Here is a 56,256-nt window from a genome sequence, read left to right on the forward strand (position 1 = left end):
CTTAACTGAACGGCATTACCCGTGCAGGGGCGTTTTGCGTGGAGCGGGGGCGCGGGAATCAGATCGCTTCCGCCTCGATCCTGCGCGCCAGTTCCGGCTTGTCCGGACGCAGGGCATCGGTCAGTTCCGACAGCGTGGTGCCGCAGCCGAAGACCAGCACGTCGCCCGGCTGGCACAGCGACAAGCCATGGCGGATCGCCTGGTGCGAGGGCAGCACCACGCTGAGCGAATCGTCGGCCAGCTTGCCCAATTTCGCGCCGCGCACCAGCAGGGCGGCGGTTTCGCCATCGGCGCGGCCGCGGTTCTCGGTCTCGTACACCACCAGATCGTCGAAGCCGGCCGCACAGGTGCGTCCGATGTCGACCAGGTCGGCATCGCGGCGGTCGCCCGGCGCGGCCACCACCCCGACAAGGCGGCCGGCGCTCAGGGCGCGCGCGCTTTCGGCCAGCGCGGCGTAGGCGGCGCAGTTGTGGGCGTAGTCGACAATCACGGTCACGCCATCGACGTCGAACACGTTCGAGCGCATGGGATTGTGCTTGGCGTCCGAGACGAAGCTGCGCAGGCCCTCGGCGATCTCGAGGTTGCCGAATCCGTGGGCGGTGAGGGCCGCCGCCGCCGCGAGGGCATTCGCGATGTTGTAGCGCGCCGCCCCGCCCAGCGAGACCGGCATCTGGCGCGCATCGACCAGCGCCTCGTGGCGCGCGCCGTTGGCCAGCACCAGGGTCTGGTCCTGCAGGTAGACCGCACGCCCGCCGTTTTCCAGGTGGCGCAGCAGGACTGGGTTGTCGGCGTCGAGCGAGAAGTAGATCACTTCGACGCCGTCGCGCAGCTCGCCCGCCATCGCCACGCAGTAGTCGTCCTCGGCATTGAGCACCACCGCGCGCGAGGCGCGCTGGGCCACTACCGCCTTGACCTTGGCCAGGTCGTCGAGGGTCTCGACGCCGTCCAGGCCCAGGTGGTCGCTGGAGACGTTCAGCACTACCGAGACGTCGACGCGGTCGTAAGCCAGGCCGCGCTTGAGGATGCCGCCGCGCGCCGTCTCCAGCACTGCGAAGTCGACTTCCGGGCTGGACAGGACGCTGCGCGCCGAGCGGTAGCCGGTGCAGTCGCCTTTGGTGGTGAGCACGCCGTCGACATACACGCCCTCGGTAGTGGTCACGCCGGTGCGCAGGCCGGTCTGGCGCACCGCATGGGCGATCAGGAGCGAGGTGGTGGTCTTGCCGTTGGTGCCGGTGATGGCCACGGTCGGGATGCGGCCGTCGCACTCGCCGAACAGGGCGTCGACGATGGCCGCGCCGGCATCAACCGGGGTGCCGCGGCTCGGGTACTGGTGCATGCGGATGCCGGGCGCCGCGTTGACCTCGATGATGCCGCCTTTCTGCTCGCGCAGGGGACGGGCGATATCCTGGCACACGATGTCGATGCCGGCGATGTCCAGGCCGATGGTGCGCGCGGCGCGGATGCAGATGTCGCGCGTCTCTTCCGGCAGCAAGTCGGTCACGTCCTCGGCGGTGCCGCCGGTGGACAGGTTGGCGTTGCCGCGCAGGTCGGCGGTCACGCCGCTGGCCAGCACGGTGTCGAAGGCATAGCCCTGCTTGGCCAGGGTTTCCTCGGCCAGCGCATCCATCGGAATCTTGGTCAGGATGTTGGTGTGGCCTTCGCCGCGCGCCGGGTTGCGGTTCTCGATCTCGACCAGTTCGCGGATCGTCGAGTGACCGTCGCCCACCACGCAGGGCGGACGGCGCCAGGAGGCGGCAGCCACCTTGCGGCCGGTGACCAGGATACGGTAGTCGCGTCCCACCAGGTGCTCTTCGACGATGATCTTGCGGCCGTACTTGCGCGCGTGGGCAAAGGCGCGCGCGACTTCCTCCGGCGTGGCGCAGTTGGTGGTCACGCCCTTGCCCTGGTTGCCGTCGAGCGGCTTGACCGTCGCCGGCCCGGACAGGCGGCGCGCGGCGCGCAGCGCTTCCTCCTCGGTCGAGACGGTGCTGCCCGCCGGGACCGGGACGCCGGCCACGTCCAGCAGGGCCTTGGTCAGCTGCTTGTCGCTGGCGATGCCGACCGCGATCGAATTGGTGGCGCCGGTGATGGTGGCCTGCAGGCGCTTCTGGCGGCTGCCCCAGCCGAGCTGGAACAGGTTGGCTTCATCGGTCAGGCGCAGGGCCGGAATGCCGCGCCGCAGCGCCGCCTGCACCACCGCATTGGTGCTGGTGCCGATCGCATAGTCTTGCGCAATCTCGCGCAGCGCGTCCAGCGCCTTGGGCAGGTCATAGTAGCGGTCTTCGGCGGCCGCATGGACCAGGTCCAGCGCCACGCGCAGGGCTGCCTCGGCCACCTGTTCGGTTTGGTAGCCGCAGACGACGCGGCGGGTGCGCGGGGCGCCGGCCACCGCCAGGGTTGCGCCGAAGGTGCCGGGAGCACCGGCCAGGCGCTGCAGTTCATTGAGCACCGGCTCGATCGCCTCGACCAGCAGGGCGTCGTCGGCCAGGCGCACGGCGGCGTCCGGCGGCAGGGCCGGCAGCAGCTCGAACAGGCGCGCCGCGAAGCCCGGGGCCTTGGTGAAACCGTCGTCGATGACTGCCATCAGGCAGGGGCTGGCGGCATACAGGTTGGGGCCGCGCAGCATTCGTTTTTCTCTGATTTTCATGAAAGCGGGTTCCGTTTCGTTACATTTTCCAAAAAATCGAGCAGCGGGGGCGGCAGGCCTCGGCCGGCCTCGCTGTCCGCGGCAGGCAGGCGGTAGCTGCTGCCCGCCGGCAGCAGGTGCAGGCGCACGTCGATCAGCTCCGGGGTGTCGCGGTCCTTGATATCGGCCACGTTGGTGATCATGGTGCGGCCGTCGACGATGGTGACGGCGCCCTGGCCCAGCACCTCGATGCCGACGCCGATGTCGACCACCAGCGCGGTGTCCTCGTCGATGCCGATGCCCTGCAGGTAAGGATTCTGGGCCACCACGCTGAGCAGGCGCGAGAGCCGCTGGCGCTCCGAGAAGTGCTGGTCGATCACCACCCGGTGCAGGAAGCCGAGTCCGGCGCCGAGGCTGACCGATCCCTTTTCGGGATGGAGTTCGACGCGGCCGGTGGCCAGCATGTGGCCGGACATGGCCGAGGCGCCGGCGCTGGTGCCGCCGATGGTCACGCCGCGCACCTTGAGCGCGACGTGCATCGCCGCGTCCAGGGCGCTGCCGCCGAGCAGGGCCAGCAGGCGCTTCTGGTCGCCGCCGGTCATGAAGATGCCGGTGGCTTCATCCACCTGGCGCACGAAGTCTTCGCTGTTGGCGTCCTGGCGGCTGGTCACCTCGAGGTGGCGGCGATTCTCCACGCCGAGCGTGCCGAAGGCTTCGTCGTAGATGCTCCACATCTCGTCGGCGATGGTGCTGGCCGCGGTGATCACGACGATGTTGGCGTCCTCGCCTCCGGACAGGTCGACGAAGCGCTTGAGGATTTCCATCTCGCGCTTGCGGTCCTCGTGGCCGCCGATGATCACGAGGTGGCCGTTCTTGTGTTGTTGTTCGCTCATCGCTGGGTCATCTTCGAATAGGGCATGCCCTGGTTGCAGTAAGCGCCGGCCTCGGTACGGGTGACACCGATCAGGCCGACATCCACGTCCTTGTCGAACAGCTCGACACCGCGCTTGAGCGCCTCCTCGAGCGACATGCCGTGCTCGATCCAGCCGTAGACCGTGCGCGCCAGCAGGTGGCGCACGATGTGCTCGCCGATCCCGCTGGCGGCGATGGCGCCGAGCGGGCCGACATAGAAGCCGCTGCCGATGATCGGGCTGTCGCCCACCCGGCCCAGCAGGGAGGGCGCCGAGCCGCCGGTGGAGCAGGCCACGGCAAAGTGGCCGTCGGGCCCGCGCACCACGGCGCCGACGGTGTCGCAGGCCGAGGACTTCGGCAGCTGCAGCGGGGTCTTGTAGTTCCAGAAGCGATCGAACAGTCGGTTGTCGATGCCGGGCATGAGCGGCACCGAGCCGGCCAGTTCCTGCATCAGCTTGCGGTGCTCAAGGCGCTGGCGCTCCGAGATGCGCGCGCCGCCGGGCAGGCCGATGGTGCGCGCGAAGCGCTGCGCGCCTTCGCCGGCCAGCATCACGTGCGGGGTGTCGGCGATGGCGCGCGCCAGCTTGACCGGGTTCGCCACGTCGCGCACGCAGGCCACCGTGCCGAGGCGGCCGCGGGTATCCATGATCGCCGCGTCCATCTCGATGGTTTCGCCGTCCAGCCCCAGGGTGGCGCCGCTGCCGGCGTTGAAGCGGCCGTCGTCCTCGAGGGTGGTGACGGCGATGATGGCGGCGTCCAGCGCGTCGCCGTTGACTTCCAGCTGCGCCAGCGCGCGGCGCGCGGCCAGGACGCAGCCGTCTTCGTTTTCCGTCGGAGCGCCCGCGCCGCCGTGAACCACGACGGCGCCAGCCTGTTGGAGATTGCTCATGTATTCAGTACGCCTTGTTGTTGTGCGTTGCAAAATGCGTTTTGTTGTCACGCAGTTAAGACCAGCATTATGGGCACCGGCGGGCGTGCACCAAATCGGTACAGTTGCCGTGCTTGTGTAAGAAGTTGCTTACAGGGAGCGGCCGGGCGCGCTATACAGAAGCGAAACGCCGCGCAGGGCGCTGCGCAGGGCGCGGACCAGCTCGAGGCGTGCCGAGGGCGTCAGATAACGCCCAATCTCCACGTGCACACCGCGCGCCTCGATCAGCACCAGGGTGCGCATGCCGCTATCGGGCAGGCTGACGCGGGCGTGGCTGGGGTCGAGCTGCACCGTCGACAGCCTGGCGCCGTCGGCACGCTCGACCAGCAGGCAGCCGTGCTCCAGGCGGATGCGCTCGTGGTCGAGGGCGTGGCGGCAGTAGTGCAGGAGGGCGGCGCCCAGCGCCCCGGTCTCGAGCAGGGCGAAAGCCAGCACCATCCAGGCGCCGCGCCAGGTGAAGACCAGGGCGATGCCGAGCGTGGCCGTGCACAGCAGCGCATAGACCAGCAGCGCCTGGCGCGGCGTCATCGAGCAGTTGCGCTTCATCAGCCATTCGGCCGGGGCAGGGTCCATGGTCGCTGCTGTCATCCTGTACATACGGGGTGTGTACGAGTTTGCCACAGACCGGAAAAAGGCATCGCCCGGACGGCGAAAACCGCCGCAGATCTGTTACCATACCGCCCCCTCCATTGATAAGCTTCCTATGGCGCTCGCATGCGGCCTTGATTTCGGCACCTCCAATTCCACCGTCGGCTGGCTCCCCGGCAGCAGCTACCAGGCCGGCGCCAGCGCCTTGCTGGCCCTGGAAGACGGCAAGGCGACCCTGCCTTCGGTCGTGTTCTTCAACGCGGACGACGAGCAGGTGAGTTACGGCCGGGCCGCCCTGCTTGACTACCTCGAGGGCTACGAGGGGCGCCTGATGCGCTCCCTGAAAAGCCTGCTCGGCACCAGCCTGATCGACGGCCAGACCGAAGTGGGCGGGCGCGCGCTGCCCTTCAAGGCCCTGCTCGGCCAGTTCATCGGCGAAGTCAAGCGCCGCGCCGAACGCCAGGCCGGCCGCGAATTCGGCAGCGCCGTGTTCGGGCGTCCGGTCTTCTTCATCGACGACGACCCGGAGGCCGACCGCCGCGCCCAGGACACGCTGGAGGAGGTGGCCAGGTCAAGCGGCTTCCGCGACATCTCGTTCCAGTACGAGCCGATCGCCGCCGCCTTCGACTACGAATCCCAGATCGACCGCGAAGAACTGGTCCTGATCGCCGACATCGGCGGCGGCACCTCGGACTTCTCGCTGGTGCGCCTCGGCCCGGAGCGCGCCGGTCGCACCGAGCGGCGCGACGACATCCTCGCCAACGGCGGCGTGCACATCGGCGGCACCGACTTCGACAAGTACCTGAGCCTGGCGAGCGTGATGCCGCTGCTCGGTTACGGCAGCAGCGTGCTGTCCGGCGCCGCGATCCCGTCGAGCTACTACTTCAACCTGGCGACCTGGCACACCATCAACCAGGCCTATACGCGCAAGAGCGTCGCCCAACTGGCCGACCTGGTGCGCGACGCGGCCGAGCCGGCCAAGCTGGTGCGCCTGCAGAAGCTGATCGACGAGCGCGCCGGCCACTGGCTGGCGATCCAGGTCGAAGCGGCCAAGATCGGCCTGTCCGGCAGCCCCTCGCTCACATTGGCCCTCGACCGCCTGGCGCCGCCGGAAACCCTGACCGTTACGCGCGAAGGCTTCGAGGCCGCCATCGGCCAGCTGGTCGACAGCGTCGGCGCCACCGTGCTGCGTCTGTTCCTTGATGCCGGCGTGGAACCGGATGCGGTGGACACGGTCTTCTTTACCGGCGGTTCGAGCGGCGTGTCGCTGCTGCGCGAACGGATCGCGGTGCTGGTGCCGCGCGCACGCAAGGTCGAGGGCGACCTGTTCGGCAGCATCGGCGCCGGCCTGGCGCTCGACGCGCTGCGCAAGTATGGTTAACAGCGATAACAGGAGGACGGAATATGAGTGTGTTTGAACGCCCGATCGTGATGCTCGACTTCGAGACCACCGGTCTGTCGCCGGAAATGGGCGACCGCATCACCGAAGTGGCCGCGCTGCGCATCGTCGGCGGCGAGATCCGCGAGCGCTACGTCTCGCTGGTGAACTGCGGCGTGCGCATCCCGTCCTTCATCACCCAGCTCACCGGGATCACCCAGGACATGGTCGACACCGCGCCGCCCAGCCAGAAGGTGGTGGCCGAGCTGCTCGACTTCATCGGCGGCGACACCCTGTCGGCCCACAACGCCAGCTTCGACGAGAAGTTCCTGAAGGCCGAGGGCTGGCGCATCGGCCGCCCGACCGGCCACTGCGGCCTGGTGTGCTCGCTGAAGCTGTCGCGCCGCCTGTTCCCGGGCCTGCCCAGCTACAAGCTCGGCAACCTTTCGAGCCGCCTCGGCATCCAGTTCAAAGGGGCGGCCCACCGGGCCGAGGCCGACGCGGAGGTGGCGGCCCACGTGCTGCTGCACGCCGCGCGCCACCTCGGCAGCACGCATGGCCTGCAGCGGGTGGCGCCGGACCTGCTGGTCTCGGTGAACAAGCTGGCCGCCGCCAAGGTCCCCGTCTTCCTGGACAAATACGCCAGCCTCGAGCGCGAGCGCGGCGCCGCCTGAGGCCAGTACCGATCGCTTACTACCACGTCCGCGCATGCATGTGGCATTCCCACGATTGTGCGGACGCAAATCACGCGAGGGTCGCTATCCTTAAAATTTTAACAACGGCGGGTGATTCTCCAAACCCGCTTTGTTGAACGGCCCGGAAGGCCGAAGGGGGTAGGGATGAATCGCCAGAACGACGCCCGCGAGGGACACGAAGTCTTCCAGTGGTTCCTGCCCGCCGCCGAGCGCGGCGATCCTTACGCACAGTTCAACCTCGGCCTGCTCTACAAGCACGGCGATGCCGTCGAGCGCGACGACGTGCGCGCGCTCGAATGGATGCAGCGCGCGGCCCGCCAGGGCCTGGCCACCGCGCAGAACCACCTCGGCGCCATGTACTGCAACGGCCGCGGCGGACCGCGCAGCGACGAGCTCGCCGCGCTGTGGTTCGGACGCGCCGCCGCCCAGGGCGATCCCGCCGCCCAGCAGAACCTGGGCCAGCTCTTCCGCAAGGGACGCGGCGTCCCGCAGTCGCACGAGCTCGCCTTCGGCTGGTTCTACCGGGCTGCGGAGCAGGGCCTGGCCAGCTCCCAGAACCTGCTGGGCGAATGCTACCTCCAGGGGCTGGGTGCGCCGGTCAGCCATCCGCTGGCGATGGCCTGGTTCCGCAAGGCCGCGCGCCAGGGGCACGGCCAGGCCCAGCTCAGTCTCGCGCTGATGTACCGCCGCGGCGACGGTGTCGAGGCCGACGATGCGCAGGCCGTGTGCTGGTTCCGCGAAGCGGCGGCAGGAGGCATCACGGTGGCGCAGCGCTTCCTCGGCCTGGCCTATGCCAACGGCCAGGGCGTGCCGAAAGACCCGGCGCGCGCCATCGCCTGGCTCGAGCGGGCAGCCGGGCAGGACGACGCCGAGGCGCACTACGGGCTCGGCACGCTGCTGGCGGCCGGCCACGGCAGCGGCGGCGACGAGCGGGCGCTGGAATGCTTCCTGCGCGCGGCCGCGCGCGGACACGTGCAGGCCCAGTACTGTGCCGGCGTCATGTATGCCACGGGGCGCGGCACCCGGCCCGATCCGTCCCGCGCGCTCGACTATTACCTGCAGGCCGCCGAGCAGGGCGCGGCCAATGCCCAGTTCAGCCTCGGGGTCATGTACGCCAAGGGCGAGGGGGTGCCGCGCGACGAGGCGCGCGCCGCCGAGTGGTACCGGCGTGCGGCCCAGCAGGGCGACGCCAGCGCCCAGAACAACCTCGGGGTCCTGTATGCCAACGGCCAGGGCGTGCCGCACGACGACACCCTGGCCAGCTACTGGTACCGGCAGGCGGCCGAGCAGGGCCATGCGCTGGCCCAGTACAACCTGGGCGGCATGGTCAACAGCGGCCGCGGCGTCGAGCGCGACCCGCTGCGCGCCTACATGTGGATGGTCTTGGCCGCCAGTGGCGGCCAAGACGGCCGCCCTGGCAGCGAAGAAGAGCGCCGCGCGCGCAGTAGCGTCGCCAGGCGCCTGGGGGCGAACGGCGGACCCTGGGCGCGCGCCCTGGCCACCCGCGTGCGCGCGGCGCGGCGCGTTTCGCCGCCCCGTCAGGCCTCGTAAGGACGGCGATCCCTCGGTATTGTCAGGCTGGCGCCGCATATGCGAGCCCGGCAATTCGCGTTATGATGGCCGTCGGCGCAAGCCGACCCCATGAATAACTCGAACATGAGAACGACATGACCCTGAGACACGCAACGCTCGTCGCCCTGCTGGCCGCGGCCTTCGGCGCCAATACGGCGCTGGCACAAAGCTGCCCCGCAAACGGCCCCTCCCTGACCTACCCGGTCTCGAAGAAGGTCGATCACACCGACAACTACCACGGCACCACGGTGGCCGATCCCTACCGCTGGCTCGAGGATGCGAACAGCGCCGAGACCAAAGAGTGGGTAACGGCGCAGAACAAGGTGACCCAGGCTTACCTGGCGCAGATCCCGCAGCGTGCGGCGATCCGCGAGCGCCTGACCAAGCTGTGGAACTACGAGCGCTACAGCGTGCCGGGCAAGGAAGGCGGCCGCTACTTCTATTCGCGCAACGACGGCCTGCAGAACCAGTCGGTCCTGTACACCCAGAAGAGCCTGACCGACACCCCGCGCGTGCTGCTCGACCCGAATACCATGTCGAGCGACGGCACCGTCGCCCTGGCCGGCGCCGCCGTCAGCCCGGACGGCAAGCTGCTGGCCTACAGCACCGCCGCATCGGGCTCCGACTGGAACGAGATCCGCGTGCGCGACGTCGAGACCGGCAAGGACCTGGAAGACCACATCAAGTGGGTCAAGTTCTCCAGCACCGCCTGGACCAAGGACGGCAAGGGCTTCTTCTACAGCCGCTACGACGAGCCGAAGGAAGCGACCAAGCTGGCCGACGTGAACTACTTCCAGAAGCTGTACTACCACCGCCTCGGCACCCTGCAGAGCGCCGACACGCTGGTGTACGACCGTCCCGACCAGAAGGAATGGGGCTTCGGCGGCCACACCACCGACGACGGCCGCTACCTGATCATCACGACCACCAAGGGCACGGCGCCCAAGTACCGCATCTCGTACAAGGACCTGTCCAAGCCGGATTCCAAGGTGGTCGACCTGGTCGACAACTTCGACGCCGGCTACGACTTCATCGACAACATCGGCAGCGTGTTCTACTTCAGCACCGACCGCAACGCGCCGAAGAAGCGCATCGTGGCGATCGACGTGACCAAGCCGGCGGAAAACAACTGGAAAGAGATCGTCGCCGAAAGCGCCGACACCCTGGCCGGCGCCGACATCATCAACAACCAGCTGGTGCTCGAGTACCTGAAGGACGCGCGCAGCGTCGTGCGCGTGCACGACCTGAAGGGCAAGCTGGTGCGCGAAGTCAAGCTGCCGGGCATCGGTACCGTCGGCGGCCTGTCGGGCAAGCGCAATGAGACCGAGACCTTCTACTCGTTCGCCGGCTTCACCACGCCGACCACGATCTACCGCCTGAACTTGAAAACCGGCCAGAGCACCGTGTTCCGCCAGCCGAAGGTCGACTTCAACCCGCTTGATTACGAGACCCGCCAGCAGTTCTTCACCAGCAAGGATGGCACCAAGGTCCCGATGTTCATCGTCTCGAAGAAGGGCATCAAGCTCGACGGCCAGAACCCGACCTACCTGTACGGCTACGGCGGCTTCAATATCTCGATGACGCCGGGCTTCTCGCCGGCCAACCTGGCCTGGATGGAGATGGGCGGCGTCTACGTGGTGGCCAACCTGCGCGGCGGCGGCGAATACGGCGAAGCCTGGCACCAGGCCGGCACCAAGCTGCAGAAGCAGAACGTGTTCGACGACTTCATCGGCGCGGCCGAATGGCTGGTTGCCAACAAGGTGACCTCACCAAGCAAGCTGGCGATCGGCGGCGGCTCCAACGGCGGCCTGCTGGTGGGCGCGGCAATGACCCAGCGTCCGGAGCTGTTCGGCGCGGCGATCCCGGCCGTGGGCGTGATGGACATGCTGCGCTTCCACAAGTTCACCATCGGCTGGGCCTGGACCTCGGACTACGGCTCGTCGGAGAACCCGGAGGAGTTCAAGGCCCTGGTCAAGTACTCGCCGCTGCACAACCTGAAACCCGGCACCTGCTACCCGGCGACCATGGTGACCACCGCCGACCACGATGACCGCGTGGTGCCGGCGCACAGCTTCAAGTACGCCGCGGCGGCCCAGGCTGCCCAGGCGGGCGCGGCGCCGATCCTGATCCGCATCGAGACCAAGGCGGGGCACGGCGCGGGCAAGCCGACCACCAAGCAGATCGAGGAAGTGGCCGATCGCTGGGGCTTCCTGGCGCGTGAACTGAAGATGGGCGAGGCTGCGCCGACGGCGGTTGGCGGCAGCAAGTAAGCTGCGCTTGACCTGTAAAAACAACGGCCGCTCGGAGTGATCCGGCGGCCGTTGTTGTTTTGATACGCCGGTCTAGCGCTGCACCACGACCAGCAAGGCTTTCGCCTCGGTCTTCCCCGCATTCCTGATCACATGGTCATGGTCGGCCGGATAGCGCGCCGTCCCCCCATGCTTGATCTTCTTCTTCTCCGTCCCCACCTCCAGTTCGACCGCCCCGGTAATGACGGTCAGGTGCTCGCTGGTCCCCGGATCGTGGGCCTGCGACTTCAGTTCGCCGCCGGGCGCCAGGGTCAGCTCGTACCATTCGTACTTGCCCGCAAGGTCCATTGGTCCCAGGATGCGCAGCGAATAGCCGGCGTGGGCGCCGGGCAGGGTGGGGGTCTCGTGGGCGTCGACCACGCGGATCAGGTCCACCGAGCGCACTTCGGAAGAGAGCAGCTCGCCGATCTCCACGCCCAGGGCATTGGCCAGCCGCCAGGTGATGGCGATGGTGGGATTGGCCTTCTCGCGCTCGATCTGGGACAGCATCGACTTCGACACCCCCGCGATGCGCGACAGGTCTTCCAGGGTCAGGCCGCGGGCCAGGCGCAGGCGCTGTAGCGTGGCGCCAACTTCGGGCGGAGCGTTATTTGTTAGAGTTTTGCTCATTGACTTATTACTGCCTGAATATGCTTATGCTTGGCTTGCCAAGTTCATTAGCTGGGGGTAAGATTCAATATATTGAATTTTCGTTCGACATACAGAACTCGGTTCCATGAACCGAACGGGTCCAACGATACGACATTCGCCAACCACCGGTCAAGCCGGATCAAACCAGGGAGTAGGGACACCATGAGCGATCAAGCATTCTATAGCGGCCTGCAATCGAAACTCGAGACGCTGCGCAGCGACGGCCTGTTCAAGCCGGAACGCGTGATCGCCTCGCGCCAGGGTTCGGAAGTCGTGTCCCAGGACGGCCGCACGCTCATCAATATGTGCGCCAACAACTACCTCGGCCTGTCCGGCGACGAGCAGACCTCCCAGGCCGCTGCGGCCGCGCTGGAAAAGTACGGCTACGGCCTGTCCTCGGTGCGCTTCATCTGCGGCACCCAGACCGTGCACAAGGAACTTGAAGCCAAGCTGTCCGAGTTCCTCGGCACGGAAGACACCATCCTGTACGCGGCCGCTTTCGACGCCAACGGCGGCGTGTTCGAACCGCTGTTCGACGAGAACGACGCGATCATCTCGGATGCCCTGAACCACGCCTCGATCATCGACGGCGTGCGCCTGTGCAAGGCCGCGCGCTACCGCTACGCCAACAACGACATGGCTGACCTGGAAAAGCAGCTGGTCGCCGCGACCGAGGCAGGCAAGCGCCACAAGATCATCGTCACCGACGGCGTGTTCTCGATGGACGGCACCATCGCCCAGCTGGACAAGATCGTCGAGCTGGCCGAGAAGTACGGCGCCCTGACCATGATCGACGAAGCGCACGCCTCGGGCTTCATGGGCAAGACCGGCCGCGGCACCCACGAGCACTGCGGCGTGATGGGTAGAATCGACATCATCACCGGCACCCTGGGCAAGGCCCTGGGCGGCGCGATGGGCGGCTTCACCTCGGGCCGCAAGGAAGTGATCGAGACCCTGCGCCAGAAGTCGCGTCCCTACCTGTTCTCGAACACCCTGGCGCCGATGATCGCCGGCGCTAGTCTGGCGGTGCTGGACCGCATCTCGAAGTCGACCGAGCTGCGCGACCGCCTGCATGAGAACACTGCCTACTTCCGCAAGGAGATCGAGCGCATCGGTTTCACCATCAAGCCGGGCACCCACCCGGTGGTGCCGGTCATGCTGTTCGAAGCGCCGGTCGCCCAGAAATTCGCGGCCCGCATGTTCGAACTGGGCGTGCTGCTGTCGGGCTTCTTCTACCCGGTGGTGCCGATGGGCCAGGCGCGCGTGCGCGTCCAGCTGTCGGCCGCCCACACCCGCGAGCAGCTCGACACCGTGCTGAAGGCTTTCGAGCAGGCCGGCAAAGAGCTGGGCATCCTCAAGAATAACTAAGATCTAGATCGGAACAACATGGAACGCATCCTCATCATCGGCGCCAACGGCCAGATCGGCAGCGAGCTGGTCACCGCCCTGGCCGAACAGCACGGCCCGGACAAGGTGATCGCCTCGGACATCGGCAGCACCAACATCTACGGCGCCGCGCGCTACACCCAGCTCGACGTGCTGGACCGCGAGCGCCTGGCCGGGCTGATCGAGCAGGAAGGCATCACCCAGGTCTACCAGCTGGCGGCGCTGCTGTCCGCCACCGGCGAAAAGGCGCCGCTCAAGGCCTGGACGCTGAACATGGACGGCCTGCTGAACATCCTGGAAGTGGCGCGCGAGCGCGGTGAAGCGGGCAAGCCGCTGAAGGTGTTCTGGCCGTCCTCGATCGCCGCCTTCGGTCCGAACACCCCGGCCGAGAACACGGCGCAGTACACGGTCATGGACCCGACCACGATCTACGGCATCAGCAAGCTGGCCGGCGAGCGCCTGTGCGAGTACTACCACAGCAAGTACGGCGTGGACGTGCGCTCGATCCGCTATCCCGGAATCATCAGCTTCAAGTCGCCCCCGGGCGGCGGCACCACCGACTACGCGATCGCCATCTTCCATTCGGCGCTCAAGGGCGAGACCTACGAATGCTTCCTGGGGCCGGAAACCACGCTGCCGATGATCTACATGCCGGACGCGATTCGTGCGACCATCGAGCTGATGGACGCACCGAGCGAGAAAGTCGCGATCCGTTCCTCGTACAATGTGGCGGGCGTGTCCTTCAACCCGCGCGAACTGGCCGCCGCCATCCAGAAAGCGGTCCCGGGCTTCGAGATCGCCTACAAGCCGGACAGCCGCCAGCAGATCGCCGATACCTGGCCGAAGAGCCTGGACGACAGCCGCGCGACCCTCGATTGGGGCTGGAAGGCGCGCATTGGCGTGGATGAGATGGTCGAGAGCATGCTGAAGAACATCGACGTGGGCATCACGGCCTGAGTCGCTTCACCCATAACACAATAATAAAAAACTGAAGAGTCGAGACAACGATGGACATGAGTGTTTTTGATCTGTTCAAGATCGGTATCGGGCCGTCGAGCTCCCACACGGTGGGGCCGATGGTGGCAGCACGCCGCTTCTTGCTGGAATGCGGTTCGCTCGAGCAGGCAGTGGGCGTCGAAGCGCACCTGTACGGTTCGCTGGCCTTGACCGGCGTCGGCCACGCCACCGACAAGGCCGTGATCCTGGGCCTGATGGGCGAGACCCCGCAAGGCATCGATCCGGATACCGTCGAGGACAAGCTGGCCGAAGCCGAGATGGACGGCGTCTTGACACTGCTGGGCGAGAAGGAAGTGCCGTTCCAGTACGCCACCGGCCTGGTGTGGCACAAGCAGTCGACCTTGCCGGAACACCCGAACGGCATGAAGTTCGTGCTCAAGCTGCTTGACGGCAGCATCATCGAGCGCATTTATTACTCGGTGGGCGGCGGCTTCATCACCGCGGCGGGCGAAAGCCAGAACCGCGGGGAAGAGCCCGCGTCAAGGCAGGTGCCTTTCCCCTTCAGCACCATGAGCGAGCTGCTGGCGCAGGGCAGGGAACACGGCCTGTCGATTCCGCACATGCTGCGCGCGAACGAACTGGTGCGCATGAGCGAGAGCGATCTGGACGCGGGCCTGGACCGCATCTGGGAAACCATGCGCGACTGTATCGCCCACGGCCTGGTCACCGAAGGCCAGCTGCCGGGCGGCCTGAACGTCAAGCGCCGCGCGGCCAAGCTGTGGAAGCAGGCGCATTGCACGGAAGGTAAACGCGTCAACGAGCTGCCGCATGATGCGACGCACCACGTGACCCTGTACGCGATGGCGGTCAACGAAGAAAACGCGGCCGGCGGCCGTGTCGTGACCGCCCCGACCAACGGCGCGGCCGGCATCATCCCGGCGGTGCTGCGCTACTACGCCGAAGACTGCCGCCCGAGCGACCCGGTCAAGGGCATCCGCGATTTCCTGCTCACGTCCGCCGCGATCGGCATGCTGTGCAAGAAGAACGCCTCGATCTCGGGCGCCGAGATCGGCTGCCAGGGCGAGGTCGGCGTGGCCTGCGCGATGGCGGCGGCCGGCCTGGTCGCGGCCCTGGACGGCTCCAACGAGCGCATCGAGAACGCGGCGGAGATCGGCATCGAGCACCACCTCGGCATGACTTGCGACCCGATCGGCGGGCTGGTGCAGATTCCCTGCATCGAGCGCAACGGCATGGGGGCGATCAAGGCGATCACCGCGGCCTCGCTGGCCCTGAAGGGCGACGGCACCCACTTCGTCAGCTTGGACAACGTGATCGAAACCATGCGCCAGACCGGCGCGGACATGCAGGTGAAGTACAAGGAGACTTCGCTGGGTGGACTCGCGGTGCACGTGGTGACAGTGAATCACGCGGCCTGCTGAAGCAGGGCGGAACCGGGGCCGCGCGCAGGCGCGGCCCGTTTTTTTTGCAGCACAGCATACGAAGCGCTGGGGCGCTATAATAAAAGTTCAACTTTGGCCCCAACCGGATCCCGACCCGTATGCATTACGTCTCCACCCGCGCGACCAGCGCGTCCGCAGCCCGCAATCCCCAGCGCTTTTCCGACATCCTGCTTGCGGGCCTCGCCCCGGACGGCGGTCTGTACCTTCCCGAAGAATACCCGCAGGTCACCGGCGAGGAACTGAACGCCTGGCGCACGCTCTCCTACGCCGAACTCGCCTATGAAATCCTGCGCAAGTTCGCCACCGACATCCCCGACGCCGACCTGCGCGCCCTGACCGCGAAAACTTACACTCCCGAGGTCTATCGCAACGCACGCGCAGGCGAAGCAGCGGCCGACATCACCCCGCTGCGCGTGCTGGAGGACGCCGCAGGCGGCAAGCTGTTGCTGCAGGCCCTGTCGAACGGCCCGACCCTGGCCTTCAAGGACATGGCCATGCAGCTGCTCGGCAACCTGTTCGAGTATGCGCTGGCGAAGAACAACGACGAACTGAACATTTTCGGGGCCACCTCGGGCGACACCGGCAGCGCCGCCGAGTATGCGATGCGCGGCAAGCGCGGCGTGCGCGTGTTCATGCTGTCCCCGCACAAGAAGATGAGCGCCTTCCAGACCGCGCAGATGTTCAGCCTGCAGGACCCGAACATCTTCAACATCGCCGTCGAAGGCGTGTTCGACGACTGCCAGGACATGGTCAAGGCGGTGTCCAACGACCTGTCCTTCAAGGCGCGCCACAAGATCGGCACCGTCAACTCGATCAACTGGGCGCGCGTGGTGGCCCAAGTGGTGTACTACTTCCGGGGCTATCTTGGAGCGACCACCAGCAACGATCAGAAAGTCTCGTTCACCGTCCCGTCGGGGAACTTCGGCAATATCTGCGCCGGCCACATCGCCCGCATGATGGGCCTGCCGATCGACAAGCTGGTTGCCGCCACCAACGAGAACGACGTGCTCGACGAATTCTTCCGCACCGGCGTATACCGCGTGCGCAAGCCCGCCGAGACCTTCCACACCAGCAGCCCCTCGATGGACATCTCGAAGGCGTCCAACTTCGAGCGCTTCGTGTACGAACTGGTGGGCCGCGACGCCGAGCGCACCCACGCCTTGTTCCGCAAGGTCGACACCCATGGCGGCTTCGACCTGTCTGGCGGTCCCGGCAGCGACGGCGACGAATGGAAGCTGGTCGGCCAGTACGGTTTCGCCTCCGGCAAATCGACCCACGCCGACCGTCTCGCGACCATCCGCGACGTGGCGGACGACTACGACATCACCATCGATACCCACACGGCCGACGGCATCAAGGTCGCGCGCGAACACATGCAGCCCGGCGTGCCGATGATCGTGCTCGAAACCGCGCTGGCCGCGAAATTCAACGAGACCATCCTGGAAGCGCTGGGCCAGGATGCCGAGCGCCCGGCCGGCTTCGAGGACATCGAGTCGCTGCCGCAACGCTTCGTCGTCATGCAGCCGAGCGTGGAGGCGATGAAAGCCTACATCGCCCAGCACACGGGCTTGTGACATGAAGCCGCCCATGCTGTCCGTGCGCGAGGCCCTGGGCCAGCTGCTCGACGCGGTGCGTCCGGTGGTCGACAGCGAGACGGTGCCGACCCTCGAGGCGAATGGCCGCGTGCTCGCCGAAGACCAGCTCGCGACCATCGACGTCCCTTCCGCCGATAACACCCAGATGGACGGCTACGCGGTGCGCGCGCTTGACTGCGAGAGCGGCAGCGCGACCCTGCGCGTGACCCAGCGCATCCCCGCCGGCAGCGTCGGCGAGCCGCTGGAGGCCGGCAGCGCCGCCCGTATCTTCACCGGCGCCCTGATCCCGCCCGGCGCCGACGCCGTCGTCATGCAGGAGCAGTGCGAGGCGGTGGGCGACAGCGTCACGGTGCGCCACGCGCCGCGTCCGGGGGAGTGGATCCGCCGTACCGGCGAGGATGTCGCCGCCGGCGCCGTGATCCTGCCGGCCGGCACCCGCCTGCGCAGCCAGGAACTCGGCCTGGCCGCCTCGGTCGGCCTGGCCCGGCTGCCGGTACTGCGCCGCGTGCGGGTCGCGGTGTTCTTTACCGGCGACGAGCTGGCCATGCCGGGCGAGCCCTTGCAGCCGGGCGCCATCTACAACTCCAACCGCTTTACCCTGCGTGGCCTGCTGGAGAACTTCGGCTGCGCCTTCACCGACTACGGCATCGTGCCGGATTCGCTGGACGCCACCCGCGCCACCCTGCGCGAGGCGGCCCGCGAGCATGACCTGATTATCACCTCGGGCGGCGTGTCGGTGGGCGAGGAAGACCACATCAAGCCGGCGGTGGAAGCGGAAGGGCGGCTGAACATGTGGCAGATCGCCGTCAAGCCGGGCAAGCCGCTGGCCTTCGGCGAAGTCCGCCGAGAAGGCGGGCTCGCAAGCAGCTCCACTGGAGCTGCTTGCTTCTTCATCGGCCTGCCCGGCAATCCGGTATCGAGCTTCATCACCTTCCTGCTGTTCGTGCGGCCCTTCCTGCTGCGCCTGCAGGGCGTGAGCGGCCCGGTGGAACCGCGCGGATACACCATGCGCGCCGACTTCACCCTGCCGAAGGGCGACCGCCGCAACGAGTTCCTGCGCGTGCGCGTGAGCGCGGCCGGCGGCCTCGACCTGTTCCCCAACCAGGGCTCGGGCGTGCTGACCTCGACCGTCTGGGGTGATGGACTGGTGGACAATCCGCCAGGCCAGGCGATTCTCGAAGGCGACCTGGTACGTTTCATCCCCTTCGCCGAACTGCAGCATTAGGATGCACATGAAGATCACATTGCGGTATTTTGCGTCGGTGCGCGAGCAGCTCGGCACCGCTCAGGAAAGCCTGGAGCTGCCGGAGGGCGTGGCGACCGTGGGCGCGGTGCGCGCGCACCTGACTGCGCGCGGCGGCGTGTGGGCCGAGGCATTGGGACCGGAGCGGGCGGTGCGCACGGCCCACCAGCAGGTGATGTGCGGACCGGACACGGTGGTAGCGGATGGCGCCGAAGTGGCATTCTTCCCGCCCGTGACGGGCGGGTAGGCCGGGCGATGTAGCCGCCCAGCCGTTTGAAACGTCAGATCATCGCGATCGACTGTTCCGCCAGCGCCAGCAGCCTGGCGCAGTTCGCACTGCGCTCGGCATACTCGCGCCATGCATTGGTGCGCGCCACCGCCTGCCACTTGCGCAGCGCTTCCGCATTCAGGTCGACGATCTGGGCGCCGCTCTTGGCGTACACCGATGCCACCGCGGCGTCGTCCGCACGCGCGGCCTTGAGGGCGAAGGCTTCCAGTTCGGCGCCTACGGCCATCACCGCCGCCTGCTGCTGCTTGGTGAGGCGGTCGAACACGGTGCGCGACATCATCAAGGGCTCGAACATGAACCAGTAGGCGCCGCCGCGCGCCGTGGTCAGGGCGCGCGCCGATTCCTGCAGGCGGAACGAGATCAGTGAGGTCGAGGAGGTCAGTGCCGCGTCCAGCCTGCCGTCGCGCATGGCGGCCGGGATCTCGTTGGACGGCATGTTGGCCACGGTGGCGCCGGCGTCGAGCAGCAGGCGGTCCATTTCCGGCGAACCGCCGCGGACCTTCAGGCCGCCGACGTCTTCCGGATGCACGATCGGCTTGCCGCGCGAGGCTACGCCGCCGGCCTGCCAGATCCAGCTGACCACCACCAGGCCCTGGTCGTTCAGGATGCGGGTCAGTTCGCGGCCGACCGGCGCATTCTTCCAGGCATAGCCCTGCTCGTACGAGGTGACCAGGCCCGGCATCAGGCCGATGTTGGCCTCCGGCGCCTCGGCGCCGGCATAGGACAGCGGCACCAGCGCCATGTCGAGGCCGCCGCTGCGCAGGGCGCCGATCTGGGCACCGGGGGCCATCAGGCTTGCGCTTGGGTGGATCGAGAACTTCAGGCTGCCGCGGGTGCGCCGTTCGACGTTGGCCGCGAACATGCGGCACAAGCGGTCACGGAAATCGCCTTCGGCCAGGCTGGCGCGCGGGAACTGGTGGGAGATCTTCAGGTTTGGCTGCGCCCATGCGGACTGCATCCAGAGTGGGCTGGACGCGATTGCGCCCAGCATCGTCCTACGGGACATTGCTGCCCTTGTCATTACCGACATACACATCCTCCAAGATGTTGAAACGGACTGCCTTGGCGAATCGTGGCCGACCTCGTCGAGCGGGCGCCATCGTTCGTTGTAGCGGGTACAAGAATATTCCTGTTACATGTATTGTCAAGCAGAATCTTATGGATATGACAAATGCATGCATACGCCAGGGCGGCAGTATGGCTTTACCGTCCCGGCGCCGCCTTGATGCAGCTTGGAGGATGTCGAATCAGGGCTTCGTGTCCGGATGGCTGCACATCGCGCAGCTCGCCCCGCGGTCTGCCCGGTAGTAGCGCGAACCGATGAAGATGGCGGACGCCATCAGCGACCAGGCCAGCGATTCGCGCCAGCCGGTCTCGAATGCCTCGCCGTGCAGGAACACGTCGATCGAGACCAGCAGGGCGAACATCGAGCCGGCCGCCAGCAGGTATTGTCCGCTCCAGTAGATCAGCTTTTGCATCAGGTTCTCCTTCGTGTTCACAGGTGTTTGAGGAAACGGCGGACTGCATCGGCCACGGCTTCGGGCTGGTCGACCATCGCGAAGTGGCGCGCCTTGTCGATGGCTTCGACCTCCAGGCGCGGGGTGCCGCTCATCAGCTCCCGATAATACGCCAGCTTGTCGGCGATGGTGATGTTATTCAGCACCACGGCGTCCGGCGCGTAATCGGGCACCAGCACCAGCACCGGGGCCTTCAGATTCGCCAGGCCGGGCCGCAGGTCGCGCGCCAGCACCGCGCCGACCCAGGCGGCGACGGCAGCGGGATCGCTGCGCGCGGTGAGCCTGGCCGCGTCAATGGCCTTGCCGATGTCGACCATGCCGATGGCGCGCATGTACTGGTGCTGCTGCGCGACGAAGGCGGGGCCGGTGACCGCCAGCATCTGCTTGCGCGTGCCCTCCGCCATCGCAGCGCGCTGCTCCGGCGGCATGTCTTCGGTGCGCGGGAATACCGGCAGGCCGTCGATGGCAACCACGCCACCCACCTGCTGGGGCAGGTCCTGGGCCAGCGCGAGCGCCAGCGTGGCTCCCAGGCTGTGGCCGATCACGACGGGCTTGGACAGCTTGCGTGACGTGATCAGCTCGGCGAGTGCGCCTTTGGCCGCATCGAAGGGGTCGCCGTCCACCGCGGGGCGGCCGTCGAAGCCGGGCAGGGTCACGACGTAGATGCTGTGGCCGGGGGCGAAATCGCGCACCATCTGCCCCCACACCCAGCCGCCGCTGGACAGTCCCGGCACCAGCACCAGCGGCCGCGGGCCGCTGCCGTGGCGCTCGACCAGCATGCCCTTGATCTCGAAGCGTTCGGCGGGCGTGGGCTGGGCGGCGAAGCGGTTCGGCGCCTCGGCGGCCGCCGGCCCCTGCGCCGCGGCGCCGGGAACAAGGGTGGCGCCGGCCAGGCCGACGAGTAGTGCGAACAACAGGGATGCTTTCATGCTGACTCCTGGTCTGGAATGAAGATCGATTCGATCGGTAGTTGAAACAGCCTGGCAATCGCGAAGGCCAGCGGCAGGCTGGGGTCGTAGCGGCCGGTCTCGATCGCGTTCACGCTCTGGCGCGAAACGTCGAGCAGGTCGGCCAGCTCGGCCTGGCTCCAGCCGCGCTCGGCACGCAGGGTTCGGATATGGTTGTTCATCGGTCGAGCAGTTTACGCAGCAGCTGGACCAGGACGGTGGCGCCGCACAGCACGCACCACACGGTAAACATGGACAGCTTCGGGTAGCCGGCCGTCTCCAGGAAGCCATAGCTGAACGTCAGCCCGGCGGTGATGGCGGCGGCCAGGGCGACGTTTTCCAGCAGCCGCATACGCAGGTATTCGTCGATCCGGCCGAAGTGGCGCGCGATCACCCACAGGGCGGCGCAGAAGCCGATCATCGGCGACAGCAGCACCAGCGTGCGCGCCAGGCCGTCTTCCATCGGCCGGCCCCAGCGGATCGCGGCGAACAGCAGGACCATGTACAGCCCCAGTGCGCCCATCAGTTCGCGGACGTAGACTTTTCCAACCCGCTTCTCATGCATGACATCCTCCGCAAAGTAAAGTATGCTTTACATCGTAGTCAAGCGAACTTGACATGTCAAGCCCCCTTTACATCGACTCCCGCATTTTATGCGAGGCGCAAACTCGACTACAATGCCGCTCCTTCGCTCCTCCCCGATATCGCCGATGAACCAGCCGCCCAATCCAAGCAAACGCGTCGCCGTGATCGGCGCCGGTCCCGCCGGCCTGATGGCCGCCGAAACCCTGGCCGCGGGCGGGGTGCAGGTCGACGTCTACGATGCGATGCCCTCGAGCGGCCGCAAGTTCCTGCTGGCCGGGAAGGGCGGCATGAACATCACCCATTCGGAGCCGCTGCCGGCCTTCCGCAGCCGCTACCGCGAGCGCGAGCGCGAAGTCGGGCGCTGGCTGGACGGCTTCGACCCGCAGGCGGTGCGCGACTGGATCCATGGACTCGGCATCGACACCTTCGTCGGCAGCTCCGGACGCGTGTTCCCGCTCGAGATGAAGGCCGCGCCGCTGCTGCGCGCCTGGCTGCACCGGCTGCGCGAAACGGGCGTGCGCTTCCACATGCGGCACCGCTGGCTGGGCTGGCAGGACGGCCGCCTGCGCATGGCCACCCCGGACGGCGAGATCCTGTTAGAGGCCGACGCCACCGTGCTCGCCCTGGGCGGCGCCAGCTGGGCGCGGCTCGGCTCCGACGGCGCCTGGGTGCCGCTGCTGGCGGAACGCGGCGTCGGGGTGGCGCCCCTGGTCCCGTCCAACTGCGGCTTCGACGTCGACTGGAGCGCGCACTTCAGGGAAAAACATGCGGGCGCGCCGCTGACGACCGTGGCGATCGCCTGGCGCGGCGCAGGGGGCGCCCTGGAAAAGCGCCAGGGGCAGTTCGTCGTGACCGAGTCCGGTATCGAGGGCAGCCTGGTGTACGCCGTCTCGGCGCTACTGCGCGACCAGATCGCGGCCGAAGGCAGCACCACCATCTGGCTCGACCTGCTGCCCGATCTCGACGAGGCGCGCGTGCTGGCGGAAGTCGAGCATCCGCGCGGCTCGCGCTCGATGTCGAGCCACCTGCAGGGGCGCCTCGGGATCAAGGGCGTGAAAGCCGGCCTGCTGCACGAATGCCTGTCGAAGCAGGCGTATGCCGACCCGGGCAGGGTGGCGCGGGCGCTCAAGGCCTTGCCGCTCGTACTGGTGCGTCCGCGCCCGATCGACGAGGCGATCAGCAGCGCGGGCGGGGTGCGTTTCGAGGCGCTGGACGGGAACAGCGCGATGCTGCGCGCGCTGCCGGGTGTGTTCGTGGCGGGAGAAATGCTCGACTGGGAAGCGCCGACCGGCGGCTACCTGCTCACCGCCTGCTTCGGCAGCGGACGCGCCGCCGGGGGCGACGCGCTCGCCTGGCTCGGCCTTACTCGCTGAAGGTCACCGAGCCGCTGCCGCTGCGGCTGACGCTGCGCTCGGCCGGATTGCCGGTCACTTCGATGTCGCCGCTGCCCGAGATCGAGGCCGCGACGCTGTGGCGCGCATGCACCGTGCTGCGGCCCGAGCCGGTCTGGCTCACCTCGACCTTCTCGGCGCGCAGGTGGCGCGCATCGAGTTCGCCGGAACCGCTGGCATTGGCATGCAGTTCGCGGGTGCCGCCGACGATGGTCAGGTGGCCGGAACCGGTCAGCACGGCGTCGAAGCGCTCGATGCTTGGGCCCGCATTCAGGTCCAGTTCGCCGCTACCGCTCAGGGCCGCGTCGACCTGGCGGAAGCGCCCGTTGAAGCGCAGGCTGCCGGAACCCTGCATGCGCGCTTCGATCCGTTCGCCCGAGAAGCCGTTGACGCTGCTGTCGCCGCTGCCGTCGATCTTGACGCTGTCCAGGCGCGGAAGCACCAGTTCCACCTGCAGCGGGCGGCGGTGGCCCAGCACCATGCCGCGCAGGCCGATGTGCAGGACCTCGCCGTCGGCATTCACGTCGACGTTGTTGAGCAGGCGCGCCTCGCCGCGCACCTCGAGCGAGGGCGCCGCACCGTAGCGCACGTTCAGGTCGATCGGTCCATCCAGGTCGATCGCCTTGATTGCGGCCGGCACCTCGCGCTTCTCGCTGCTCACCTGGCGGCCCTCGCTGGCCGCGGCCACGCCGTTGGCGCGCAGCGCCGCATAGCTCAGGCCGATCAGGACGAAGGCCAGCATCAGGAGGCTGAATCCGACTTTCAGCAATGCGCGCATGATCAGGCTCCCCGCAGAAGCGACAGGTTCATCCTGACGTAGCGCTTCAGGCCGATGAAGGTGTACTTGGTGATCACCAGCGACAGCAGGAACAGCAGGATCCCGCCAAGGACCATGGCGAAGCCGACCAGGGTCTGGGTGGTGCGCGATTCGCCGTCCATGTCGGTGCTGATCCGGATGCCGGCGTCGGCCACCTTCTCGGCGCGGCGGATGACGATCGAGGACCTGGCCACCTCGGCCGGGTCGTCGGCCACAGCGCTGTCCTCCTCCGGCTCGTCCTCGTAGACGTGAATGCCCTGCTTGCCGATCGAGACCCGGGTGCGGCTGTTCTCGACCGTTTCGCGGCGCTCGCCGTCGGCCATGACTTCGATCCGGTGCAGCGGATTGTTCAGCACCAGCTCATTGGCGCCGGCCAGGCCGCTCGCGGTGATCGCGATGCCCGACACGTAGAAACCGAGCGCGGTGCCGTAGACCGCGACCAGCAGCGAGGCGTACACGGCCGCCGGGATCGCCATGAACAGGTTAAAGACCAGCAAGCCAACGCCGGCGACCAGCATGCGCACGGCGTTGGCAGGGGACTTCTTTTCCTTGAACGCGTCCATGTGGGCGTTGGCGCGCAGCGTCACCGCGATTCTGCGTGGGTCGTCGAGTTCTTCGGCGATGCTGGCCTCGCTGCGGCCGGCGGCCACGCCGTCCACGAAGCGCTGTTCATACCAGGCCAGGGTCTTGGCCTGGATCTCCGGCGGCAGGCCGCCCAGGGCCCGCTTGAGCGCGTCGAGGTATTCCAGTTTGCCCATGTTGAGCCGTTCCGATCAGTGGTGGATATCAGTGGTGGCTGAGCGCCGGGATCGCGCCGATCGCCAGTGCGGTGTCCCGTTTGCTGCCGCCGATGAGTTCGGGCTCGACCAGCACGGCGGTGCTGAAGGCCACGACGGCCACCAGGGCGAGGGCGCGCACACCGAGTTCGAAGTTGCTCATCTTGTTCATGATCTTGTTCATTCCGCAAGGCCTGTTTCGATGCTGCTACTTTACGGAAGTCGGTTCCTGGCCGCCATCGGTGTGCGACAGTCTGCGTTTTTCTGGGGGCAGCTTGCCGTAGGCACGGATAAGCGTGGCGGCCGCCACGCCGCTCTGCACGGCGGTCTCGAGCGTCGCCGGGTAGTCGCCGGCCGTGTAGTCGCCCGCCAGCACCACGCCGGGCAGGGGTGTTTCATTGCCGGGGCGAAGCAGTCCCGGGGTGCAGGAAAAGGTCGCGCGCTTCTCGGTGATCACCCGGGTCCACTGCGGCGCGCCCAAATCGGGGCGGCGCAGGTCGTGGGCCAGCTGGGCCGCGATCATCTTGCCGAGCGCCCCCTGCTCAAACCCTGCCGCCTCGGCGGCGGCGCTGACCACCACCGCCAGCAGGCCCGCCTGGGTGGCATCGAGCTGGCCGCGGTCGAAGGCGAACTGGCCCCAGCGCCCCTGCGCCGGATCGTCGAGCAGGGCGTAGAAGGGCAGGTCGAGGCGCACCGACGGGTCGTACTGCAGATAGCAGGTCGCGATCGGCTCGTAGGCCAGCGCAGCCAGCTGCGCGGCCACGTCCTGCGCGTGCGGCGCCAGGATGGCGGCGGACTGGGTGGCGGGCGTGGCCAGCACCAGGGCGTCGAAATCGGCATCGCCGCCGCTCAGGCTGAGCCGCCAGCCGCTGTCGGTGGGCGCGGCGGCCGCGAGTTTGCAGCCCAGGCGGACTTCGCCGCCATGCTGCTCGACGAAGCGCGCCGCCGCCTGCGGGAACAGGGCGCCCATGTCCATGCGCGGCAGCAGCATGTCCGAGGCTGCGCGCCGCTTCGCGCCCAGGCTGTCGCGCAGCACCGCCAGGAACACCTTGGCCGAGGCCCGTTCCGGCGGCGTGTTGAGCGCGGCGATGCACAGCGGATGCCACAGCAAGCGGTTCAGGCGCGGGGTCTGGTCGAAGCGCTCGAGCAGTTCGTTGACGGTGCAATCGTTGTAGAGCACCCAGCCCATCGTGCGCGCCGCTGTGGTGAAGCGGGCCAGGGCCAGCTTGTCGGCGCGCGCCAGTCCCTTGGCGCGCACCAGGGCGCTAAGCAGGTGCAGCGGCGCCGGCCAGCGCGGAGCGACGAAGTCCATGCCGCCGCTGCCCTCGGGATAGCGCATCTGCACGGGCAGGCGCAGCAGGGCCTGGTCCGGATCGATGCCGACCCGCGCCAGCTGGCGCAGGGTTTCGCCGTAGGCGCCCAGCAGGATGTGCTGGCCGTTGTCGAGCATCTTTCCCCCCACCTCGACGCCGCGCGCGCGGCCGCCGAGGCTGCGCGCGCTTTCCACCAGGGTGACCCGGGCGCCGCCGGCCGCCAGTTCGACCGCGGCGGCGCAGCCGGCCCAGCCGCCGCCGGCCACGGCGACCCGCAGGCCGCTGCTGTCAGGTGCGGACATAGGTCTTCCAGGCCAGCCACAGCTTGCGCAGCGGCGTGAGCGAGATGCGCTGGTTCAGCACCTGGAAGTTGTCGCGCGCGATCTCGTCGAGCAGGGTACGGTAGATGGCGGCCATCATCAGGCCGGGGCGCTGGGCGCGCCGGTCTTCTTTCGGCAGCAGGGCCAGGGCCTCGTCGTAGGTGCGCTGGGCGCGTTCATTCTGGAAGCGCATCAGGGCCTCGAACTTCTCGCTGTGGCGGAAGTTGAGGATGTCGGCGGCGGTCACGTTGAACTGCTGCAGCTCGTTGACCGGGATGTAGATGCGGCCCTTGCGCGCATCGTCGCCGACGTCGCGGATGATGTTGGTCAGCTGGAAGGCCAGGCCGAGCTTCTCGGCATAGGCCAGGGTCTCCGGCCTGGTGTAGCCGAAGATGCTGGCCGACAGGATGCCGACCACGCCGGCCACCCGCCAGCAGTACTTCTGCAGGCCGGCGAAGTCGAGGTAGCGGCTCTGGTCGAGGTCCATCTCCATGCCGTCGATGATGGCCTGCAGGTGCTGTTCTTCCAGCTTGTAGGTCGCGACGTGCGGCTGCAGCGCCTGGGTCACCGGATGCGTCGGCGAGCCCTTGTACATGGTCGAGACTTCGGTGCGCCACCAGGCCAGCTTGATGCGCGCGACCGACGCGTCGGAAGTTTCGTCGACGGTGTCGTCGACCTCGCGGCAGAAGGCGTACAGCGCGGTGATCGCGCGGCGGCGCTCCGGCGGCAGGAACAGGAAGCTGTAGTAGAAGCTGGAGCCGCTTTGGACCGTCTTTTGCTGGCAGTATTCGTCGGGGGACATGTATTGTTTGTTTTGTTGCTGATTGCTGAGGCGAATCCGCTATCTTAGCCGATACGGATAGCTCTGCGAACATCGATCACATCTTCAAGGCGCGCCAGGCCACCACGATCCAGTCGGCCGGCGCCAGGGTCGGACGGCGCCGGAACACGTCGTACTCGGCCTTTTCGATCGCTTCCAGGATGCGCAGCCCGCCCTGCACCATGAGGCGCAGTTCCCAGCCGATGCGCCCCGGCAGGCGGTGCACCAGCGGCGTGCCGCTGAGCATCAGGGCGCGGGCGCGCTCCACCTCGAAGCGCATCAGGGCGCGCCAGGCCGGCGTGGCCGGCGCGGAGGCCAGCTCCGCCTCCGACACGCCGTGCCGCTCCAGGTCTTCCAGCGGCAGGTAGATGCGGCCCTTGGGCAGGTCGATCGCGACGTCTTGCCAGAAATTAATGAGCTGTAGCGAAGTGCAGATCGCGTCCGAATCGCGCAGGTTGCGCTCGTCGACGGCGTCGTAGAGTTCCAGCATCAGCCGCCCGACCGGGTTGGCGGAGCGCCGGCAATAGTCGAGCAGCGCGGTGTAATCGGCATAGCGGGTGGTGCTCACGTCCTGGCGGAAGGCCGACAGCAGGTCGTGCATGGGCGCGACCGGCAGCCGGAACTCGCGCACCACGCCGGCCAGGCGCCCGAACAGCGGGTCGGCGGGCGTGTGGCCGCGTTCGATGGCCGCGAGCTCCCGCCCATAGCGCTCCAGTTCGGCCAGGCGCTCGGGCGGGGCGGCGTCGCCCTCGTCGGCGATGTCGTCGGCGCTGCGGGCGAAGGCATAGATGGCCTCGACCGCGGGCGCCAGGCGGCGCGGCAGCAGGAAGGAGGCAACCGGGAAGTTCTCGTAATGCTCAACTGGCATATTTGACTGTTGACTCTAATGTCGGGTTTCTGGCCCTTTCACTGATTATAATTGCTTGATTACAAATGCCCTAACTTGGCACATGATCGACAGGGGACCCCACGTGTCTGCATCTCCGAAGTTTCGTCCGACCCTTTCCCCCATGCGCGCCGCATACGCCGCGCCCTTGCTGCTCTTCCTCCTGGCCGGATGCGGCAAGGAGGAGCCCAGGGTGGAGGAGGTGCGCCCGGTGCGCGCCATCGTGCTGGCCGCCGGCGCCGGCGCCGGCGGCGAGCGGGTCGAGTTCTCGGGCGACGTGCGCCCGCGCTACGAATCGCGGCTGGGCTTCCGGGTGGGCGGCAAGATCGTCGAGCGCCGGGTCGACGTCGGCGCCAATGTCAAGGACGGCCAGGTGCTGATGCGCCTGGATCCGCAGGACCTGCGCCTGGCCGAGGCCCAGGCGCGCGCCACCCTGCGCGCCGCCGAGACCGAGCGCGACCTGGCCCAGGCCGACTACAAGCGCCACCAGAACCTGCGCGCCCAGAATTTCGTCAGCCAGGCCGTCCTCGATGCCAAGCAGGCGGCGCTGCGCGCGGCCCAGGCCAACGTCGATGCGGCGCGCGCGGGTTTCCGCGGCCAGTCGAACCAGGCCGGCTATGCCAACCTCGAATCGGACGCCGACGGCGTGGTGACGGCGGTCGACGCCGAAGTCGGCCAGGTGGTGGCCGCCGGCGCGCCGGTGGTGCGGGTGGCCCGCACCGACGAAAAGGAAGTCGTGATCGGCATCCCCGAAGACCGGGTCGAGGCGCTGCGCCAGGCCAGCAACGTCAACGTGCGCCTGTGGGCCAACCGCGCCGAAGCCATTCCCGGCAAGATCCGCGAAGTCTCGCCGGTGGCCGATCCGGCGACCCGTACCTATACCGTCAAGGTGTCGATCCCGGCGCGCGCCGACATCCGGCTCGGCATGACGGCCACGGTGGAAATGAGCACCGGCGGCGGCTCGAACGCCGCGGCGCTGCGGGTGCCGCTCAGCGCCCTGGTCCAGGACAAGGGCGTGACGAGCGTCTGGGTCGTTGACAAGGGCGTGGTGCAGATGCGCAAGGTTAAGGTGGCGGGCCAGTCGGGCAACGACATCCTGCTCTCGGGCGGCGTGCAGCCCGGCCAGACCGTGGTGACGGCCGGCGTGCACCTGCTCAAGCCGGGCCAGAAGGTGCGCATCCTGACGGCCGACGTGGCGCGCCGCGGCGATACGGAGGCCGCCGCAGTCGGCGGCGCCGATGGAGCTGGCAAATGAGGGGTTTTAACCTGTCGCGCTGGGCGCTGGAGCACATCCCGCTCACGCGCTACCTGATCGCCGCGCTCCTGATCGGCGGCATCCTGAGCTACCAGCAGCTGGGCCAGGACGAAGACCCGCCCTTCACCTTCCGCGCGATGGTGGTGAGCGCCGTGTGGCCTGGGGCCACCGCGGTGCAGATGGCCGAGCAGGTGACCGATCCGCTCGAGAGGAAGCTGCAGGAGACGCCCTACATCGAGCGCATCCGCAGCTTCTCCAAGCCGGGCGAGACCACCATCCTGGTCTTCCTGCGCGAGTCCACGCCGCCCCTTGAAACGGCGCCGACCTGGTACCAGGTGCGCAAAAAGGTCGGCGACATGGCGGCCACCCTGCCGCAGGGCGTGGTCGGGCCCTTCTTCAACGACGAATTCGGCGACACCTACGGCTCGATTTTCGCGCTTTCGGGCGACGGTTTCACGCCGGCCGAGATGCGCGACTACGCCGACTTTGTGCGCCAGCAGCTGCTCAAGGTGCCGCTGGTCGCGAAAGTGGAGCAGTTCGGCGTGCAGGCCGAGAAGATCTACATCGAATTCTCCAGCAAGAAGTTCGCCCAGCTGGGCGTGCCCTTCGAGCAGATCGTCAACCAGATCGCCACCCAGAACCAGGTCGAGGCCAGCGGCGTCCTGGTGACGCCGAGCGACAACCTGCAGGTGCGCGTCACCGGCGCCCTCAAGAGTCTCGAGCTGCTGGAGAACCTGCAGCTGCGCGCCGGGAATACCACCTTCCGCCTGGGTGACTTCGCTACCGTGAAACGCGGCTACCAGGACCCGCCGCGCGACAAGATGCGCTTCAACGGCAAGGAAGTGATCGGCCTGGGCGTGTCGATGGAAAAGGGCGGCAACATCATCCGTCTCGGTGAGGGCCTCGACGAGACCGTCGCCCGCATACGCGCCCAGCTGCCGGTCGGCATCGAGCTCGAGCGCGTGTCGAACCAGCCGCAGGCCGTCACCGCCTCGGTCAACGAATTCATCAAGGTGCTGATCGAGGCGGTGATCATCGTGCTGGCCGTGTCCTTCATTGCGCTCGGCCTGCACACCAAGCCGAAGCTGCGCATCGACGTGCGCCCCGGCCTGGTGGTGGCGCTGACGATTCCGCTGGTGCTGGCGATTACTTTTCTCTTCATGCGGGTGCTCGACATCTCGCTGCACAAGATCTCGCTGGGCGCCCTGATCATCGCGCTCGGCTTGCTGGTGGACGACGCCATCATCGCGGTCGAGATGATGGTGCGCAAGATGGAAGAGGGCCTGTCGCGCTTCGAGGCCGCCACCTTCGCCTACACCTCCACCGCGATGCCGATGCTGACCGGCACCCTGATCACGGCGGCGGGCTTCCTGCCGATCGGCCTGGCCAAGTCGGCCGCCGGCGAATACACCTTCACGATGTTCTCGGTGAACGCGCTCGCCCTCCTGATCTCGTGGGTGGTGGCGGTGGTGTTCACGCCCTACATCGGCTACATCCTGCTGAAGGTCAAGCCGCACGGCCAGGGCGAATCCTCGCACGACGTGTTCGACAGCCCGGCCTACGAGCGTTTCCGGCGCCTCGTGAACCGCTGCGTCGAGTGGCGCAAGACCACGATCGCCCTGAGCCTGGGCGTGTTCGCGCTGGGCGTGTTCGGCTTTAATTTCATCGAGAAGCAGTTCTTCCCCGATTCCAGCCGTCCCGAACTGATGGTCGAGATGTGGTCGCCGGAAGGCACGAGCTTCGCGGCGAACGAGGCGGTCGTCAAGCGCTTCGAGGGTTTCCTCAAGCAGCAGCAGGGCGTGCAGAGCGTGACCAGCTATGTCGGCACCGGCAGCCCGCGCTTCTACCTGCCGCTGGACCAGATCTTCCCGCAGTCGAACGTGTCCCAGCTGGTCGTCCTGCCGGTGGATGCGGCCGCGCGCGAGGCGCTGCGCTTGAGAATCGAGGAAGCCTTCCGCAATGACTTCCCCGAGGTGCGCGGGCGCGTGAAGCTGCTGCCGAACGGGCCGCCGGTGGCTTATCCGGTGCAGTTCCAGGTGCTGGGCCCGGACATCGGCGTGGTGCGCAAGGTCGCCGACGAGGTGAGGGAAGTCATGCGCGCCAACCCGAACACGGTGGGCGTCAACGACAACTGGAACGAGGCGGTCAAGGTGCTGCGCCTCGACCTCGACCAGGACAAGCTGCGCGCGCTCGGCGTCACCTCGCAGGCGGTGCGGCGCGTGATCAACACCACGCTCACCGGCACGCCGGTGGGGCAGTTCCGCGAGACCAACCGCCTGATCGACATCGTGGTGCGCCAACCGCTCGAAGAACGTTCGACCATCACGCGCCTGTCGGAGGCCCTGGTGCCGACCGCCGGCGGCGGCGCCGTGCCGGTCGGGCAGGTTGCGCGCGTGGCCTTCGTCTGGGAGCCGGGCGTGGTCTGGCGCGAGGGGCGCGAGTGGGCCATCATGGTCCAGTCCGACGTGGTGGAGGGCATCCAGGGCCCCACCGTCACCGCCCAGGTGGACGAGAAGCTGGCTGCGATCCGTGCCAGGCTGCCGGCGGGCTACCGCCTCAAGGTGGAGGGCGCGGCGGCCGACAGCTCGGATGCGGAAGCCTCGATCATGGCCAACGTGCCGCTGGTGCTGTTCATCGTGTTCACGCTCCTGATGCTGCAGCTGCACAGCTTTTCGCGCTCGCTGCTGGTCTTCCTTACCGGGCCGCTCGGCATCGCGGGTGCGGCGATGGCGCTCTTGGCGTTCGGCCGGCCCTTCGGTTTCGTCGCCAACCTGGGCGTGATCGCGCTGTTCGGCATGATCATCCGCAATTCCGTGATCCTGGTGGACCAGATCGAACAGGACATCGCGGGCGGGGCAGAAGCCTGGGACGCGATCGTCGAGGCGGCGGTGCGTCGCTGCCGGCCGATTCTGCTGACGGCCGCCGCGGCGGCGCTGGCGATGATTCCGCTGTCGCGCTCCGTGTTCTGGGGACCGATGGCGGTGGCGATCATGGGCGGCCTGCTGGTGGCGACGGCGCTCACCCTGCTGTTCCTGCCGGCCCTGTATGCGGCGTGGTTCCGGGTCAAGAAGCCGAGCGGGCCGAAAATCACCTAGGCTGGAGGACGGGCTCCTCTATATAGATGAGCTCCCATCCCCACACGCACAGCAAAAAACGCCCCAATAGTGACAGAAAATCCAGTAAAATAATCGATTGAAGTTGTAGCCCCTAAACAGAGGAGTGCAGGGCGGCCGGTTTCACTGTCGGGCGCCCTTTGTTTTTGTGGCAAAAATGCAATCCTTCCGCGAGGATGGCGAAATTGGTAGACGCACCAGGTTTAGGTCCTGACGCCAGCAATGGTGTGGGGGTTCGAGTCCCCCTCCTCGCACCACGAATAATTATTTTTTTGGACGATTTTTATAATGGCAACTGCAGTCGAAACCCTGGGTAAACTCGAGCGTCGCTTGACGATCACTTTTCCGGTAGCTGACGTCCGTACGGAGGTCGAAAAGCGCCTCAAGAAGCAGGCCAAGACGGCAAAGGCCCCGGGCTTCCGCCCAGGTAAGGTGCCGCTCAAGATGGTCGCTGCGCAGTACGGTTACCAGATCGAATCGGACGTGCTGAACGACAAGGTCGGCCGCGCGTTCAACGAAGCCGCCAACGAGAACCAGCTGCGCGTTGCCGGTTTCCCGAAAATCGAACCGAAAGAGGAAGCGCCGGAAGGCATGCTGGCCTTCGACGCGACCTTCGAAGTCTATCCTGAAGTCGTGCTGGGCGACCTGGCCACCACCGAGATCGAAACCGTTGCCGCCGAGGTGAGCGACGCCGAGATCGACAAGACCATCGACATCCTGCGCAAGCAGCGCGTGCACTACCACACCAAGGGTGAAGAGGGCGAGCACGGCACCGGCGGCGAAGCCGTGGCTGCCAACGGCGACCGCGTCACCGTGGACTTCGTCGGCAAGATCGACGGCGAAGAGTTCGCCGGCGGCAAGGCCGAGAACTACGCATTCGTGCTGGGCGAAGGTCGCATGCTGCCGGAATTCGAAGCCGCGACCGTGGGCCTGAAGGTCGGCGAAAGCAAGACCTTCCCGCTGCCTTTCCCTGAGGATTACCATGGCAAGGACGTGGCCGGCAAGACCGCCGAGTTCACCATTACCCTGAACAAGCTCGAATGGGCCCACATGCCGGAAGTCGACGCGGAATTCGCCAAGTCGCTGGGCATCGAAGACGGCTCGATCGAGAAGATGCGCGAAGACATCAAGACCAACCTGGAGCGTGAAGTCAACGCTCGCATCAAGGCCCGCAACAAGGAAGCCGTGATGGACGCGCTGGTCAAGTCGACCGAACTGGACGTGCCGAAGGCCATGATCCAGCAAGATTCGGAGCGCCTGGCCGAGATGACCCGCCAGGACATGGCGCAGCGTGGCATGGACGTCAAGGCAATGCCGTTCCCGCCGGAAATGTTCGCCGACAAGGCCGAGCGCCGCGTGCGCCTGGGCCTGATCCTGTCGCAGCTGGTGCAAGATAACAACCTGCAGGCAACCCAGGAGCAGGTCAAGGCCCAGATTGAAGACTTCTCGCAGAGCTACGAAGATCCGAAGGAAGTCCTGAAGTACTACTACAGCGACCGCCGCCGCCTGGCCGAAGTGGAAGCTCTTGTATTGGAAGAAAACGTCGTTAACTATGTCCTCGGCAAGGCGAAGGTCAGCAGCAAGACCATCGCTTTCGATGAACTGATGGGCGGCAACGTCCAGGGTTAATAGATTCCGATCTGCAAAGCTGTTGTGGTTTAATCGTAGGGTGGGCGGGTCTCCCGCCCACGCGGTGATAGTTAAAGGCGAGATCGCCGAGCCCGGTATCGGAGCCGATGACTATCACCGCGTGGGCAGCGGAGCTGCCCACCCTACGTGTCTGTGGAATTCGCACGCAACTGCTAGAATTGGCTTTCTGAACCCCTATTTACAAGGAACGAGACAGGTATGATTCGTAATCCGGCATTGGATACCCAAGCACTCGGCCTCGTGCCGATGGTGGTCGAACAAAGCGGCCGCGGCGAGCGCGCCTATGACATCTACTCGCGCCTCCTCAAAGAGCGCGTCATCTTCCTGGTCGGCCCTGTCAACGACCAGATGGCCAACCTGATCGTGGCCCAGCTGCTGTTCCTGGAGAGCGAGAATCCGGACAAGGACATCTCGCTGTACATCAACTCGCCGGGCGGTTCGGTCTCGGCGGGCCTGGCGATCTTCGACACGATGAATTTCATCAAGCCGGACGTCTCCACCCTGTGCACCGGCCTGGCCGCCTCGATGGGCGCCTTCCTGCTGGCTGCCGGCGCCAAGGGCAAGCGTTTCTCGCTGCCGAACTCGCGCGTCATGATCCACCAGCCGTCCGGCGGTTCGCAGGGCATGGCTTCGGACATCGAGATCCAGGCCAAGGAAATCCTGTACCTGCGCGAGCGCCTGGCGCGCATCATGTCCGAGAACACCGGCCAGAGCATCGAGCAGATCCACCGCGACACCGACCGCGACCGCTTCATGTCGGCGGAAGAGGCCGTTGAATACGGCATGATCGACCGCGTGCTGACGAACCGCGCGTAAGGAAAGCGCGTTGCGACGCCGCCAAGGTGTTGCCAAAAAACGCCCGGGCGCAAAACGTGTTCGGGCGTTTCGTTTTTATTTCGGGTAGCATGTTCGTGTGCGCACTTGTTGCGTACCCGTATTAGCGTTATATTCAAGCAACTTATTAGATAACCTGCCCCATGTCTGACAAAAAATCCTCCAGCGGCGAAAAACTTCTGTACTGCTCGTTCTGCGGAAAGAGCCAGCACGAAGTCAAGAAGCTGATCGCGGGACCGTCGGTGTTCATCTGCGATGAATGCATCGACCTGTGCAACGACATCATCCGCGACGAGACTTCCAATGTCGAATCGGTGGCGGGCGCCAAGTCCGATCTGCCGACGCCTCACGAAATCACCGAACTGCTCGACCAGTACGTGATCGGCCAGCAGACGGCCAAGCGCATCCTGTCGGTGGCGGTGTACAACCACTACAAGCGCCTCAAGCACCTGGGCAAGAAGGACGACATCGAGCTGGCCAAGAGCAACATCCTGCTCGTCGGCCCGACCGGTTCCGGCAAGACCCTGCTGGCCCAGACCCTGGCGCGCATGCTCAACGTCCCCTTCGTGATCGCCGACGCGACCACGCTGACCGAAGCCGGCTATGTCGGTGAAGACGTCGAGAACATCATCCAGAAGCTGCTGCAGAGCTGCAACTATGAAGTCGAGAAGGCCCAGCGCGGCATCGTCTACATCGACGAGATCGACAAGATCTCGCGCAAGTCCGACAACCCGTCGATCACCCGCGACGTGTCGGGCGAGGGCGTGCAGCAGGCCCTGCTCAAGCTCATCGAGGGCACCATGGCCTCGGTGCCGCCGCAGGGCGGCCGCAAGCATCCGAACCAGGACTTCGTCCAGATCGACACGACCAACATCATGTTCATCTGCGGCGGCGCCTTCGACGGCCTGGCCAAGATCATCCAGAACCGTTCGGAAAAGAGCGGCATCGGTTTCGCCGCCACGGTCAAGAGCCAGACCGAGCGCGCCAACAGCGAAATCCTGATGGAAGCCGAGCCGGAAGACCTGATCAAGTTCGGCCTGATCCCGGAACTGGTCGGCCGTCTGCCTGTCGTCGCGACCCTGAACGAGCTGACGGAAGAGGCGCTGATCCAGATCCTGATCGAGCCCAAGAACGCCTTGATCAAACAGTACTCGAAGCTGCTTGAAATGGAAGGCGCCGAACTCGAAATACGTCCTGCGGCACTGCACGCGATCGCGCGCAAGGCCCTGGCACGCAAGACCGGCGCCCGCGGCCTGCGCTCGATTCTCGAGCATGCACTGCTGGACGTGATGTACGAACTGCCAAGCCAGCAGAACGTGGTGAAAGTCGTGATCGATGAAAATACGATCACGAATGCTGCGAAACCTTTGCTGATTTATAGCGAAACGCCAAAAGCTTCTGGCGAGAACTAAAAAAAGGCACGTTCTTTTGCCACAAAAGTCTTGCCGTACGGATTCTTGAAGGTACAATTTACTTCAATAAAAGACGCCGGCTTCAATCGAAAAGCCACTCGCGAGCTCGCTCGCGCAGTGGCTTTTTCATTTGAAAACGCGTTTTTTATCGGAACGGCTATATTTTCTAAACATTGATATTCTTTTACTCGTAGAAAATATATTCGCGGTGGTCTTGAGATTTGCGCTGCGAGTGCCCAAGTTCAGCAACACGTTTCTATAAGGTATGCCATGACAACTTCGAAATTAACCGAGCAAACGACGCTGCCTCTCCTGCCGCTGCGCGACGTGGTCGTGTTCCCGCATATGGTGATACCTCTGTTCGTCGGCCGTCCGAAATCGATCAAGGCCCTGGAAGCCGCGATGGAGCAGGGCAAGAGCATCATGCTGGCTGCCCAGAAAGCCGCCGCCAAGGACGAACCTTCCGCCGCAGACATCTACGAGATCGGCTGCGTGGCCAATATTCTGCAAATGCTGAAACTCCCCGACGGCACCGTGAAGGTGCTGGTCGAGGGCGCCCAGCGCGCGCGCATCGATCACATCACCGATGGCGCCACCCACTTTACCGCCGAGCTGACCCCGGTCGCTTCGGAAATCGGCGACGACTCCGAAGTCGAGGCGATGCGCCGCGCCATCGTCCAGCAGTTCGACCAGTACGTCAAACTCAACAAGAAGATCCCGCCCGAGATCCTGGCCTCGCTGGCAGGCATCGACGACGCCGGCCGCCTGGCCGACACCGTTGCCGCGCACCTGCCGCTCAAGCTCGAGCAGAAGCAGGTCATCCTGGAAATCTTCAACGTCGCCAAGCGCCTCGAGCACCTGCTCGGCCAGCTGGAAGGCGAACTGGACATCCTGCAGGTCGAGAAGCGCATTCGCGGCCGCGTCAAGCGCCAGATGGAAAAGTCGCAGCGCGAGTACTACCTGAACGAACAGGTCAAGGCGATCCAGAAGGAACTGGGTGAAGGCGAAGAGGGCGCTGACATCGAAGAGCTGGAGAAGAAGGTCATCGCCGCCAAGATGCCGAAAGAGGCACTGGAAAAGGCGCAGGCCGAGATCAAGAAGCTCAAGCTGATGTCGCCGATGTCGGCCGAAGCCACGGTCGTGCGCAACTACATCGACACGCTGGTCGGCCTGCCGTGGAAGAAGAAGTCGAAGGTCACCATCGACCTCGAGAAGGCCCAGCAGGTGCTGGAAGCCGATCACTACGGCCTCGACAAGATCAAGGAACGCATCCTCGAGTACCTCGCGGTGCAGCAGCGCGTCGACAAGCTGAAGGCGCCGATCCTGTGCTTCGTCGGTCCTCCGGGCGTGGGTAAAACCTCGCTGGGCGAATCGATCGCCCGCGCCACCAACCGCAAGTACGTGCGCATGGCACTGGGCGGCGTGCGCGATGAGGCCGAGATCCGCGGCCACCGCCGTACCTACATCGGCTCGATGCCGGGCAAGGTGCTGCAGTCGCTGTCCAAGGTTGGCGTGAGGAACCCCTTGTTCCTGCTCGACGAAATCGACAAGATGGGCGCGGACTTCCGCGGCGATCCGTCCTCGGCCCTGCTCGAGGTGCTGGACCCGGCGCAGAACCACACCTTCAGCGACCACTACGTCGAAGTCGACTTCGACCTGTCGGACGTGATGTTCGTGGCCACCTCGAACTCCTTCAACATCCCGCCGGCGCTGCTGGACCGGATGGAAGTGATCCGCCTGTCGGGTTACACCGAGGACGAGAAGACCAGCATCGCGCAGCGCTACCTGCTGCCGAAGCAGATCAAGAACAACGGCCTGAAGGAAGGCGAGATCAAGGTCGAGGAATCGGCGATCCGCGACATCATCCGCTATTACACCCGTGAAGCGGGCGTGCGTTCGCTCGAGCGCGAGATCTCGAAGATCTGCCGCAAGGTCGTCAAGATGCTGCTCCTCACCAAGGCCGAGAAGAAGATCACGGTGGGCGCCAAGAACCTGGACAAGTTCCTGGGCGTGCGCCGCTACGACTTCGGCGTGGCCGAGAAGGAAAACCAGATCGGCCAGGTGGTCGGCCTGGCCTGGACCGAGGTGGGCGGCGACCTCCTGACCATCGAAGCCGTCAACGTGCCGGGCAAGGGCGCGATCATCCGCACCGGTACCCTGGGCGACGTGATGAAGGAGTCGATCGAGGCGGCGCGCACGGTGGTTCGTTCGCGTGCCCAGCGCTTCGGCATCAAGGCCGAAGCGTTCGAGAAGACCGACATCCACATCCACGTGCCGGAAGGCGCGACGCCGAAGGATGGTCCGTCGGCCGGTATCGGCATGACGACGGCGCTGGTCTCGGCCTTCACCGGCATCCCGGTGCGCGCCGACGTGGCGATGACCGGTGAGATCACGCTGCGCGGCGAAGTCCTGCCGATCGGCGGCCTGAAGGAGAAGCTGCTGGCGGCGCATCGCGGCGGCATCAAGACGGTCCTGATCCCCGAGCAGAACGTGAAGGACCTGGCCGAGATTCCGGACAACGTCAAGAACAAGCTCGAGATCGTGCCGGTGCGCTGGATCGAGAAGGTCCTGGAAGTTGCGCTGGAGCGCCAGCCGGAAGCGCTGGCGGACGTGGCGGCGGCACCGGTGGCCGTCACCCCGAGCGCGGCTGCGGAAGGCTCGACCGAGGTGGTCAAGCACTGATCGCTCGATCTGAACGATGAGACAGGCGCCTGCGGGCGCCTGTTTTTTTTGTGCGGAACGTGCGATATGGGAACAAGCGGTGCTATTCACCACGGATGTTGCTTGACAGACCAATGTTGCCCTTGTTTAATACCGGCTTGCACTTTTGCAGGAAGGCGCCCCGGCGTCCAACGTATACACGAGGGTTAGAGTGAACAAGACAGAACTGATCGAAGAAATCGCGAAGTCCGCGGACATTACCAAGGCCTCGGCGACGCGTGCTCTCGACGCCATGATCGGAGCCGTGACCGAGTCCCTGAAGAAGAACGACAGCGTCACGCTGGTCGGCTTCGGCACCTTCACCGTGGGCGAACGCGCTGCCCGCACTGGCCGCGATCCGCGCACCAAGGAACCGATCAAGATTGCAGCTGCAAAGGTTCCGAAATTTAAGGCTGGTAAAGCTCTGAAAGATGCTGTAAACTAATGCCTTCTCTGCGGTGACACGCAGAGGCACTACCTGCAAAGGTAATGCGATGTCGTGTTTTTGTTGGAGCGGTAGTTCAGTTGGTTAGAATACCGGCCTGTCACGCCGGGGGTCGCGGGTTCGAGCCCCGTCCGCTCCGCCAACATTCACCACATTAGTCTGGAGCGGTAGTTCAGTTGGTTAGAATACCGGCCTGTCACGCCGGGGGTCGCGGGTTCGAGCCCCGTCCGCTCCGCCAGAATTCAGTATTGCCCGAGGTGTCCGACGATGCCGAGGGAGACAAGAAGGGGCGAACGCGAGTTCGCCTTTTTTTTTAACTTGTGCTGTGAAGAACCTATCCCAGTGGGTGGGGGGGAGCAGATGCCGATGCATGGCAAGCGCGGGCAAGGCGCGAGGAGGCCACATGGCTCGCCATGCAACGACGAGCAACGCCGCCCCCGCTTGCCAGGCGCGGCAGCAGCGACTCCCGCCTACTGGGATAGGTTCTAGAGCATTATCAACCTTGAATGGCTGACCATGTTTGATTTTGTCCGTAACAACAAGCGCGTGATGCAGGGCCTGCTGCTCGTCCTGATCGTGCCTTCGTTCGTGTTAGTCGGTGTCGAGAGCTACCAGGACCGTGGCGACGCCGCTGCCGGCGTGGCGACCGTGGCCGGCCAGAAGGTCACCCAGCAGGAATGGGAAGAAGCCCAGCGCCGCCAGATCGACCAGGCGCGCCAGATGATGGGCCCGCAGTTCGACCAGAAGATGTTCGAGACGCCGGAAGCCAAGCAGGCGATCCTGAACAACCTGGTGGCCGAACGCGCCATCAACGCCGAGCTCGCGCGCAGCCACATGACCGTGGGCGACGCCGCGCTGGCCAGGAAGATCGGCGAGTACCAGCAGTTCCGCAAGCCGGACGGCAGCTTCGACATGGAGCAGTACAAGCAAGCGCTGGCAGCCCAGGGCATGACCCCGGCGATGTTCGACCAGCGCCTGCGCCGCGACCTGACTCTGGAGCAGCTGACCGGCTCGATCCAGGGCACCGCATTCGCGCCGCGTTCGGTGAGCGAGCGCCTGTCGAGCATCAGCGACCAGGAACGCGAAGTCCAGGAAATGCTGTTCCCGGTCGCGCAGTACCTGCCGCAGGTGAAGGTCACCGACGCGATGGTCAAGGCCTACTACGACAAGAACGCCCAGCTGTTCACTATCCCCGAGCAGGTGAAGGCCGAGTACGTCGTGTTCGACGCCGCCGCGGTCGAGAGCCAGGTGCAGGTCAGCGATGCCGAAGTCAGCGACTACTACAACAAGAACCTCAAGAGCTACACCACGCCGGAACAGCGTACCGCGAGCCACATCCTGATCAACGCCAGCCGCGACGCCAAGCCGGCCGAGCAGGCTGCAGCGAAGGCCAAGGCCGAGGCGGTACTGCTTGAAGTGCGCAAGAACCCGGCGAACTTCGCCGAGATCGCCAAGGCGCAGTCGCAGGACCAGGGCTCGGCCCAGGCCGGCGGCGACCTCGGCGTGGTCGAGAAGGGCACGTTCGTGAAGCCGGTGGAAGACGCGATCTATGCGCTCAAGGAAGGCGAAGTGAGCGGCGTGGTGCAGTCGGAGTTCGGCTACCACATCATCAAGCTCACCTCGCTCAAGCCGGCCGCACAGAAGCCGCTCGAAGCCGCGAAGGATGACATCGCCGCCGACCTGAAGAAGCAGAAGATGTCGAAGCGTTATTCGGAAATGGCCGAGACCTTCACCAACATGGTCTACGAGCAGTCGGAGAGCCTGAAGCCGGTGGCCGACAAGCTGGGCCTGAAGATCCAGACCGTCGACGGCCTGACCCGCAAGCCGAATCCGCAGCTGGGCGAGGGCCCGTTCAACAACGAGAAGTTCCTGGCCGCACTGTTCGGTACCGACTCCGTCAAGAACAAGCGCAACACCGAAGCCGTGGAAGTGTCGCCGAGCGTGCTGATCTCGGGCCGCGTGGTCGAGTTCAAGCCGGCTACCAAGCGCCCGCTGCTTGAAGTCGACGCCATGATTCGCCAGCGCGTCACGCTGGAAGAAGCATCGCGCCTGGCCAAAGCCGCCGGCGAGCAGAAGCTGGCCGCCGCCAAGGCGTCGGGCGATGCGACCGGTTTCGGCGCGCCACAAGTCGTGACCCGCACCAAGGAACCGACCATCAACACCACGGCTGCAATCGCGGTGCTGAAGGCGGATGCGACCAAGCTGCCGGCCTACGTCGGCGTGGAGATTCCGGGCCAGGGCTACGGCGTCTACCGCATCAACAAGGTGTCGCAGCCGGCCAACCCGGACGTGAACCGCCGCAAGCAGGAAGCGCAGCAGATCTCGGGCCTGGTGGGCCAGGCAGAGCTGTTCAACTATGTCGAGGCGCTCAAGGCCAAGGCCAAGGCCAAGGTCAATGTGAACGCGTCGCAGCTGGGCGCCAAGCCGGAAGGCGAGTGATCGCGGTTGACAGGTAGGATGCAAAAAAGCCCGGCTGTGTGAGCAGCCGGGCTTTTTGTTTTTGCGCGTCGAACTAAGCAGGAGCTTCGGTCATTCAGCTGTCATAGAACGTCATTCCGGCGAAGGCCGGAATCCAATTCCCACGAAGAGTGAGAACGCACGCGCTTGTGGCCATGCATGCAAAATTGGATCCCGGCCTGCGCCGGGATGACGACTCTACTGCTACGGATGGAAATGCGTGGAGCGAGTTATCAGGCAGCGTGCAGGCGCCGTGCCGCCGCCACGAAATCTTGCTCGGCAATGTCGTTCAACTCCACCACCTCCGCCTTCGGAAACTGAACGAAATTCCGGTCGATCGAGCGCAGGTAGGCCGGATCGTAGTGCTCCACCAGCAGCTGGTCCACCAGCTCGGCCATCGCGCCGCTGTTGGCCATGTCGCGCCAGGCCTTGATCTTGTCGTTCCCGTGCAGCTGCACCAGGTGGGCGAGCTGCCCGGTGAGCGCGTCCGGGTTCTTGCAGAAGTGCTCGTAGTCTTCCATCAGGAGCCGCACCCGGTTCTCGCGCGACAGCGAGAGCGAGATGCAGGGCGAGGCGCGCATGCCTGCCATGACTGCGTCCGGCACGCGCAGGTTGCCGACCTTCTTGCTCTCGGATTCCACGAACACGGGCTTGGCTGGATCGAAGTGCCGCAGCTTGTCCCAGACCTGGCTCTCGAACATCTTCTGGCTCGGCTGCGGCTCGTCCGGCAGGTGGCCCAGCACCGAGCCGCGGTGCGCCGCCAGCTTCTCCAGGTCGAGCACCTGCGCGCCGATGCGGTCGAGGGTCTCCAGCAGGCGGCTCTTGCCGCTGCCCGTGGTGCCGCACACGACACGGAAATCCAGGTGCGGCGGGTTCTCCAGCGCGCTTGCCACGTGCGCGCGGTAGGCCTTGTAGCCGCCATCGAGCTGCACTACCGGCCAGCCGATCTTGGCCAGGATGTGCGCCATCGAGCCGCTGCGGTTGCCGCCGCGCCAGCAGTACACCAGCGGCTTCCAGTCGCGCGGCTTGTCCGCCCACAGGGCCTCGATATGGCGCGCGATGTTGGCGGCCACCAGCGGCGCGCCCACCTTCTTCGCTTCGAAGGCGCCGACCTGCTTGTACAGGGTGCCGACGCGCACGCGCTGCTCGTCGTCGAGCACCGGCGCATTGATCGCGCCGGGGATGCGGTCGAGCGCATATTCCGACTCGCTGCGCGCGTCGATGATGGCGTCGAAGGTATCGAGTTCGGGAAGGATGTCGGCGAAGTTCAGGACGGCTGGGTATTTCATTATTTTTTCACGAGTGGCGCGAACTGCGGCCAGATGTTGTTCAGGATGATGGGGTGGGCGGCAGCGGTCGGGTGCATGCGGTCCTGCTGGAACAGGGACGGCTTGTCGGCCACGCCGTCCAGCATGAAGGGCACCAGCGGCGATTTGGTGTCGCTTGAAATCTTCTTGAACATGTTAAAAAAGCTTTCGGTGTAGGCGCGCCCATAGTTCGGCGGCATGCGCATCCCCACCAGCATCACCTTCGCATTTTTCTTTTGCGCCATGTCGACCATGGCGCGCAGGTTGCCTTCGGCCGAGGCCACGGGCAGGCCGCGCAGGCCGTCGTTGGCGCCCAGTTCGATCACGACGATGTTCGGCTTGTGCTGGTCGAGCAGCGCCGGCAGGCGGGTACGTCCGCCGATCGTGGTCTCGCCGCTGATGCTGGCGTTGACGACCTTGGCCGGGATGTTTTCGGCCTTGAGCTTTTGTTCAAGCAGGGCGACCCAGCCGGCGCCGCGCGCGATGCCGTACTCGGCCGAGAGGCTGTCGCCCAACACGAGGATGGTTTTTGGTGCAGAATAGGCGCTGCCCGACGCGGCCAGCGTCACGATGAAGACGAGAAACTTTTTAAGAATGGCTAGCATGCGTGATAACCCCGAGGTGTTCAAGAATGGTATGACGGCCGACGCTGCAGCGCCAGGCCGGCCTGCGGCAATCGCGGTCAGCGGCCTGTCGAAGCGGGTGGCGGATGCCAACGGCGAACTCACCATCCTGCAAAACATCGATTTTACCGTGCAACCGGCCGAGACGCTCGCGCTCGTCGGCGCCTCCGGCTCGGGCAAGTCGACCTTGCTGGGCCTGCTTGCCGGCCTGGATACGCCATCGAGCGGCAAGGTCCTGCTCGACGGCACCGACATCTTCGCGCTCGACGAGGATGGGCGCGCCGCCTTCCGCAAGGCCAAGCTGGGCTTCGTGTTCCAGTCTTTCCAGTTGCTGGCCCACCTGAATGCCGTGGAAAACGTGATGTTGCCGCTGGAACTGCGTGGCGACAATGATGCCCGCGCCAAAGCCGAGGCCATGCTGGGACGCGTGGGCCTGTCCAGCCGCTTGCGCCACTATCCCAAGTACCTGTCGGGCGGCGAGCAGCAGCGCGTGGCCCTGGCCCGTGCCTTTGTCACCGAACCGCCGCTGCTGTTCGCCGACGAGCCGACCGGCAGCCTGGACGCCGCCACCGGCGAAGCGATCATTCAGTTGATGTTCGAACTGAACCGCGAGCGCGGCTCGACCCTGGTGCTGGTGACGCACGATCCGGCCATGGCCGCGCGCTGCGGCCGCACGCTGACAATCGCGGCAGGCCAATTAGCTTGAACCGGTAGGGTGGTCGGCTTGCCGACCGCGCGTTCAAGAAGAGAACGAACAGAAGTAGCGTCGATTCTCGCATGGTTTGAACGCGCGGACGGCGGAGCCGTCCACCCTACGTAACGCCAGCTTTCTCGGCCACCAGCAGGTTCAGCACGGCACGTGCCGCGGCCGGCAGCTCGCCGGCAGTCATGCCGATCGGACCAACCCCGTGCGCGACCAGCAGGTCCGCCGCGGTGCCGTGGATCCAGGCGCTACCCGCCGCCGCTTCCCATGCCGGCCAGCCCTGCGCCAGCAGCGCACCGCAGATCCCCGCCAGCACGTCGCCGCTGCCGGCCGTCGCCAGGCCGGCGTTGCCAGTGGGGTTGATGAAAATCGTCCCATCCGGGCGCGCGATCACCGAGCCCGAACCCTTGAGGATCACCGCCGCATTGCTGCGCACAGCGATCTCGCGTGCGGCCGCCAAGCGGTCGGCCTGGATGCCGGGCGCCATCATGCCGAGCAGGCGCGCGGCCTCCAAAGGGTGAGGCGTGAGCACGGCCGGGCTGCTTCTTTGTGCCAGGCGTTTCAACAGGTCGGGACTGGCGCCGATCAGGGTGATCGCATCGGCATCGATCACCAGCGGGCTGTCGCTGTCGAGGGCCCTGGCCAGCAGGCGCATCGCGCTGGCCGAGCCGCCCATGCCGGGGCCGATCACCAGCGTGCGTTTGTCGAACTCGAACTCGTCGGCCAGCCGGAACATGATCTCGGGCTGCACGCTGTCGTAGCCCGGCCCGGGATCGATCATCGCAACAAAGGTCCGGCCGGCGCCGGCGAACAGGGCGCCGCGCGCGGCCAGCACCGGGGCGCCGGCCATGCCGTGGGCGCCGCCGATGACGGCGACGTCGCCGAAGCTGCCCTTGTGGGTGTTGTGGCGGCGGCCGGACAGGTGCTGCGCAAAGCTGTCGGCCGACCCGAGGCGGGCGGCGGGCGCCGGGAGCAGATTTGGTGCGACGCCGAGCGGCTCTACCCGCACCTGGCCCGCATGGTCGCGCCCATCGGCCGTGTGCAGGCCCGGCTTGTCGCCCAGGAAGGTGATGGTGTGAGTCGCCCGGACTGCGATGCCGTCGGGGCCGATCACGGCGCCGGTGTCGGCATCCAGTCCGCTCGGCACGTCCAGCGCCAGGATCGGGCAGCGCACATCGTCGAGCGAGGCCACCAGCGCACGGTACTCGCCCTCGATCGGACGCGTCAGGCCGATGCCGAACAGGCCGTCCACGACCAGGCCCCACTGCGCACCAGGGGGCAGCATGTCGATGAAGCCGACCGTGCCGTCGCGTGCGCGTTCATGCGCGCTCGCCGCCTCGTCCGAGGTCTCGCGCTGGCCGGGCGGGTAGAGCACGGTCGCATCGACGCCTGCGTCGGCAAGGACGGCCGCCATCTCCAGCGCATCGCCGCCGTTGTTGCCGGGGCCGGCCAGCAGCAAGACGGGCAGGTCGCGCTTGTCGCCCAGCAGTTCCAGCGCATACTTCGCGGCCGCTTCGCCGGCACGGCGCATCAAGGTTCCAGGTTCGAGCTCCGCATAGGCGGCCCGTTCGATCTCGCGCAGCTGCGCGACGGTGTACAGGGGATTGTCCATGATCCTATTGTCATGCATTTTGGCCAAAACAGTCGCGCGCCCGGACTACAATAGGCGTTTTGGATCGCGTGGCAAGGGAGGTTGTACATGGACTGGCAGTTCTGGATCGATCGCGGCGGCACCTTCACCGACATCGTGGCGCGCAGGCCCGACGGCCAGCTGCTCACCCACAAGCTGCTGTCCGAGAACCCCGAACAGTACCGCGACGCAGCCGTGGCCGGCATCCGCCACCTGCTGGGCGTAGCGAAGGACGAGGCGGTGCCGGTCGCGCAGGTGGAGGCGGTCAAGATGGGCACGACCGTCGCCACCAATGCGCTGCTGGAGCGCAAGGGCGAACCGACGGTGCTGGCGATCACCCGGGGTTTTCGCGACGCCTTGCGCATCGCCTACCAGAACCGGCCGCGCCTGTTCGACCGCCACATCGTGCTGCCCGAGCTGCTGTACGCGGAGGTCATTGAAATCGACGAGCGCATGGGTGCGCACGGCGAGACCGTGCAGCCGTTGGACGAAGTTGCCACCCGGGCCGCGCTGCAGCAGGCCTTTGACCGCGGACTGCGCTCGATCGCCATCGTGTTCATCCACGGCTACCGCTACACGGAGCATGAAGCAGCGACGGCGCGCATCGCGCGCGAGATCGGCTACACGCAAATCTCGGTATCGCACGAGGTCAGCCCCCTGATGAAGCTGGTGGCGCGCGGCGACACCACCGTGGTCGACGCCTACCTGTCGCCCATCCTGCGCCGCTACGTGGACCAGGTTGCCGGCGAGCTGCCGGGCGTGAACCTGCAGTTCATGCAGTCGAGCGGCGGTTTGACCGATGCGCGCGCCTTCCAGGGCAAGGACAGCATCCTGTCGGGACCTGCCGGCGGCATCGTCGGCATGGTGCGCGCGAGCCAAGCGGCCGGTTTCGAGCGCGTCATCGGCTTCGACATGGGCGGCACCTCGACCGACGTTTCGCATTTCTCGGGCGAGTTCGAGCGCGTGTTCGAGACCCAGGTCGCCGGCGTGCGCATGCGCGCGCCGATGATGAGCATTCACACGGTGGCCGCGGGCGGCGGTTCGATCCTGCATTTCGACGGCACCCGCTACCGCGTCGGCCCCGACAGCGCCGGCGCCAACCCGGGGCCGGCCAGCTACCGCCGCGGCGGGCCCTTGGCGGTCACCGACTGCAACCTCATGCTCGGCAAGATTCAGCCGCGCCACTTCCCGCGCCTGTTCGGCAAGGGCGGCGACGAAGCGCTCGACCTGGACGCCGTGCGTGCAGGCTTCGCCGCGCTGGCGGAGCAAATCGGGCACGCGACGGGCGACAAGCCCGCGCCGGAAGCGGTGGCCGAGGGCTTCATCCAGATCGCGGTCGGCAACATGGCCAACGCCATCAAGCAGATCTCGGTGCAGCGCGGCCACGACGTGACGGAATATGCGCTGACCAGCTTCGGCGGCGCCGGCGGCCAGCATGCCTGCCTGGTGGCCGACGCGCTCGGCATGAAGACGGTGTTCATCCATGCGCTGGCGGGCGTTCTGTCGGCGTACGGCATGGGCCTTGCCGACCAGACCGCGATGCGCGAGCAGGCGGTCGAGCTGCGTCTGCGGGACGCCGGCGTCGACGCCCTGGCGCTGCGCCTGGCCGCGCTAGGCGCTGGTGCCCGCGACCAGCTGCTGGGGCAGAGCGTGGCGCCCGGCCGCATCGAACTGGTGCAGCGGGTGCACCTGCGCTACGAAGGCACGGACTCGGCCATCGTCGTGCCTTTTGGTGAGACCGATGCCATGCAGGCCGCCTTCGAGGAAGCTTACAAGCGCCGCTATTCCTTCCTGATGCCCTCGCGCGCCCTGGTGGTGGAGGCGGTTTCGGTGGAAGCCATCGGGCGCTCGGACGCGCCCGCCGAGGCGATTGCGGCGGCCGGTTCGAACGGCGCGCAGCCGGCGCCGGGCGAAGTGGTGCGCATGTTCAGCGGCGGCGCCTGGGTTGATACCGGCGTGTTCCTGCGGGATGCTATTCGAGCAGGCGACATCGTGCGCGGCCCCGCGATCATCGCCGAAGCGAATGCGACGACGGTAGTGGAGCCGGGCTGGCAGGCCCAGGTCACGCCGCACAATCACCTCGTGCTGCGCCGGGTGGAGGCGCTGCCGGAACGGCGCGCGATCGGCACCACGGCCGATCCGGTCATGCTCGAAATCTTCAATAACCTGTTCATGTCGATTGCCGAGCAGATGGGCCTGCGCCTGCAGAATACGGCGTACTCGGTGAATATCAAGGAGCGCCTCGATTTCAGCTGCGCGATCTTCGATGCCGAGGGCAACCTGGTCGCCAACGCCCCGCACATGCCGGTGCACCTGGGCTCGATGGGCGAGAGCATAAAGACCGTGATGCGCAAGAACGCCGGCCGCATGAAGGCAGGCGACGTCTACGTGCTGAACGACCCCTACAACGGCGGCACGCACCTGCCGGACGTCACGGTGATCTCGCCGGTGTTCGATGAAGCGGGCAACGAGATCCTGTTCTACGTCGGCTCGCGCGGCCACCACGCCGACATCGGCGGCACCACGCCGGGTTCGATGCCGCCGGATTCAAGCCACATCGAGCAGGAGGGCGTCCTGATCGACAACTTCAAGCTGGTCGACGGCGCGGACGGGGTGCTGCGCGAAGAGGAAGCGCGTGCGCTGTTGACGGGCGCGCGCTACCCGGCGCGCAATCCCGACCAGAACATGGCCGACCTGCGCGCCCAGGTGGCGGCGAACCAGAAGGGCGTCGAGGAGCTGCACAAGATGGTGGGCTACTATGGGCTCGATGTCGTGCGCGCCTATATGGGCCACGTGCAGGACAACGCCGAGGAAGCCGTGCGCCGTGTAATCTCGGCGCTGAAGGATGGCCAGTACAGCTACGATCTCGACAACGGCGCCCGCATCGAGGTCGCGATCCGCGTCGACCGCGCCAGCCGCAGCGCCGAGATCGACTTCACCGGCACCTCCGGCCAACTGCCCAACAACTTCAATGCGCCATCAAGCGTGTGCATGGCGGCGGTGCTGTACGTATTCCGCACCCTGGTCGACGACGAGATTCCGTTGAATGCCGGCTGTCTGAAACCGCTGAAGGTGATCATCCCGCCGGGCTCGATGCTCAATCCCCACTATCCGGCCTCGGTGGTCTCGGGGAACGTCGAGACCTCCACTTGCATCACCAACGCGCTGTACGGCGCCCTGGGCGTGATGGCCGCAAGCCAGGGCACGATGAACAACTTCACCTTCGGCAACGCGCGCTACCAGTACTACGAGACCATCTCGGGCGGCTCCGGCGCGGGCGAAGGCTTCATTGGCACCGACGTGGTGCAGACCAACATGACCAACTCGCGGCTGACCGATCCGGAGATCCTGGAGTTCCGCTTCCCGGTGCGGCTGGAGAGCTACGAGATCCGGCACGGCTCCGGTGGGGCAGGGCGCTGGCATGGCGGCAATGGCGGCACCCGCAAAGTGCGCTTCCTGGAGCCGATGACGGCGGCAATCCTGTCGAACAACCGCATCCATGCGCCCTTCGGCATGGCCGGCGGCGCACCGGGCGAGCGCGGGCGCAATACCGTGCTGCGGGCCGACGGGACGGTCGAGACCCTGGGTCACATCGGCAAGGTCGGGATGGAGCCGGGCGACCTGTTCGTGATCGAGACGCCCGGCGGCGGAGGCTATGGCGCTCCATAGCGCCTGAGGCGTACTTTCTCTTCAGGGACCGGTCCGGCGCGGCTTCCTGGTGTATGTTTCCGGAGGCGGCATAGCGATGGTATCGCGCCAGAACTGGTCGAAGCTGCCACACAAGGCGGGATGCTCTTCTCGGTTCCGTGCGGCGCAATTCACCATGGATGGGCCGATCGAATCCGAGATGAGGCCGTCAACGACGACGCCCTTCTCGAACCTGGCAATCGAGTGCAGCTCGGTGCCGTTCAGCGCTGCGTCTTCCGCCAGCCAGGCATAGGCGCATCCGCTGAAGTCTTTCGCCAGGCGCTTGGGGTAGAGAACCAGCAAGGGCAAGGGCGTGTTCTCTTCGCCGCTGACCACGCTGTCCTCCGGGACCGGGATGGTCGGGCAAGTCCGGGACTCCCCGATGCGCTCGACGACGCGGCATTCTGCCTGGCTGGAGATCGCCAGCACGAGGACGATCAGTTTGCTAACTCGCATAGGCTTCCAGTTCACCCAACGGTTCCCTCGGTTCGTCACACGGTCCGCGTGCCGGCCTGATGCGTCCGGCTTTGGGCAGCCTGACAGCGGCGAACATTCAGGTCGACATACCGTACTTGCGCCTGGCCTGCTGAAGCTCTTCCGTGAGGGCCGCCAGGCGCGGATGCCCCGCATCCATCGCCCGCAAGCGCTCGATCTGCTCGCTCGCCACTTCGCCGAGCGCATGATCCCAGCCCAGCTCGTTCACCTGGCGCAGGATCCCGCCAGCCACCGCCACCATCACCTGCAGGTTGCCAGGCGCCATGTGCAGCGCCTCCAACAGGGTCTGCACCGCGCCGCGCACGTCGCCCATGTTGCGCTTCTCGTCCGCCACGCCGAGCAGGATTTGCGCCTGGGCGCGCAGCTGCTGGCCCATGCCGTCGGCCAGGTCCGGGCGGCCCGCGCGCACGAACACGTTCATCGCCTGGTCCACGGTCACCTGGCTGGAAGCGTCGCCCATCACGCTCATCATGACGTTCGAGGCCTGCTCGTCCATCTGGTGTTCCAGGCAGGCCTGCGCCAGGCCGATCTTCAGGTTCGGCGACAGTCCGCTGCTGGTGCGCGCCGCGCTGACGGCGTTCGAGAGTTCGGCCACGGCGGCGCTGACCTTGCCCATCTTTTCCAGGAGCAGGGCGCTCGAATAGGCCTTGCAGGCATCGACGTTGGCGTTGCCGCGCATCGAGCGCTCCAGGTCGCGGATCACGCCGCCGGCGCCTGCGACGTCGCCGCGCGTGACCATTGCCCTGACCAGGTTGACGTGGTCTTCGGGATTGCGAAATTCCGAGTAGCGCGCCTTGCTCACCACCTGCTTGAAGGATTTCTCCGCGGCCTCGGCATCGCCGTTCTCGAGCGCGACTTCGCCCAGTTTACGCAGGCGGCGCACCATGTGCGGGGAGATCGACACGGCTTCTTCCAGCACTTTCTGGGCATCGAGGCTGCTGCCCAGCTGCTCGTGGCAGCGCGCCAGCAGGTCGTAGGCCGCCATCAGGCGCGGATTGGCCTGCACCAGCGCCGCCAGCGTATCGCGCGCATCTTCCACCTGGCCTTGCGCGAGCATGGTGCGCGCCAGGCCAAGGCCGGCCCAGCCCAGCGGGCGCTCGGCCAGCACGTCGCGGTAGATCGCCCCGGCCTGGGCGTGTTCGCCGCTGGCGACGTGCAGCTCGGCCTTCAGGCGCAGGAAGTCGAGCGCATAGCGCGGGCTGGCAATCGCCGCGGTGGCGCAGGCGCGGATGGCCTCCACCGGTTTACCCTGCGCGGCCAATTGCCAGACCGGGAGCAGGGCGGTGCGGCGCTCCAGCGCGCGCTTGATGCGGGTGCTCAGCATGTCCACCGTGAAGGGCTTGAGCACGTAGTCGGTCGGGGTCAGTTCGGCGGCGCTGACCACCTTGTCGTACACGCCTTCCGAGGTGAGCATGATGAAGATGGTCGATGCCGTGATCAGGCGGTGGTGGCGCAGGTCTTCCAGCAGCTGCTGGCCGTCCTGGCCGTCGCCTTGGGGGCCGCCCAGGTCGTACTCGCACAGGATGATGTCGTAGCCGCGCTTGGTGAGCTGCTTGATCGCGGTGCCGGCATTGACCGCCGACTCGATCCTGGTGATCCCAGCCTGGTTCAGCATGTTCTGCAGGCTGCCGCGCATGCCCTGGTTGGGGTCGACGATCAATACCGTGAGGTTGGCGTTCTCTTGCATCTCGCTTCCGTTCCTGTGCGGTGCCCATGCACCTTGTTTTAATTATGATGTGCTTACAATACCGATAAGTTCCTGCAGGATCAAGAAATGTCCGTTCTACAAGGTTTGGACTGGTAGGAATGCAACGCTGCTTGGTGACCCTGTATAATAGCGGGCTATCTTCCACCCAAGCAGCGACGCTGCATCAACCAACTTCTCAGCCATGTTGATTCTGCCGGGTTCCAACGCCCTGTCCGCCTTCCGTAGCCAACGCCTCCTGTCGCAACTCCAAGCCGTCGCACCATCGATTGCCGCAGTCCAGGCCCGCTTCTATCACTTCATCGACGCCAGCGCGCAGCTAGGCGTCGAAGACACCGAGCGCCTGTCGGCCATGCTCACCTATGGCGAGCCTGCGGCGCAGACGCTGTACGAGGGCGTGACTGAGGAGTTCTTCGTCATCCCGCGCCTGGGCACGATTTCGCCGTGGGCCTCGAAGGCCACCGACATCGCCCACAACTGCGGCATGCAGCACGTGCACCGCATCGAGCGCGGCGTCGGCTATACCGTCGTGCTCAAGGGCGGCATCCTCGGCACCGGCATTGGCGCGCCGAAGAAGCTGGCGGAGAATGAAGTGGCCGCCGTCGCCGCGCTGCTGCACGACCGCATGACCGAGACCGTGCTGCGCAGCGCCGATGAGGCGCAGCGCCTGTTCGACGAACTCGAAGGCCGGCCGCTCGAGACCGTGGACGTGATCGGGCAGGGCCGCGACGCGCTGGTGCGCGCCAACCTTGAATTGGGCCTGGCGATGTCGGTCGACGAGATCGACTACCTGCACGACGCTTTTACCCGCGCGCAGCGCAACCCGACCGACGTCGAGCTGATGATGTTCGCCCAGGCGAACAGCGAACACTGCCGCCACAAGATCTTCAACGCCGACTGGATCATCGACGGCGTCAAGCAGGACAAGTCGCTGTTCGGCATGATCAAGAACACCCACCAGCTGAACCCGCGCGGCACCGTGGTCGCCTACAGCGACAACTCCTCGATCATCGAGGGCGCCAGCGTGACCCGCTTCTTCCCGCGCCTCGGACAGGAATACGGTGCGTCAACGGAGCTGACCCACATCCTGATGAAGGTCGAAACCCACAATCACCCGACCGCGATCTCGCCGTTCCCGGGCGCCTCCACCGGCGCCGGCGGCGAGATTCGCGACGAGGGCGCGACCGGTCGCGGCGCCAAGCCGAAGGCCGGCCTGACCGGCTTCACGGTGTCGAACCTGTTGCTGCCGGATGCCCAGCGTCCATGGGAGAACGCGAGCGACGTCACCGCCGGCGAAAACGGCCGCGTGGACACGGTCTACGGCAAGCCGGAGCGCATCGCTTCGCCGCTGCAGATCATGATCGATGGCCCGATCGGCGGCGCCGCCTTCAGCAACGAGTTCGGCCGTCCGGTGCTGGGCGGTTACTTCCGTTCCTACGAGCAGAACGTGGGCGCGGCCGGCAACGTGTACGGGTACCACAAGCCGATCATGATCGCCGGCGGCATCGGCAACATCGCAGCAGAACACACCCACAAGGACGAGATCCCGGTCGGCAGCCTCCTGATCCAGCTGGGCGGCCCGGGCATGCGCATCGGTATGGGCGGCTCGGCCGCGTCCTCGATGGCGACCGGCACCAATACCGCCGACCTGGACTTCGACTCGGTCCAGCGCGGCAACCCGGAAATGGAACGCCGGGCCCAGGAAGTCATCAACGGCTGCTGGCAGATGGGCGCGGACAACCCGATCATCTCGATCCACGACGTCGGCGCCGGCGGCCTGTCGAACGCCTTCCCGGAAATCGTCAACGACGCCAAGCGCGGCGCGCTGTTCGACCTGCGCAAGGTGCCTCTCGAAGAGAGTGGTATGGCGCCGAAGGAAATTTGGTCAAACGAGTCGCAGGAGCGATATGTGTTGGCGATTTCGCCAATGGACCTTGATAAATTTGCATCGCTGTGCGAGCGCGAGCGCTGCCCCTACGCGGTCGTCGGCACCGCCACCGAAGAGCGCCAGCTGCGCGTGATCGACCCGCAGGCTGGTAATAGCCCGGTCGACATGCCGATGGACGTCCTGCTCGGCAAGCCGCCCAAGATGCTGCGCGACGTCGAGCACGTGAAATACGACTTCCCGGCGATCGACCTGACCGGCATCGCGCTCGAGGAAGCGGCGCGCCGGGTCCTCTTGAACCCGACCGTGGCCGACAAGTCCTTCCTGATCACCATCGGCGACCGTAGCGTGGGCGGCATGACCGTGCGCGACCAGATGGTCGGCCCGTGGCAGGTGCCGGTAGCCGACTGCGCGGTCACCGCCATGTCCTATGAAGGCTTCGTGGGCGAAGCGATGGCGATGGGCGAGCGTACCCCGCTGGCCGTGATCGACGCCGCCGCCTCGGGCCGCATGGCCGTGGGCGAGGCGATCACCAACATCGCCGCCGCCGCGATCGACCAGATCGGCGACATCAAGCTGTCGGCCAACTGGATGGCGGCCTGCGGCCAGCCGGGCCAGGACGCCGCGCTGTTCGACACCGTCAAGGCGGTCGGCATGGAGCTGTGCCCGGCGCTGGGCGTGTCGATCCCGGTCGGCAAGGATTCGCTGTCGATGCGCACTACCTGGAACGACGAGGGCGCCAACAAATCGGTGATTTCGCCGGTGTCCCTGATCGTGTCGTCCTTCGCATCGGTCCCGGACGTGCGCCGTTCGCTGACCCCGCAGCTGCGCACGGATCTGGGCGACACCGCCCTGGTGCTGGTCGACCTCGGCCGTGGCAAGAACCGCCTGGGTGCATCAAGCCTGGCGCAGGTGTTCCAGCAGATCGGCGACAGCGTCCCGGACGTGGATTCGGCCGACGACCTGAAGGCCTTCTTCAATGCCGTGCAGCGCCTCAACAAGGAAGGCAAGCTGCTGGCCTACCACGACCGTTCGGACGGCGGCCTGTTCGCGACGCTCTGCGAGATGGCCTTCGCCGGCCGCGCCGGCGTGTCGGTCAACCTCGACATCCTGACCATGGAAGGCGAGCACGCTTCCGACTGGGGCGACGCCAAGAACTGGACCACGCAGGTCGGCGAGCGCCGCAACGAGATGACCCTGCGCGCGCTGTTCAGCGAAGAGCTGGGCGCGGTGCTGCAGGTGCGCGCGGAGGACAAGCAGGCCGTGATGGCGGTGCTGCGGGAACTCGGCCTGGGCGCTTGCAGCCACATCATCGGCAAGCTGAACGACCGCGGCGTGATCGAGTTTACCCGCGACGCCAAGCTCATCTACAGCGAGAAGCGGAGCGTCCTGCACCGCCTGTGGAGCGAGACCAGCTGGCGCATCGCGCGCCTGCGCGACAACCCGGACTGCGCCGACCAGGAATACGAGCGCCTGCTGGACGAAAGCGATCCGGGCCTGTCGCCGAAGCTGACCTTCGACCTGAGCGACAACGTGGCCGCGCCCTTCATTGCGACGGGCGTGCGTCCGCGCGTGGCGATCCTGCGCGAGCAGGGCGTGAACTCGCACATCGAGACCGCCTGGGTCATGCACCAGGCCGGCTTTGCCGCCGTCGACGTGCACATGAGCGACCTGATCGCGGGCCGTGCCAGGCTGGCGAACTTCCACGGCGTGATCGCCGTCGGCGGCTTCTCGTATGGCGACGTGCTGGGCGCGGGCGAGGGCTGGGCCAAGACCATCCTGTTCAACCCGCAGCTGTCGGATCAGTTCGCCGCCTTCTTCGCGCGCCAGGACACTTTCGGCCTGGGCGTGTGCAACGGCTGCCAGATGCTGAGCAACCTGAAATCGATCATCCCGGGCGCGCAGGCGTGGCCGAAATTCACCCGCAACAAGTCGGAGCAGTTCGAAGCGCGCTTCGGCATGGTCGAGGTGCTGGACTCGCCGTCGATCTTCTTCGACGGCATGGCCGGCACCCATGCGCCGCTGGCGATCGCCCACGGCGAAGGCTTTGCCGACTTCTCGCTGACCGGCGACGTCAATGCAGTGGTGAAGTCGCTGCGCTACGTCGACAACCGCGGCCAGGCGACCGAAACCTATCCGTTCAACCCGAACGGGTCGCCGGGCGGCCTGACCGCGGTCACCACCGAGGACGGCCGCTTCACCGCGATGATGCCGCACGCCGAGCGCGTGTTCCGCACCGCCGTGCACTCGTGGGCGCCGGAAGGCTGGCCGGACGAGTCGCCGTGGATGCGCATGTTCCGCAACGCGCGCAAGTGGGTCGGCTGATCGGCTGAGCCCACGACGAAGAGCGCCTCCGCGGAGGCGCTTTTTTCATGGTGGAGCGGGTCAGGTCGCCCAGACTGGCTGGTCCGGCGT

Annotated in this window: 43 protein-coding genes and 3 tRNA genes; 25 read left to right on the top strand and 21 right to left on the bottom strand. The window is 66.3% G+C overall.

Annotation, left to right across the window (positions count from 1 at the left end):
• Positions 1-58: 58 nt before the first annotated feature.
• The 4 genes from cphA to B2R83_RS00650 all read right to left on the bottom strand — a co-directional run bounded on the left by cphA (position 59) and on the right by B2R83_RS00650 (position 5,039).
• Positions 59-2,647, bottom strand: coding sequence for a cyanophycin synthetase (gene cphA, locus B2R83_RS00635; RefSeq protein ID WP_292037726.1), 2,589 nt, complete (start codon positions 2,645-2,647; stop codon positions 59-61).
• The gene (locus B2R83_RS00640) at positions 2,644-3,519 is read right to left on the bottom strand and encodes a cyanophycinase (protein WP_292037727.1); all 876 of its coding nucleotides are present in this window, start codon (positions 3,517-3,519) and stop codon (positions 2,644-2,646) included. The genes cphA and B2R83_RS00640 overlap by 4 nt, the downstream gene beginning before the upstream one ends.
• Positions 3,516-4,427: an isoaspartyl peptidase/L-asparaginase gene (locus B2R83_RS00645; RefSeq protein ID WP_292037728.1), complete on the bottom strand. Its 912-nt coding sequence runs from the start codon at positions 4,425-4,427 to the stop codon at positions 3,516-3,518. Before B2R83_RS00645 ends, B2R83_RS00640 begins: the two co-directional genes overlap by 4 nt.
• 129 nt (positions 4,428-4,556) lie before the next feature.
• Positions 4,557-5,039, bottom strand: coding sequence for a DUF2244 domain-containing protein (locus B2R83_RS00650; protein ID WP_292037729.1), 483 nt, complete (start codon positions 5,037-5,039; stop codon positions 4,557-4,559).
• 130 nt (positions 5,040-5,169) lie between these two features.
• On the opposite strand from B2R83_RS00650, the gene B2R83_RS00655 reads away from it, so the two are divergent.
• From B2R83_RS00655 to B2R83_RS00670, 4 genes are all read left to right on the top strand, one after another.
• A complete protein-coding gene (locus tag B2R83_RS00655; protein WP_292037730.1) occupies positions 5,170-6,435 on the top strand; it encodes an Hsp70 family protein in 1,266 nt (421 codons plus the stop codon).
• Positions 6,436-6,458: 23 nt separating this feature from the next.
• Positions 6,459-7,106: a 3'-5' exonuclease gene (locus B2R83_RS00660; protein ID WP_292037731.1), complete on the top strand. Its 648-nt coding sequence runs from the start codon at positions 6,459-6,461 to the stop codon at positions 7,104-7,106.
• Between the two features lie 165 nt (positions 7,107-7,271).
• Complete coding sequence (locus B2R83_RS00665) at positions 7,272-8,678, top strand: tetratricopeptide repeat protein (RefSeq protein WP_292037732.1); 1,407 nt, start codon at positions 7,272-7,274, stop codon at positions 8,676-8,678.
• A gap of 116 nt (positions 8,679-8,794) precedes the next feature.
• Complete coding sequence (locus tag B2R83_RS00670) at positions 8,795-10,969, top strand: prolyl oligopeptidase family serine peptidase (RefSeq protein WP_292037734.1); 2,175 nt, start codon at positions 8,795-8,797, stop codon at positions 10,967-10,969.
• A 72-nt stretch (positions 10,970-11,041) separates the two neighbouring features.
• Here the strand turns inward: B2R83_RS00670 and B2R83_RS00675 are convergent, their stop codons facing one another.
• On the bottom strand, positions 11,042-11,617 hold the full coding sequence (locus B2R83_RS00675; RefSeq protein WP_209586753.1) for a helix-turn-helix domain-containing protein: 576 nt from the start codon (positions 11,615-11,617) through the stop codon (positions 11,042-11,044).
• Positions 11,618-11,800: 183 nt separating this feature from the next.
• Between B2R83_RS00675 and B2R83_RS00680 the strand changes: the two genes are divergently transcribed.
• From B2R83_RS00680 to moaD, 6 genes are all read left to right on the top strand, one after another.
• Positions 11,801-13,006, top strand: coding sequence for a glycine C-acetyltransferase (locus B2R83_RS00680; protein WP_292037736.1), 1,206 nt, complete (start codon positions 11,801-11,803; stop codon positions 13,004-13,006).
• Positions 13,007-13,024: 18 nt separating this feature from the next.
• On the top strand, positions 13,025-13,981 hold the full coding sequence (locus B2R83_RS00685; protein WP_292037737.1) for an NAD-dependent epimerase/dehydratase family protein: 957 nt from the start codon (positions 13,025-13,027) through the stop codon (positions 13,979-13,981).
• Between the two features lie 50 nt (positions 13,982-14,031).
• Positions 14,032-15,420: an L-serine ammonia-lyase gene (locus tag B2R83_RS00690; RefSeq protein WP_292037738.1), complete on the top strand. Its 1,389-nt coding sequence runs from the start codon at positions 14,032-14,034 to the stop codon at positions 15,418-15,420.
• Between the two features lie 119 nt (positions 15,421-15,539).
• On the top strand, positions 15,540-17,015 hold the full coding sequence (gene thrC / locus B2R83_RS00695) for a threonine synthase (RefSeq protein ID WP_292037739.1): 1,476 nt from the start codon (positions 15,540-15,542) through the stop codon (positions 17,013-17,015).
• A gap of 1 nt (position 17,016) precedes the next feature.
• Complete coding sequence (gene glp, locus B2R83_RS00700) at positions 17,017-18,261, top strand: gephyrin-like molybdotransferase Glp (RefSeq protein ID WP_349681036.1); 1,245 nt, start codon at positions 17,017-17,019, stop codon at positions 18,259-18,261.
• 7 nt (positions 18,262-18,268) lie between these two features.
• The gene (gene moaD, locus B2R83_RS00705; RefSeq protein WP_292037740.1) at positions 18,269-18,526 is read left to right on the top strand and encodes a molybdopterin converting factor subunit 1; all 258 of its coding nucleotides are present in this window, start codon (positions 18,269-18,271) and stop codon (positions 18,524-18,526) included.
• A 34-nt stretch (positions 18,527-18,560) separates the two neighbouring features.
• Here moaD and dctP read toward each other — a convergent pair whose 3' ends face one another.
• The 5 genes from dctP to B2R83_RS00730 all read right to left on the bottom strand — a co-directional run bounded on the left by dctP (position 18,561) and on the right by B2R83_RS00730 (position 21,597).
• Positions 18,561-19,574: a TRAP transporter substrate-binding protein DctP gene (gene dctP, locus B2R83_RS00710; RefSeq protein WP_292037743.1), complete on the bottom strand. Its 1,014-nt coding sequence runs from the start codon at positions 19,572-19,574 to the stop codon at positions 18,561-18,563.
• 241 nt (positions 19,575-19,815) lie between these two features.
• Complete coding sequence (locus B2R83_RS00715; protein ID WP_292037744.1) at positions 19,816-20,046, bottom strand: hypothetical protein; 231 nt, start codon at positions 20,044-20,046, stop codon at positions 19,816-19,818.
• Positions 20,047-20,063: 17 nt separating this feature from the next.
• On the bottom strand, positions 20,064-21,014 hold the full coding sequence (locus tag B2R83_RS00720) for an alpha/beta fold hydrolase (RefSeq protein WP_292037746.1): 951 nt from the start codon (positions 21,012-21,014) through the stop codon (positions 20,064-20,066).
• Positions 21,011-21,214, bottom strand: a complete 204-nt coding sequence (locus tag B2R83_RS00725) for a helix-turn-helix transcriptional regulator (RefSeq protein ID WP_036206108.1) — start codon at positions 21,212-21,214, stop codon at positions 21,011-21,013. Before B2R83_RS00725 ends, B2R83_RS00720 begins: the two co-directional genes overlap by 4 nt.
• Positions 21,211-21,597: a hypothetical protein gene (locus B2R83_RS00730; RefSeq protein WP_209586745.1), complete on the bottom strand. Its 387-nt coding sequence runs from the start codon at positions 21,595-21,597 to the stop codon at positions 21,211-21,213. The genes B2R83_RS00725 and B2R83_RS00730 overlap by 4 nt, the downstream gene beginning before the upstream one ends.
• A 145-nt stretch (positions 21,598-21,742) precedes the next feature.
• Between B2R83_RS00730 and B2R83_RS00735 the strand changes: the two genes are divergently transcribed.
• Positions 21,743-22,990, top strand: a complete 1,248-nt coding sequence (locus tag B2R83_RS00735) for a TIGR03862 family flavoprotein (protein ID WP_292037748.1) — start codon at positions 21,743-21,745, stop codon at positions 22,988-22,990.
• On the opposite strand, the gene B2R83_RS00740 is transcribed toward B2R83_RS00735, so the two are convergent.
• The 6 genes from B2R83_RS00740 to hpnC form a co-directional block, all read right to left on the bottom strand.
• Positions 22,980-23,786: a head GIN domain-containing protein gene (locus tag B2R83_RS00740; protein ID WP_036206117.1), complete on the bottom strand. Its 807-nt coding sequence runs from the start codon at positions 23,784-23,786 to the stop codon at positions 22,980-22,982. The genes B2R83_RS00735 and B2R83_RS00740 overlap by 11 nt on opposite strands.
• A 2-nt stretch (positions 23,787-23,788) precedes the next feature.
• Positions 23,789-24,583 (bottom strand): DUF1700 domain-containing protein, encoded by a 795-nt coding sequence (locus B2R83_RS00745; RefSeq protein WP_292037749.1) that lies wholly within the window; start codon positions 24,581-24,583, stop codon positions 23,789-23,791.
• Between the two features lie 28 nt (positions 24,584-24,611).
• Positions 24,612-24,773: a hypothetical protein gene (locus B2R83_RS00750; protein WP_200879933.1), complete on the bottom strand. Its 162-nt coding sequence runs from the start codon at positions 24,771-24,773 to the stop codon at positions 24,612-24,614.
• Positions 24,774-24,809: 36 nt separating this feature from the next.
• Positions 24,810-26,216 carry a hydroxysqualene dehydroxylase HpnE gene (gene hpnE / locus B2R83_RS00755; RefSeq protein WP_292037751.1) on the bottom strand — a complete coding sequence of 469 codons (1,407 nt, stop codon included), beginning with the start codon at positions 26,214-26,216 and terminating at the stop codon, positions 24,810-24,812.
• A complete protein-coding gene (gene hpnD / locus B2R83_RS00760) occupies positions 26,203-27,036 on the bottom strand; it encodes a presqualene diphosphate synthase HpnD (RefSeq protein ID WP_036206127.1) in 834 nt (277 codons plus the stop codon). Before hpnD ends, hpnE begins: the two co-directional genes overlap by 14 nt.
• Positions 27,037-27,112: 76 nt before the next feature.
• A complete protein-coding gene (gene hpnC / locus B2R83_RS00765) occupies positions 27,113-27,922 on the bottom strand; it encodes a squalene synthase HpnC (RefSeq protein WP_292037752.1) in 810 nt (269 codons plus the stop codon).
• A 142-nt stretch (positions 27,923-28,064) separates the two neighbouring features.
• Between hpnC and B2R83_RS00770 the strand changes: the two genes are divergently transcribed.
• From B2R83_RS00770 to B2R83_RS00820, 11 genes are all read left to right on the top strand, one after another.
• Positions 28,065-29,195 carry an efflux RND transporter periplasmic adaptor subunit gene (locus tag B2R83_RS00770; protein ID WP_292037753.1) on the top strand — a complete coding sequence of 377 codons (1,131 nt, stop codon included), beginning with the start codon at positions 28,065-28,067 and terminating at the stop codon, positions 29,193-29,195.
• A complete protein-coding gene (locus B2R83_RS00775) occupies positions 29,192-32,290 on the top strand; it encodes an efflux RND transporter permease subunit (RefSeq protein WP_292037755.1) in 3,099 nt (1,032 codons plus the stop codon). Before B2R83_RS00770 ends, B2R83_RS00775 begins: the two co-directional genes overlap by 4 nt.
• Positions 32,291-32,478: 188 nt before the next feature.
• Positions 32,479-32,565 (top strand) — tRNA-Leu (locus B2R83_RS00780).
• Between the two features lie 31 nt (positions 32,566-32,596).
• Positions 32,597-33,937 (top strand): trigger factor, encoded by a 1,341-nt coding sequence (gene tig / locus B2R83_RS00785; RefSeq protein ID WP_292037757.1) that lies wholly within the window; start codon positions 32,597-32,599, stop codon positions 33,935-33,937.
• Between the two features lie 219 nt (positions 33,938-34,156).
• Positions 34,157-34,774, top strand: a complete 618-nt coding sequence (gene clpP, locus B2R83_RS00790; RefSeq protein WP_027864172.1) for an ATP-dependent Clp endopeptidase proteolytic subunit ClpP — start codon at positions 34,157-34,159, stop codon at positions 34,772-34,774.
• A 161-nt stretch (positions 34,775-34,935) separates the two neighbouring features.
• Complete coding sequence (clpX, locus tag B2R83_RS00795) at positions 34,936-36,204, top strand: ATP-dependent Clp protease ATP-binding subunit ClpX (RefSeq protein WP_292037761.1); 1,269 nt, start codon at positions 34,936-34,938, stop codon at positions 36,202-36,204.
• A gap of 270 nt (positions 36,205-36,474) precedes the next feature.
• On the top strand, positions 36,475-38,886 hold the full coding sequence (lon, locus tag B2R83_RS00800; protein WP_292037762.1) for an endopeptidase La: 2,412 nt from the start codon (positions 36,475-36,477) through the stop codon (positions 38,884-38,886).
• A 145-nt stretch (positions 38,887-39,031) separates the two neighbouring features.
• Entirely contained in the window at positions 39,032-39,349 is a 318-nt protein-coding gene (locus B2R83_RS00805) for an HU family DNA-binding protein (RefSeq protein ID WP_161783926.1), read from the top strand.
• Positions 39,350-39,414: 65 nt separating this feature from the next.
• Positions 39,415-39,491: transfer RNA gene (locus B2R83_RS00810), tRNA-Asp, on the top strand.
• A 19-nt stretch (positions 39,492-39,510) separates the two neighbouring features.
• A tRNA-Asp gene (locus B2R83_RS00815) sits at positions 39,511-39,587 on the top strand.
• Positions 39,588-39,865: 278 nt separating this feature from the next.
• A complete protein-coding gene (locus B2R83_RS00820) occupies positions 39,866-41,788 on the top strand; it encodes a SurA N-terminal domain-containing protein (protein ID WP_292037764.1) in 1,923 nt (640 codons plus the stop codon).
• A 251-nt stretch (positions 41,789-42,039) separates the two neighbouring features.
• On the opposite strand, the gene mnmH is transcribed toward B2R83_RS00820, so the two are convergent.
• The gene (mnmH, locus tag B2R83_RS00825; protein ID WP_292037765.1) at positions 42,040-43,095 is read right to left on the bottom strand and encodes a tRNA 2-selenouridine(34) synthase MnmH; all 1,056 of its coding nucleotides are present in this window, start codon (positions 43,093-43,095) and stop codon (positions 42,040-42,042) included.
• Positions 43,095-43,718 (bottom strand): arylesterase, encoded by a 624-nt coding sequence (locus B2R83_RS00830; RefSeq protein WP_292037766.1) that lies wholly within the window; start codon positions 43,716-43,718, stop codon positions 43,095-43,097. Before B2R83_RS00830 ends, mnmH begins: the two co-directional genes overlap by 1 nt.
• 31 nt (positions 43,719-43,749) lie before the next feature.
• On the opposite strand from B2R83_RS00830, the gene B2R83_RS00835 reads away from it, so the two are divergent.
• Positions 43,750-44,442, top strand: a complete 693-nt coding sequence (locus B2R83_RS00835; RefSeq protein ID WP_292037775.1) for an ABC transporter ATP-binding protein — start codon at positions 43,750-43,752, stop codon at positions 44,440-44,442.
• Between the two features lie 106 nt (positions 44,443-44,548).
• Here B2R83_RS00835 and B2R83_RS00840 read toward each other — a convergent pair whose 3' ends face one another.
• Entirely contained in the window at positions 44,549-46,051 is a 1,503-nt protein-coding gene (locus B2R83_RS00840; RefSeq protein WP_292037768.1) for an NAD(P)H-hydrate dehydratase, read from the bottom strand.
• Positions 46,052-46,138: 87 nt separating this feature from the next.
• Here B2R83_RS00840 and B2R83_RS00845 point away from each other — a divergent pair, with 87 nt between their 5' ends.
• Positions 46,139-49,738 carry a hydantoinase B/oxoprolinase family protein gene (locus B2R83_RS00845; RefSeq protein WP_292037769.1) on the top strand — a complete coding sequence of 1,200 codons (3,600 nt, stop codon included), beginning with the start codon at positions 46,139-46,141 and terminating at the stop codon, positions 49,736-49,738.
• A 21-nt stretch (positions 49,739-49,759) separates the two neighbouring features.
• On the opposite strand, the gene B2R83_RS00850 is transcribed toward B2R83_RS00845, so the two are convergent.
• Positions 49,760-50,212: a hypothetical protein gene (locus B2R83_RS00850; RefSeq protein ID WP_292037770.1), complete on the bottom strand. Its 453-nt coding sequence runs from the start codon at positions 50,210-50,212 to the stop codon at positions 49,760-49,762.
• Positions 50,213-50,309: 97 nt separating this feature from the next.
• Positions 50,310-51,938: a tetratricopeptide repeat protein gene (locus B2R83_RS00855; RefSeq protein WP_292037771.1), complete on the bottom strand. Its 1,629-nt coding sequence runs from the start codon at positions 51,936-51,938 to the stop codon at positions 50,310-50,312.
• 202 nt (positions 51,939-52,140) lie between these two features.
• On the opposite strand from B2R83_RS00855, the gene purL reads away from it, so the two are divergent.
• Positions 52,141-56,166 (top strand): phosphoribosylformylglycinamidine synthase, encoded by a 4,026-nt coding sequence (purL, locus tag B2R83_RS00860; RefSeq protein WP_292037772.1) that lies wholly within the window; start codon positions 52,141-52,143, stop codon positions 56,164-56,166.
• The last annotated feature ends 90 nt before the right edge of the window (positions 56,167-56,256 follow it).

The sequence above is a fragment of the Massilia sp. UBA6681 genome, from assembly GCF_002454935.1.
GTDB lineage: Bacteria > Pseudomonadota > Gammaproteobacteria > Burkholderiales > Burkholderiaceae_D > Telluria > Telluria varians.

What these genes read in the sequence shown, in the direction of transcription:
- dctP (WP_292037743.1), bottom strand. Translation starts at nt 19,574, where the DNA reads ATGTCCCGTAGGACGATGCTGGGCGCAATCGCGTCCAGCCCACTCTGG.
- B2R83_RS00840 (WP_292037768.1), bottom strand. Translation starts at nt 46,051, where the DNA reads ATGGACAATCCCCTGTACACCGTCGCGCAGCTGCGCGAGATCGAACGG.
- moaD (WP_292037740.1), top strand. Translation starts at nt 18,269, where the DNA reads ATGAAGATCACATTGCGGTATTTTGCGTCGGTGCGCGAGCAGCTCGGC.
- B2R83_RS00645 (WP_292037728.1), bottom strand. Translation starts at nt 4,427, where the DNA reads ATGAGCAATCTCCAACAGGCTGGCGCCGTCGTGGTTCACGGCGGCGCG.
- thrC (WP_292037739.1), top strand. Translation starts at nt 15,540, where the DNA reads ATGCATTACGTCTCCACCCGCGCGACCAGCGCGTCCGCAGCCCGCAAT.
- clpX (WP_292037761.1), top strand. Translation starts at nt 34,936, where the DNA reads ATGTCTGACAAAAAATCCTCCAGCGGCGAAAAACTTCTGTACTGCTCG.
- B2R83_RS00750 (WP_200879933.1), bottom strand. Translation starts at nt 24,773, where the DNA reads ATGAACAAGATGAGCAACTTCGAACTCGGTGTGCGCGCCCTCGCCCTG.
- B2R83_RS00820 (WP_292037764.1), top strand. Translation starts at nt 39,866, where the DNA reads ATGTTTGATTTTGTCCGTAACAACAAGCGCGTGATGCAGGGCCTGCTG.
- B2R83_RS00675 (WP_209586753.1), bottom strand. Translation starts at nt 11,617, where the DNA reads ATGAGCAAAACTCTAACAAATAACGCTCCGCCCGAAGTTGGCGCCACG.
- mnmH (WP_292037765.1), bottom strand. Translation starts at nt 43,095, where the DNA reads ATGAAATACCCAGCCGTCCTGAACTTCGCCGACATCCTTCCCGAACTC.
- lon (WP_292037762.1), top strand. Translation starts at nt 36,475, where the DNA reads ATGACAACTTCGAAATTAACCGAGCAAACGACGCTGCCTCTCCTGCCG.
- B2R83_RS00725 (WP_036206108.1), bottom strand. Translation starts at nt 21,214, where the DNA reads ATGAACAACCATATCCGAACCCTGCGTGCCGAGCGCGGCTGGAGCCAG.
- hpnC (WP_292037752.1), bottom strand. Translation starts at nt 27,922, where the DNA reads ATGCCAGTTGAGCATTACGAGAACTTCCCGGTTGCCTCCTTCCTGCTG.
- B2R83_RS00770 (WP_292037753.1), top strand. Translation starts at nt 28,065, where the DNA reads ATGCGCGCCGCATACGCCGCGCCCTTGCTGCTCTTCCTCCTGGCCGGA.
- B2R83_RS00640 (WP_292037727.1), bottom strand. Translation starts at nt 3,519, where the DNA reads ATGAGCGAACAACAACACAAGAACGGCCACCTCGTGATCATCGGCGGC.
- B2R83_RS00660 (WP_292037731.1), top strand. Translation starts at nt 6,459, where the DNA reads ATGAGTGTGTTTGAACGCCCGATCGTGATGCTCGACTTCGAGACCACC.
- B2R83_RS00665 (WP_292037732.1), top strand. Translation starts at nt 7,272, where the DNA reads ATGAATCGCCAGAACGACGCCCGCGAGGGACACGAAGTCTTCCAGTGG.
- B2R83_RS00850 (WP_292037770.1), bottom strand. Translation starts at nt 50,212, where the DNA reads ATGCGAGTTAGCAAACTGATCGTCCTCGTGCTGGCGATCTCCAGCCAG.
- B2R83_RS00740 (WP_036206117.1), bottom strand. Translation starts at nt 23,786, where the DNA reads ATGCGCGCATTGCTGAAAGTCGGATTCAGCCTCCTGATGCTGGCCTTC.
- B2R83_RS00855 (WP_292037771.1), bottom strand. Translation starts at nt 51,938, where the DNA reads ATGCAAGAGAACGCCAACCTCACGGTATTGATCGTCGACCCCAACCAG.
- B2R83_RS00685 (WP_292037737.1), top strand. Translation starts at nt 13,025, where the DNA reads ATGGAACGCATCCTCATCATCGGCGCCAACGGCCAGATCGGCAGCGAG.
- B2R83_RS00715 (WP_292037744.1), bottom strand. Translation starts at nt 20,046, where the DNA reads ATGCAAAAGCTGATCTACTGGAGCGGACAATACCTGCTGGCGGCCGGC.
- tig (WP_292037757.1), top strand. Translation starts at nt 32,597, where the DNA reads ATGGCAACTGCAGTCGAAACCCTGGGTAAACTCGAGCGTCGCTTGACG.
- hpnD (WP_036206127.1), bottom strand. Translation starts at nt 27,036, where the DNA reads ATGTCCCCCGACGAATACTGCCAGCAAAAGACGGTCCAAAGCGGCTCC.
- glp (WP_349681036.1), top strand. Translation starts at nt 17,017, where the DNA reads ATGAAGCCGCCCATGCTGTCCGTGCGCGAGGCCCTGGGCCAGCTGCTC.
- B2R83_RS00775 (WP_292037755.1), top strand. Translation starts at nt 29,192, where the DNA reads ATGAGGGGTTTTAACCTGTCGCGCTGGGCGCTGGAGCACATCCCGCTC.
- B2R83_RS00830 (WP_292037766.1), bottom strand. Translation starts at nt 43,718, where the DNA reads ATGCTAGCCATTCTTAAAAAGTTTCTCGTCTTCATCGTGACGCTGGCC.
- B2R83_RS00680 (WP_292037736.1), top strand. Translation starts at nt 11,801, where the DNA reads ATGAGCGATCAAGCATTCTATAGCGGCCTGCAATCGAAACTCGAGACG.
- hpnE (WP_292037751.1), bottom strand. Translation starts at nt 26,216, where the DNA reads ATGTCCGCACCTGACAGCAGCGGCCTGCGGGTCGCCGTGGCCGGCGGC.
- B2R83_RS00735 (WP_292037748.1), top strand. Translation starts at nt 21,743, where the DNA reads ATGAACCAGCCGCCCAATCCAAGCAAACGCGTCGCCGTGATCGGCGCC.
- B2R83_RS00730 (WP_209586745.1), bottom strand. Translation starts at nt 21,597, where the DNA reads ATGCATGAGAAGCGGGTTGGAAAAGTCTACGTCCGCGAACTGATGGGC.
- B2R83_RS00845 (WP_292037769.1), top strand. Translation starts at nt 46,139, where the DNA reads ATGGACTGGCAGTTCTGGATCGATCGCGGCGGCACCTTCACCGACATC.
- B2R83_RS00670 (WP_292037734.1), top strand. Translation starts at nt 8,795, where the DNA reads ATGACCCTGAGACACGCAACGCTCGTCGCCCTGCTGGCCGCGGCCTTC.
- clpP (WP_027864172.1), top strand. Translation starts at nt 34,157, where the DNA reads ATGATTCGTAATCCGGCATTGGATACCCAAGCACTCGGCCTCGTGCCG.
- B2R83_RS00690 (WP_292037738.1), top strand. Translation starts at nt 14,032, where the DNA reads ATGGACATGAGTGTTTTTGATCTGTTCAAGATCGGTATCGGGCCGTCG.
- B2R83_RS00835 (WP_292037775.1), top strand. Translation starts at nt 43,750, where the DNA reads ATGACGGCCGACGCTGCAGCGCCAGGCCGGCCTGCGGCAATCGCGGTC.
- B2R83_RS00655 (WP_292037730.1), top strand. Translation starts at nt 5,170, where the DNA reads ATGGCGCTCGCATGCGGCCTTGATTTCGGCACCTCCAATTCCACCGTC.
- B2R83_RS00650 (WP_292037729.1), bottom strand. Translation starts at nt 5,039, where the DNA reads ATGGACCCTGCCCCGGCCGAATGGCTGATGAAGCGCAACTGCTCGATG.
- cphA (WP_292037726.1), bottom strand. Translation starts at nt 2,647, where the DNA reads ATGAAAATCAGAGAAAAACGAATGCTGCGCGGCCCCAACCTGTATGCC.
- B2R83_RS00745 (WP_292037749.1), bottom strand. Translation starts at nt 24,583, where the DNA reads ATGGGCAAACTGGAATACCTCGACGCGCTCAAGCGGGCCCTGGGCGGC.
- B2R83_RS00720 (WP_292037746.1), bottom strand. Translation starts at nt 21,014, where the DNA reads ATGAAAGCATCCCTGTTGTTCGCACTACTCGTCGGCCTGGCCGGCGCC.
- purL (WP_292037772.1), top strand. Translation starts at nt 52,141, where the DNA reads ATGTTGATTCTGCCGGGTTCCAACGCCCTGTCCGCCTTCCGTAGCCAA.